Annotated in this window: 48 protein-coding genes and 2 pseudogenes (1 of these 50 only partly in view); 30 read left to right on the top strand and 20 right to left on the bottom strand. The window is 69.5% G+C overall.

The window, feature by feature from the left end; all coding sequences use genetic code 11:
• Window positions 1–1,251 carry the 5' portion of an ABC transporter substrate-binding protein gene (locus AC6LJ5_RS14725; protein ID WP_498140845.1) on the bottom strand. The gene continues 261 nt to the left of window position 1, outside the view, so 1,251 of the gene's 1,512 nt are visible here — the first part of the coding sequence; it begins with the start codon at window positions 1,249–1,251; its stop codon lies beyond the left edge, outside the window.
• A gap of 64 nt (window positions 1,252–1,315) precedes the next feature.
• Window positions 1,316–2,944, bottom strand: a complete 1,629-nt coding sequence (gene ggt / locus AC6LJ5_RS14720) for a gamma-glutamyltransferase (protein WP_103273972.1) — start codon at window positions 2,942–2,944, stop codon at window positions 1,316–1,318.
• 213 nt (window positions 2,945–3,157) lie between these two features.
• Between ggt and AC6LJ5_RS14715 the strand changes: the two are divergent.
• Window positions 3,158–4,030: pseudogene (locus tag AC6LJ5_RS14715) on the top strand (LysR family transcriptional regulator); the annotation flags it as partial.
• On the opposite strand, the pseudogene AC6LJ5_RS14710 reads toward AC6LJ5_RS14715, so the two are convergent.
• The 3 genes and pseudogenes from AC6LJ5_RS14710 to AC6LJ5_RS14700 form a co-directional block, all read right to left on the bottom strand.
• Window positions 3,983–6,181, bottom strand: a pseudogene (locus tag AC6LJ5_RS14710) (phosphocholine-specific phospholipase C); the annotation flags it as partial. The pseudogenes AC6LJ5_RS14715 and AC6LJ5_RS14710 overlap by 48 nt on opposite strands.
• Before the next feature lie 38 nt (window positions 6,182–6,219).
• The gene (locus tag AC6LJ5_RS14705) at window positions 6,220–6,390 is read right to left on the bottom strand and encodes a hypothetical protein (protein WP_199770843.1); all 171 of its coding nucleotides are present in this window, start codon (window positions 6,388–6,390) and stop codon (window positions 6,220–6,222) included.
• Between the two features lie 21 nt (window positions 6,391–6,411).
• Window positions 6,412–8,424 carry a LamG-like jellyroll fold domain-containing protein gene (locus tag AC6LJ5_RS14700; RefSeq protein WP_103273969.1) on the bottom strand — a complete coding sequence of 671 codons (2,013 nt, stop codon included), beginning with the start codon at window positions 8,422–8,424 and terminating at the stop codon, window positions 6,412–6,414.
• A 238-nt stretch (window positions 8,425–8,662) separates the two neighbouring features.
• Between AC6LJ5_RS14700 and AC6LJ5_RS14695 the strand changes: the two genes are divergently transcribed.
• The 9 genes from AC6LJ5_RS14695 (at window position 8,663) to gspN (ending at window position 14,389) form a co-directional block, all read left to right on the top strand.
• A complete protein-coding gene (locus AC6LJ5_RS14695) occupies window positions 8,663–9,100 on the top strand; it encodes a general secretion pathway protein GspC (protein ID WP_103273968.1) in 438 nt (145 codons plus the stop codon).
• Between the two features lie 65 nt (window positions 9,101–9,165).
• The gene (gspG, locus tag AC6LJ5_RS14690) at window positions 9,166–9,594 is read left to right on the top strand and encodes a type II secretion system major pseudopilin GspG (RefSeq protein WP_103273967.1); all 429 of its coding nucleotides are present in this window, start codon (window positions 9,166–9,168) and stop codon (window positions 9,592–9,594) included.
• A complete protein-coding gene (locus AC6LJ5_RS14685; RefSeq protein WP_103273966.1) occupies window positions 9,566–10,054 on the top strand; it encodes a GspH/FimT family pseudopilin in 489 nt (162 codons plus the stop codon). The genes gspG and AC6LJ5_RS14685 overlap by 29 nt, the downstream gene beginning before the upstream one ends.
• Before the next feature lie 2 nt (window positions 10,055–10,056).
• Window positions 10,057–10,476, top strand: coding sequence for a type II secretion system minor pseudopilin GspI (gene gspI / locus AC6LJ5_RS14680; RefSeq protein WP_498140844.1), 420 nt, complete (start codon window positions 10,057–10,059; stop codon window positions 10,474–10,476).
• Window positions 10,473–11,087: a PulJ/GspJ family protein gene (locus tag AC6LJ5_RS14675; protein WP_498140843.1), complete on the top strand. Its 615-nt coding sequence runs from the start codon at window positions 10,473–10,475 to the stop codon at window positions 11,085–11,087. Before gspI ends, AC6LJ5_RS14675 begins: the two co-directional genes overlap by 4 nt.
• Window positions 11,084–12,058, top strand: coding sequence for a type II secretion system minor pseudopilin GspK (gspK, locus tag AC6LJ5_RS14670; RefSeq protein ID WP_498140842.1), 975 nt, complete (start codon window positions 11,084–11,086; stop codon window positions 12,056–12,058). Before AC6LJ5_RS14675 ends, gspK begins: the two co-directional genes overlap by 4 nt.
• Entirely contained in the window at window positions 12,055–13,047 is a 993-nt protein-coding gene (gene gspL / locus AC6LJ5_RS14665; protein WP_498140841.1) for a type II secretion system protein GspL, read from the top strand. The genes gspK and gspL overlap by 4 nt, the downstream gene beginning before the upstream one ends.
• The gene (locus AC6LJ5_RS14660; RefSeq protein ID WP_498140840.1) at window positions 13,044–13,631 is read left to right on the top strand and encodes a type II secretion system protein M; all 588 of its coding nucleotides are present in this window, start codon (window positions 13,044–13,046) and stop codon (window positions 13,629–13,631) included. Before gspL ends, AC6LJ5_RS14660 begins: the two co-directional genes overlap by 4 nt.
• Window positions 13,631–14,389: a type II secretion system protein N gene (gspN, locus tag AC6LJ5_RS14655; protein WP_498140839.1), complete on the top strand. Its 759-nt coding sequence runs from the start codon at window positions 13,631–13,633 to the stop codon at window positions 14,387–14,389. Before AC6LJ5_RS14660 ends, gspN begins: the two co-directional genes overlap by 1 nt.
• A 21-nt stretch (window positions 14,390–14,410) precedes the next feature.
• On the opposite strand, the gene AC6LJ5_RS14650 is transcribed toward gspN, so the two are convergent.
• Window positions 14,411–14,635: a hypothetical protein gene (locus tag AC6LJ5_RS14650; RefSeq protein ID WP_498140838.1), complete on the bottom strand. Its 225-nt coding sequence runs from the start codon at window positions 14,633–14,635 to the stop codon at window positions 14,411–14,413.
• 155 nt (window positions 14,636–14,790) lie between these two features.
• Here AC6LJ5_RS14650 and ykgO point away from each other — a divergent pair, with 155 nt between their 5' ends.
• Genes ykgO through AC6LJ5_RS14635 form a run of 3 tightly spaced genes read left to right on the top strand, consistent with a single transcriptional unit; the run spans window position 14,791 to window position 17,083 of the window.
• Window positions 14,791–14,937, top strand: a complete 147-nt coding sequence (gene ykgO / locus AC6LJ5_RS14645; protein ID WP_212320407.1) for a type B 50S ribosomal protein L36 — start codon at window positions 14,791–14,793, stop codon at window positions 14,935–14,937.
• Window positions 14,937–16,058: an NAD(P)/FAD-dependent oxidoreductase gene (locus AC6LJ5_RS14640; protein ID WP_498140837.1), complete on the top strand. Its 1,122-nt coding sequence runs from the start codon at window positions 14,937–14,939 to the stop codon at window positions 16,056–16,058. The genes ykgO and AC6LJ5_RS14640 overlap by 1 nt, the downstream gene beginning before the upstream one ends.
• Complete coding sequence (locus AC6LJ5_RS14635) at window positions 16,052–17,083, top strand: arsenic resistance protein (RefSeq protein WP_498140836.1); 1,032 nt, start codon at window positions 16,052–16,054, stop codon at window positions 17,081–17,083. The genes AC6LJ5_RS14640 and AC6LJ5_RS14635 overlap by 7 nt, the downstream gene beginning before the upstream one ends.
• On the opposite strand, the gene AC6LJ5_RS14630 is transcribed toward AC6LJ5_RS14635, so the two are convergent.
• Window positions 17,059–17,640 (bottom strand): GNAT family N-acetyltransferase, encoded by a 582-nt coding sequence (locus AC6LJ5_RS14630; RefSeq protein WP_498140835.1) that lies wholly within the window; start codon window positions 17,638–17,640, stop codon window positions 17,059–17,061. The genes AC6LJ5_RS14635 and AC6LJ5_RS14630 overlap by 25 nt on opposite strands.
• A 19-nt stretch (window positions 17,641–17,659) precedes the next feature.
• A complete protein-coding gene (locus AC6LJ5_RS14625) occupies window positions 17,660–18,619 on the bottom strand; it encodes a LysR family transcriptional regulator (protein ID WP_498140849.1) in 960 nt (319 codons plus the stop codon).
• Between the two features lie 138 nt (window positions 18,620–18,757).
• Here AC6LJ5_RS14625 and gcl point away from each other — a divergent pair, with 138 nt between their 5' ends.
• From gcl to AC6LJ5_RS14570, 11 genes are all read left to right on the top strand, one after another.
• The gene (gene gcl / locus AC6LJ5_RS14620) at window positions 18,758–20,548 is read left to right on the top strand and encodes a glyoxylate carboligase (protein WP_498140834.1); all 1,791 of its coding nucleotides are present in this window, start codon (window positions 18,758–18,760) and stop codon (window positions 20,546–20,548) included.
• A gap of 74 nt (window positions 20,549–20,622) precedes the next feature.
• Window positions 20,623–21,402 carry a hydroxypyruvate isomerase gene (gene hyi / locus AC6LJ5_RS14615; RefSeq protein WP_498140833.1) on the top strand — a complete coding sequence of 260 codons (780 nt, stop codon included), beginning with the start codon at window positions 20,623–20,625 and terminating at the stop codon, window positions 21,400–21,402.
• 59 nt (window positions 21,403–21,461) lie between these two features.
• Window positions 21,462–22,364, top strand: a complete 903-nt coding sequence (gene glxR / locus AC6LJ5_RS14610; RefSeq protein ID WP_498140832.1) for a 2-hydroxy-3-oxopropionate reductase — start codon at window positions 21,462–21,464, stop codon at window positions 22,362–22,364.
• 3 nt (window positions 22,365–22,367) lie between these two features.
• Complete coding sequence (locus AC6LJ5_RS14605) at window positions 22,368–23,702, top strand: glycerate kinase type-2 family protein (RefSeq protein ID WP_498140831.1); 1,335 nt, start codon at window positions 22,368–22,370, stop codon at window positions 23,700–23,702.
• 3 nt (window positions 23,703–23,705) lie between these two features.
• Window positions 23,706–25,133, top strand: a complete 1,428-nt coding sequence (pyk, locus tag AC6LJ5_RS14600) for a pyruvate kinase (RefSeq protein WP_498140830.1) — start codon at window positions 23,706–23,708, stop codon at window positions 25,131–25,133.
• Between the two features lie 57 nt (window positions 25,134–25,190).
• A complete protein-coding gene (gene uraH / locus AC6LJ5_RS14595; RefSeq protein ID WP_103273952.1) occupies window positions 25,191–25,541 on the top strand; it encodes a hydroxyisourate hydrolase in 351 nt (116 codons plus the stop codon).
• 221 nt (window positions 25,542–25,762) lie between these two features.
• Window positions 25,763–27,034, top strand: a complete 1,272-nt coding sequence (locus tag AC6LJ5_RS14590) for a urate hydroxylase PuuD (protein WP_498140829.1) — start codon at window positions 25,763–25,765, stop codon at window positions 27,032–27,034.
• 73 nt (window positions 27,035–27,107) lie between these two features.
• Entirely contained in the window at window positions 27,108–28,052 is a 945-nt protein-coding gene (puuE, locus tag AC6LJ5_RS14585) for an allantoinase PuuE (RefSeq protein WP_392409580.1), read from the top strand.
• A 17-nt stretch (window positions 28,053–28,069) separates the two neighbouring features.
• Window positions 28,070–29,848, top strand: a complete 1,779-nt coding sequence (uraD, locus tag AC6LJ5_RS14580; protein ID WP_498140848.1) for a 2-oxo-4-hydroxy-4-carboxy-5-ureidoimidazoline decarboxylase — start codon at window positions 28,070–28,072, stop codon at window positions 29,846–29,848.
• Between the two features lie 17 nt (window positions 29,849–29,865).
• Window positions 29,866–31,095 (top strand): M20 family metallopeptidase, encoded by a 1,230-nt coding sequence (locus AC6LJ5_RS14575; protein WP_498140828.1) that lies wholly within the window; start codon window positions 29,866–29,868, stop codon window positions 31,093–31,095.
• Between the two features lie 170 nt (window positions 31,096–31,265).
• Complete coding sequence (locus AC6LJ5_RS14570) at window positions 31,266–32,774, top strand: nucleobase:cation symporter-2 family protein (protein WP_103273947.1); 1,509 nt, start codon at window positions 31,266–31,268, stop codon at window positions 32,772–32,774.
• Between the two features lie 30 nt (window positions 32,775–32,804).
• On the opposite strand, the gene gspE is transcribed toward AC6LJ5_RS14570, so the two are convergent.
• Window positions 32,805–34,232 (bottom strand): type II secretion system ATPase GspE, encoded by a 1,428-nt coding sequence (gspE, locus tag AC6LJ5_RS14565; RefSeq protein ID WP_212321123.1) that lies wholly within the window; start codon window positions 34,230–34,232, stop codon window positions 32,805–32,807.
• A 34-nt stretch (window positions 34,233–34,266) separates the two neighbouring features.
• A complete protein-coding gene (gene gspD / locus AC6LJ5_RS14560; protein WP_498140827.1) occupies window positions 34,267–36,858 on the bottom strand; it encodes a type II secretion system secretin GspD in 2,592 nt (863 codons plus the stop codon).
• 175 nt (window positions 36,859–37,033) lie between these two features.
• Here gspD and gspF point away from each other — a divergent pair, with 175 nt between their 5' ends.
• The gene (gene gspF, locus AC6LJ5_RS14555) at window positions 37,034–38,239 is read left to right on the top strand and encodes a type II secretion system inner membrane protein GspF (protein ID WP_498140826.1); all 1,206 of its coding nucleotides are present in this window, start codon (window positions 37,034–37,036) and stop codon (window positions 38,237–38,239) included.
• Between the two features lie 124 nt (window positions 38,240–38,363).
• Here the strand turns inward: gspF and AC6LJ5_RS14550 are convergent, their stop codons facing one another.
• The 3 genes from AC6LJ5_RS14550 to AC6LJ5_RS14540 all read right to left on the bottom strand — a co-directional run bounded on the left by AC6LJ5_RS14550 (window position 38,364) and on the right by AC6LJ5_RS14540 (window position 41,792).
• Complete coding sequence (locus tag AC6LJ5_RS14550) at window positions 38,364–38,702, bottom strand: P-II family nitrogen regulator (RefSeq protein WP_103273941.1); 339 nt, start codon at window positions 38,700–38,702, stop codon at window positions 38,364–38,366.
• 65 nt (window positions 38,703–38,767) lie between these two features.
• Window positions 38,768–40,408 carry an NAD+ synthase gene (locus AC6LJ5_RS14545; protein ID WP_498140825.1) on the bottom strand — a complete coding sequence of 547 codons (1,641 nt, stop codon included), beginning with the start codon at window positions 40,406–40,408 and terminating at the stop codon, window positions 38,768–38,770.
• A gap of 73 nt (window positions 40,409–40,481) precedes the next feature.
• Window positions 40,482–41,792, bottom strand: a complete 1,311-nt coding sequence (locus AC6LJ5_RS14540; protein ID WP_498140847.1) for a mechanosensitive ion channel family protein — start codon at window positions 41,790–41,792, stop codon at window positions 40,482–40,484.
• Window positions 41,793–41,979: 187 nt separating this feature from the next.
• Between AC6LJ5_RS14540 and argH the strand changes: the two genes are divergently transcribed.
• Window positions 41,980–43,401: an argininosuccinate lyase gene (gene argH, locus AC6LJ5_RS14535; RefSeq protein WP_103273938.1), complete on the top strand. Its 1,422-nt coding sequence runs from the start codon at window positions 41,980–41,982 to the stop codon at window positions 43,399–43,401.
• A gap of 301 nt (window positions 43,402–43,702) precedes the next feature.
• Window positions 43,703–45,118, top strand: a complete 1,416-nt coding sequence (locus AC6LJ5_RS14530; protein WP_392409553.1) for an MFS transporter — start codon at window positions 43,703–43,705, stop codon at window positions 45,116–45,118.
• A 7-nt stretch (window positions 45,119–45,125) separates the two neighbouring features.
• Here the strand turns inward: AC6LJ5_RS14530 and AC6LJ5_RS14525 are convergent, their stop codons facing one another.
• The gene (locus AC6LJ5_RS14525; RefSeq protein ID WP_103273936.1) at window positions 45,126–46,052 is read right to left on the bottom strand and encodes a LysR family transcriptional regulator; all 927 of its coding nucleotides are present in this window, start codon (window positions 46,050–46,052) and stop codon (window positions 45,126–45,128) included.
• Between the two features lie 133 nt (window positions 46,053–46,185).
• On the opposite strand from AC6LJ5_RS14525, the gene AC6LJ5_RS14520 reads away from it, so the two are divergent.
• A complete protein-coding gene (locus AC6LJ5_RS14520) occupies window positions 46,186–47,373 on the top strand; it encodes an MFS transporter (RefSeq protein WP_103273935.1) in 1,188 nt (395 codons plus the stop codon).
• Window positions 47,374–47,483: 110 nt separating this feature from the next.
• Window positions 47,484–49,493, top strand: coding sequence for a PEP/pyruvate-binding domain-containing protein (locus AC6LJ5_RS14515; protein WP_498140846.1), 2,010 nt, complete (start codon window positions 47,484–47,486; stop codon window positions 49,491–49,493).
• Window positions 49,494–49,547: 54 nt separating this feature from the next.
• Here AC6LJ5_RS14515 and lpdA read toward each other — a convergent pair whose 3' ends face one another.
• The 6 genes from lpdA to cadR all read right to left on the bottom strand — a co-directional run bounded on the left by lpdA (window position 49,548) and on the right by cadR (window position 56,156).
• Window positions 49,548–50,951 (bottom strand): dihydrolipoyl dehydrogenase, encoded by a 1,404-nt coding sequence (gene lpdA, locus AC6LJ5_RS14510; RefSeq protein ID WP_498140824.1) that lies wholly within the window; start codon window positions 50,949–50,951, stop codon window positions 49,548–49,550.
• 2 nt (window positions 50,952–50,953) lie between these two features.
• Window positions 50,954–52,276, bottom strand: coding sequence for a dihydrolipoamide acetyltransferase family protein (locus tag AC6LJ5_RS14505; RefSeq protein ID WP_103273932.1), 1,323 nt, complete (start codon window positions 52,274–52,276; stop codon window positions 50,954–50,956).
• Window positions 52,277–52,280: 4 nt separating this feature from the next.
• Window positions 52,281–53,324 carry an alpha-ketoacid dehydrogenase subunit beta gene (locus AC6LJ5_RS14500; protein WP_103273931.1) on the bottom strand — a complete coding sequence of 348 codons (1,044 nt, stop codon included), beginning with the start codon at window positions 53,322–53,324 and terminating at the stop codon, window positions 52,281–52,283.
• 2 nt (window positions 53,325–53,326) lie between these two features.
• Entirely contained in the window at window positions 53,327–54,559 is a 1,233-nt protein-coding gene (locus AC6LJ5_RS14495) for a 3-methyl-2-oxobutanoate dehydrogenase (2-methylpropanoyl-transferring) subunit alpha (RefSeq protein ID WP_392409549.1), read from the bottom strand.
• 361 nt (window positions 54,560–54,920) lie between these two features.
• Window positions 54,921–55,514, bottom strand: a complete 594-nt coding sequence (locus tag AC6LJ5_RS14490; protein WP_498140823.1) for a nitroreductase family protein — start codon at window positions 55,512–55,514, stop codon at window positions 54,921–54,923.
• Window positions 55,515–55,718: 204 nt separating this feature from the next.
• Window positions 55,719–56,156 (bottom strand): Cd(II)/Pb(II)-responsive transcriptional regulator, encoded by a 438-nt coding sequence (gene cadR, locus AC6LJ5_RS14485; RefSeq protein ID WP_103273920.1) that lies wholly within the window; start codon window positions 56,154–56,156, stop codon window positions 55,719–55,721.
• Window positions 56,157–56,258: 102 nt separating this feature from the next.
• Here cadR and AC6LJ5_RS14480 point away from each other — a divergent pair.
• Window positions 56,259–56,739, top strand: a 481-nt coding sequence (locus tag AC6LJ5_RS14480) for a cation transporter (protein WP_498140822.1), incomplete at its 3' end; no start/stop codon positions are given.

Genomic DNA, 56,739 nt, shown 5'->3' with positions numbered 1-56,739 from the left:
GACGAAAGTGTGGATGTTGCCGTCCGGATCGACGCGGCCGGACCAGCCCAGCATCACCACCTGGAAATTGCCGCCGGCCGATTCCTTTTGCAGCGCGGCGTACTCGGTCGGGCGCAGCGACAGGTCGAAACCGGCCTCGGACGCCATGGCCTGCACCATCTCGGCCACCGACGAGGTGGTGGTGTTGTTGCCGAACATGACCTCGGCCTTCACGCGCTCGAAGCCCGCCTGCTTGAGCAGCGCGCGGGCCTTGGCCACGTCGCGCTGGGTCGGCGGGAACTTGTCGCTGTGATAGGGACTGGCGGGCGGGAACGGCTGCTGCGCCGGCTCGAAGATGCCGCCGCCGGCCACTTCGTTGATGGCGTTGCGGTCGATGGCGTACTGGAAGGCCTGGCGCACCAGCTTGTTCTTGAACGGATTGTCCTCGGCGCGCTTGCCGTTGGCCACGTTGAACATGAACTGCTGGAAGCCCAGGCCCGCCACCGGCGCGAAGGTCAGGCTGGCGTCGGTCTTGACCTGGGGCACGTCGGACGGGTTCAAGCGCTCGAGCAGGTCCAGGTCGCCGGCGCGCAGATTGGACAGGCGCACGGTGGTATCCGGGATCGGCAGGAAGGTCAGGCGCTTGAAGGCGTAGTCCTTGGCGTCGTAGTACTGGTCGAACTTGTCCAGCACGATGCGGTCGTTCTGGATGCGCTCGACGAACTTGTACGGGCCGGAGCAGATCGGCTTGCGGCCCACGGCGGCCACGTCGTCGCCGAAGGTCTTGGGCGACAGCATCATGCCGGCGCGGTCGGACAGCTGGGCCAGCAGCGTCGCGTCGGGCTGCTTGAGCGTCAGCACCAGCGTGGCGGCGTCCGGCGCCTCGACCTTGGCCACCGAGCCCAGCTCGCCCTTGCGCAGACTGTCCGGCAGGGACATGGCGCGGTCCAGGTTGGCCTTGGCGGCGGCGGCGTCGAACTTGCTGCCATCATGGAACAGCGCGTCCTCGCGCAGCTTGAAGGTCAGCGTCTTGTTGTCTTCGCTGAACGTCCACGAGGTGGCCAGCTGCGGCACGAAATGCAGCTTGGGATCGATGTCGATCAGCTTGTCGCACAGCGAGGTGAAGACGATGCGGCCCACATAGGTGCGGGCGCGGTGCGGATCCAGCACGTCCGGATCCTCCTGCAGGCCGATGCGCAGGTTCTGCGCGCTGGCGGCGCAGGCGCCCAGCGCCAGGAGGCCGGCGCCGAAGGTCAAGGCAAAGCGTTTCATCGTGGTATTTCCCCTTGTATGTGCAATGCGCCGGCCCGGTGTCCCCGGGTCCGGCTGACGGCCGTCAGAAGCCCACGGCCTGGCCGTCGCGGCGGCTGTCGCTGGCGGCCACGTAGCCCAGCTCGTTGTCGTTCTCGGACATGCGCCAGATGAACTGACCTGCGCCGAAGTCCATGTACGGATCCTGCACCGACTTCAAAGGATGCCCCAGGTCCTTCAGGCCGGTGACGGTGGCGCCGGCCATGTTGGTCTCGATGTCCAGCGTGAAATCGCGGTTGACCTTCCAGCGCGGCGCGCAGCAGGCGGCCTGCGGTTGCTGGTGGTAGTCGATCATGCGCACCACGGTCTGCAGGTGGCCTTGCGGCTGCATGTCGCCGCCCATCACGCCGAAGCTCATGACCGGCTTGCCGCCGCGCGTCAGGAAACCCGGGATGATGGTGTGGAACGGACGCTTGCCGCCTTCGACCACGTTGGCCGACTTCGGATCCATCGAGAAACCCACGCCACGGTTCTGCAGGCTGATGCCGGTGCCCGGCACCACCACGCCCGAACCGAAGCCCATGTAGTTGGACTGGATGAACGAGATCATCATGCCGTTCTCGTCGGCGGCGGTCAGGTAGACGGTGCCGCCGGCATGCGGACGGCCCGCCTCGAAATGCGTGGCGCGGTCCAGGCGGATCAGCTTGGCGCGGCTGTCCAGGTAGGCGTCCGACAGCATCTGCTCGGGCGTGACTTCCATCGAGCGCGGGTCGGCCACGTACTTGTACAGGTCGGCGAAGGCCAGCTTCATGGCTTCGATCTGCACGTGCTGCGACTGCACCGAATCCACCGGCATCGAGGCCATGTCGAAGCGCTCGACGATGCCCAGCGCGATCAGCGCGGCGATGCCCTGCCCGTTCGGCGGGATTTCGTGCAGCTCGTAGCCGCGATAGGACCGGGAAATCGGCTTGACCCATTCCGGCCGGTAGCCGCGCAGGTCTTCCAGCGTCATGGCGCCGCCGCATTCCTTGCTGAAGGCGGCGATGCGCTCGGCCAGCTCGCCTTCGTAGAAGTCGCGGCCCTTGGTCGCGGCGATGCGGCGCAGCGTGTAGGCGGCGTCGGGGAAGCGGAAATGCTCGCCCACCTTGGGCGCGCGGCCCTCGGGCATGAAGGCCTGGGCGTAGCCGGGCTGCGCGCTCAGCTCATTGGCGGCGGCGGCCCACTTGTGCGCCACCACCGGCGGCACGGCGTAGCCGCGCTCGGCGATCTCGATGGCCGGCTCGAACAGTTGCTCGAACGGCAGCTTGCCCAGCTTTTCATGCAGCGCGGCCCAGCCCGCCACCACGCCCGGCACCGTGACCGAGTCCCAGCCGCGCTTGGGCTGCACCGCCAGCCCATTCGGGCCGACGCCGTGCTTGCGCTTGAAGTATTCGACGTTCCAGGCGGCCGGGGCCACGCCGGAGGAATTCAGGCCATGCAGCTGCTGGCCGTCCCAGACGATGGCGAAACAGTCGCCGCCCAGGCCGCAGGAAACCGGCTCGACCAGCACGATGGCGGCCGCGGCGGCGATGGCCGCGTCCACGGCGTTGCCGCCCTTGAGCAGCATGCGCAATCCGGCCTGCGCCGCCAGCGGGTGCGAGGTGGACACCACGTTGCGGGCGAACAGCGGAATGCGGACGGAGGGATAGGGATTGCTCCAGTCGAAGGCTTTCATGTCTCGGGTCTCTGCGGATGGGATTCGTTATGTTGAACCGGATGACATTACTCTTGGGATTTGATTAAATCAATTTGATTTTTTGTTCTGTCATAAAAGAAAATTTTGTGAATCGATGACCCGCTTCTCCACGCCCTGTCGACACGCCGCGAGCCGCCAACACCCGCTCGCGCCATGGCGGCGGCAACACCGTATTAACCCTTAGAAGACGCCATGAGCACCATCCGTTTCCTGCGCACTTTCCTGGCGGTGGCGCATCACGGCTCCTTCTCCGAAGCAGCCGAGCAGGTCGCCCTCACCCAGGCCGCCGTCAGCTTCCAGATGCGCTCCCTGGAAACCGAGCTGGGCCGCGAGCTGTTCGACCGCAGCGGCCGGCTGGCCATCCTCAACGCCGCCGGCCGCGAACTGCTGCCCGAAGCCAGGCAGCTGCTGGACATGTACGACCGCCTGCGCCTGCCGCGCACCGCGCCGGGCGAGCTGGCCGGCTCGGTGTCGGTGGGCAGCATCGTGTCCTGCATGGGCACGCTGTCCAAGGTGGTGTCGGGCCTGAAGAAGGCGCATCCGAAGCTGGACGTGCGCGTGCTGTCGGGCAAGGCCAGCGAGCTGGCCGGCCGCGTCGAGGACGGCGACCTGGATGCCGCCTTCCTGGTCGAGGCCGGCCGCAAGATGGCCAGCACCCGCTGGACGCCGCTGTATGAAGAAGAGCTGGTGGTGATCGCCCCGCCCGGCGCGCCCGGCAAGGACGCGCGCCAGGTGCTGGCCAACAATCCATTCCTGCGTTTCGACCGCACCCAGCGCACGGGGCTGCAGATCGACCGCCTGCTGCGCCGCCTGGCCGTGCCGCTGAATGAATTCCTGGAATTGAACGCGATCGAGACCCTGATCGAGCTGGTGCGCCAGGAAGTCGGCGTGACGTTGCTGCCGCTGATCAATGGCTCGAACTGGCAACAGAGTCCGCAGTTGCGCATCCTGCCGCTGCCGGCCGACCTGGGGCCCTCGGCGCGCGCGATCGGCATGCTGGAACGGCGCGAGCATGCGCGCCAGGGCATCACCGCGGCGATCTGCGCGGCCTGCCACCCGGCCTTCGAGGCGGCGCAGATAGGCCGGATCTTCGTTCAGCGTGACGCTGAAGTCGTACCAGGCGTTGCTGTTGGCCAGCGGCCAGGCCTGTTCCACCTGCCCGCCCGCCGGCACGGTCAGCGTCCAGCGCTCGTGGTTCACGTAGTAGGCGTTGGGCGTGACCACGAAGGTGCACGGCGCGGCGCCATTGTTCATGAACTTGGCGTAGACATCGCCGTTGGCGATGTCGTAGCAGACGCGGATTTCGGCATCCAGCTGCGCCGTGCGCGCCAGGGCCAGGTCGCCGGCGAAATGCCGCAGGAAACCGTTGTGGCCCATCACCCACAGATCGTACTTGCCGCCGTCGACGGCGGCATCCCAGCGGCCCTCGAGCTGCTTGCCGGGTTCCACCGTATAGCGGCGCGGGATGCGGTCCAGATTCAACTTGTCATAGACATGGAACACCGAGGCCGGCACCGACATCTTGGGAAAGTCCGCCGTGTTGGCGAACACCAGGCCCACGGCGGAAGCACCCGCTTGCGCGCGGCAGCTGACGTGCTGCTCGTAGGGCAAGGCGCGCGAGTAGCGCACGCCGGTGCGCTGCTGCGGCTTGGCCTGCACGCTGGGATCGGGCACCGTGACCTGCGGCAGGGCCTGCTGGTCCGTGCGCAACTGATCGGCGCCGGCGCGCGTCAGCAGCTTCAGGTCCGGCAGCGTTTCATTGTTGGGCGTGACGAAGTTGAAGGCCGAGGTCAGGTCGCCCAGCACCGCGCGGCGCCACGGGCTGATGTTCTCTTCCTTGATCTTGAAGCGCGCTTCCAGGAAGCGCAGCACCGAGGTGTGGTCGAAGGACTGCGAGTTGACCCAGCCGCCGCGGCTCCAGGGCGAGACCACATACATCGGCACGCGCGGGCCCGGGCCATAGACGCGGTGATCGGCCGGGTCCTGCTGCGAGGGCCGGGTGTGACGATCCAGATCGGTAATGACCGTCGACGCGCCGGCCAGCGCGCCGCTGACGGCGCCGGCGGGCAGCGTGCCATCGGCGGTATCGAGCGAGGGCGCGGCGGGCGGCGGCACATGGTCGAAATAGCCGTCGTTCTCGTCGAAGTTGATCAACAGGACCGTCTTGCTCCAGACGTCCGGATTCGCGGTCAGCGCGTCCAGCGTCTCCTGGATGTACCAGGCGCCCTGCACCGGGCTCGACGGGCCAGGGTGCTCGGAGTAGTTGGCCGGCGCCACGATCCAGGACACCTGCGGCAGCGTGCCGTTGAGCGCATCGTCGCGCAGCGCCTTCAGGAAGCCGCCGTCCGGCATGGTGTTGGCCACGCCCTTGTACAGCGGATTGGCCGCGTCCACCGACGGCGACCACGGGGCGTTGGGATTGTTGCCCGCCAGTTCGTTGGCGCGGCGGAACTGCTTGAAGCCGGCCAGCGGGTTGTCGGTGAAGTTGTCCGGCAGGTTCTGGTAGACCTTCCAGGTCACGCCGTTTTCCTGCAGGCGCTCGGGATAGGTCTTCCAGCTCCAGCCGGTGCTGGACGCGCCCATGCTGTCCCACTGGTTGCGGGTCGACGGGCCGTTGCTCATCGCCAGCGGGTCATTGGTGCCGGTCCAGTGGAACAGGCGGTTGGTATTGGTGCCGCCATGCGTTGAACAGTGATAGGCATCGCACAGCGTGAAGGCTTCGGCCAGCGCGTACTGGAACTCCACCTCCTGCTGCTCGTAGTAGCCCATCGACTGGTTCTGCTTGTAGCGCGGCCATTGGTACATGCGGCCGCCGTCCCAGGCCTGCTGCGCGTCCATGTAGTCGTGCGGCGTGCCGGACACGCGCTGGGCATTGCCCTGCTTGCTGTCCAGGTGGTACGGCATGACCACGCGGGTGCCATTGTGCTGTTCCCAGACGCTGCGGTTCTGCGGCAGCGGGATGGTGATGCGGTCGCCGAAGCCGCGCACGCCCTTGTAGGTGCCGAAGTACATGTCGAACGAGCGGTTCTCCTGCATCAGGATGACCACGTGCTCGACGTCGTTGATGGTGCCGGTGCGGTTGTTCGCCGGAATCGCCAGCGCGCGCCGGATGGCCGGCGGGAACATCGACATGGCGGTCAGGCCCGCGGTCGAGGCGGCGGCGTTGCGCAGGAAGCGGCGCTTGCCGGCATGGACCAGGTCTTTATCGGACTTCACGGATTTCTTTCCTTTCGCGGTATTGGGCTGGGCGCGGCTCAGGGCGCGCAACGCAGTTCGGGCTTGGCCGGCGGCTGCGGCGTCACGGGCGGGTTGCCCGGATCGGCCTTGTCGTCGTCCTTGTCGCTGCCGCAGGCGGCCAGCGACACGCTCAGCGTCAGCGCCGCGCCCAGGCGCAGGGCATGGCGCAGGATCAGAGGGAGGTTCATGCTTTCTTTATCCTTGGAACATCAGGGGAACAGTTCGAACATCGACTTGCCGGACAGCGCCAGCGACTTGACCTCATCCTCGGTCAGCGCGCGCGACCAGAAGGCCAGGTCGTCGAAATACATGGTGTAGGGGCCCTTGGTGCCGGCGCAGCACACGCCGTACTTGCCGGTGCCGTCCTCGTTCAGCCCCAGGAAGGGACCGTAGCTGCCGGCGATCTGCGCGAAGTTGACCGCGCCCGTGGCGACCGAGCGCTTGGAAAAGCCCAGCTCGCTGTCATACACATAGGCGGTCATGGTCTTGGCCGGCTTGTCGATCACCATGGCGATATAGACGGGCTTGTTCGGCGTGAACTTCATGCCGGGACTCTGGACGTCAACGCGTGAGCCGCCGCCGGCCAGGTTGAAGCGCAGCTCCGGACCGGACCACTGGGCGATGGTGATGCCGGGGTTGCCGCCGGAGTTGTAGTCCTTGTTGCCCAGGATCGAGCGGTCGTTGGCGGTGCCATCGGACTGGTACCAGAAACCGATGGTGAAGACCTGCGTGGAGGTCAGCAGCCCGGCCGGGTATTGCCACTTGAACGCGCCCACGGGATCGCCGCTGCGCTCGTTCTGGAAGGTCTTGCCGAACACGCCCGGGCTCTTGAAGACCGGCGCCTGCACGCCGTCGAACGGCACGATGGAGCCGCCGCCAACCGCCTTGTCGGCGAGATCGCCCTCGAACGGGAAGTACATGGTCAGGCCGGTGCGCAGCGAGGCCAGCAGCTGCGGCGGCTTGACGTACACCACCGTGGCGCGCAGCGCGCTGGTCACGCCGCCCAGGGTGATGCCGTAATTGAGCACATGCGTGCCTTCCTCGGTGAAGGTGAAGCCGCTGTCCTCGTACTGCGTCGCCGTGGCGGGCAGCGTCGCGATCTTGGCGCCGTCGCGGGTGATCGTGATTTCGCCAGAGGCATCGCCCAGGCGCACCCAGCTCAGCGCCACGCGCTTGTTGTCCATGGACGTGCGCACCGATGTGCGACGCACCGAAGCGGCGCCCGACAGGGTCGAACCCGCCAGGTCGTTCTTGTCAGCGGCGGGCAAGGCGCCCAGGTAGCCCAGCACCGTGGGCGCGACATCCGCCGCGCTCGGCAGGTCGTACCAGCCCGAGTCCCAGCGACCGTCATAGGAGGCATCGTCGGCGCGGCCGCCCAGCATGGCGATGTTCATCGCCAGCGGCACGGTCTTGTTCTGCGACACCGGCGTGCTGTCGACGGCGCCCGGCCGGCCCGAGCCGCCCAGGCCATAGGCGCTGGTGGCGACCAGCAGCCAGTTTTCCTTCGGGTTCTGCGCGCGGCGCTCGGCGATCTGCTTGAGCAGCGCCGCCACGGCCGCGTCGGTCTTGCGCAACTCGGCGTCGTAGCCGGCGCCGAAGCCGGACTCGGCCGCCACGCGCGCCGGCCCGCCGAACTGAGCCACGACCACGTCATAGCCTTCATTGATGCGGTCGCGCGCCTGCGAGGCGACACAGTCGTCGGCGCCGGCGCAGTCGCTCAGGCTCAGCAGGTTGCCGGCCTTGCCGTCGGCGGCGAACAGGCCCGCCACGTCCGTCGAATTGAACGCCGCCGCGCTGCGCAGCGCCGGCTTGGCCTGCTTCAGGCGCGCGAACAGCGTCGCGCTCTTGATGACCTGGCCCGCCGTGTCGGCGCGCACGCCATGCTGGTCGGCCCATTGGCCAGTCAGCAGCGTGGCCCAACCCGGCGCCGGCAGCGTGGGCTGCTGCGTCGGCGCGCCGTTCACGCCGCCGGTCCAGGCGCGCGACAGCGTCAGCTGGGCCAGGCCCGGCAGCGACTTGTCGGCCACGCCGCGATGCCAGGCGTCATAGGTCGCGCCATCGACGCCGACGAACAGCACCTTGGTGGCCGCGACCGGATCGGGCTTGGTCGGCGGCGGCGCGACGGGCGCGGCCTCGTCATCGCCATTGTCTCCGCCGCAGGCGGCAAGCGATCCCAGCATCGCTAGCGCGACGCTCCATCGCTTCCAGTTCTTCAATTGCATGGTTCTTTCCCTTGTGACAGCACACTGATGTGATGGCCGACATGGTGCGGCCCCAAGGTGAAAGGTCAGTTAAGGGTAAGGAAGATTCGCTGATCGACGGATCAGGATTTTTTGCTTCAAGCCTCGAAGATCCCAAGCGCGCCGCTGTCGTTCACGGCCAGGACGCGGCCCTGTCATCAAGACCCGCTATAGTCGCGCGCATCGCCACACGCTCGCGCCTTGCCGCGCCGCACCCGCCATGCTGTCCTTGCGCCCCGCCCTGCCCTCCGCTCCTTCCCTGCTGCGCGTGCTCGCCATGCTGGCCGCCGCCGGCGGCATCGGCCTGTGGGGCGCGACGCTGTTCGCGCCGCGTCCCGCCGCCATGCCGCCCGCGCTGGCCCCCGCCGCGCCACGCGCGCCTGACAATGGCCCGGTGGCGCTGTGGTTCGGCAAGGACGAGGCGCTGCGCACGCAGATCAGCGTGCTGGGCGTGATCGCCGGCAATGACGGCGCGGCCGTGCTCAGCGTGGACGGCGGCCCGCCGTCGGCCTGGCGGCTGGGCGACGAGATCGCGCCCGGCATCGCGCTGCGCGGCATCGAGGCCGGCGCCGTGATCGTCGAGCAAGGCGGGCGCAGCAGCCGCCTGCCCGCGCCCCTCATGCCGCCAGCGCCCGCCGCGATCACGCCGGCGCGCTGACCACATATTGCTGTCATATTTCATGTCCACAATTCCCGTCTTCGAATTCAGACCGGAGTTGTAAAGTGCGTCAGTCAGCGCGCGGGCTAGCCCGCCAGCGGGGGTTCACCCTGATCGAGATCATGGTGGTCATCGTCATCATGGGCATCCTGGCGGCCCTGATCGTGCCCCGCGTGCTGGACCGGCCCGATCAGGCCCGGCAGGTCGCCGCGCGCCAGGACATCGCCGGCATCATGCAGGCGCTCAAGCTCTACCGGCTCGACAACGGCCGCTATCCGACCACGACCCAGGGCCTGCGCGCGCTGGTCGAGAAACCCGAGGGCGCGGCCAACTGGCGCGGCTATCTGGACAAGCTGCCCAACGATCCCTGGGGCCATCCCTATCAATACCTGAGCCCCGGCGTGAAGGGCGACATCGACGTGTTCTCGTTCGGCGCCGACAACAAGCCGGGCGGAGAAGGCGGCGATGCCGACATCGGCTCCTGGGAACTCTGAGCGCGGCTTCACGCTCGTCGAGGTGCTGGTCGCGCTGGTGATCGTCGCCATCGCCGCCAGCCTGGTCAGCCTGTCCGTGGGCCGGGGCGACAACCGGCTGCGCGCCGATGCCCAGCGCCTGGCCGACGCCTTCGCGGTGGCCCAGGGCGAGGCCCGCAGCGACGGCCGCCCCATCCGCTGGCTGGCCGACGCTCAGGGCTGGTCCTTCGAGCGGCCCGGCCGCGCCGACGAGCCGGCCGCGTCCACGCATGCCGCCGCGCCCGCCGACAGACTGGAACGCGATCCGATCCTGCGCCCGGCGCGCTGGAGCGCCGGGTCCGTGGACATCCGGCTCGATCCGTCCCGGCCGCTGGTCTTCAACACCGAGTGGGTCGCCGATCCGCTCGTCCTGCATCTGCGCGCGGGCGAAGCCAGCGTGACGCTGCTGCGCGACGCCGCCGGCCGCTATGAAGTCCGCTGACGATGCCGCACGCTGACATGCGCCGCGCGCCTCAGACGGGCCGCACGCGCCTGCGCCGCCAGCGCGGCCTGACCCTGATCGAGGTGCTGGTGGCGCTGGCCATCATCGCGGTCGCGCTGGCCGCCGCGCTGCGCGCCACCGGCCTGATGGCGGCCAACAACCGCGCCTTGCAGGACAAGGCGCTGGCCCTGATCGCCGCGCAGAACGCGCTGGTGCAGCTGCGGCTGGAACAGACCCTGCCCGCGGCCGGCTCGCGCACCCAACCCTGTCCGCAAGGCGGACTGCGGCTGGAGTGCGAGCTGGTCTTCACCAATTCCATGAACCGCAGCTTCCGCCAGGTCTCCGTGCGCGTGCGCGACGCGGATGCGCCGCGCGGCGGCGCGCTGGCGCAGCTGGACGGGCTGCTGTCGAGCCTGCGATGAGAGCGCCCCCCGCCCGCCGCGCCCAGCGCGGCTTCACGCTGATCGAAGTGCTGGTCGCGCTGGCGCTGATGGCGCTGGTCAGCCTGATCTCATGGCGCGGCCTGGCCAGCGTCTCCAGCGCGCGCGACTGGATCGAATCGCAGGCCGAGGACACCGACGCCATCGTGCGCAGCCTGGGCCAGCTGGGCCGCGACGTGGAGCTGTCCTACGACGGCCCGATGTTCGATCCCGTCGGCGGCGACGCGGTCGCGCTGTCGGCCGGCGTGCGCCTGCTGCGCCCGCCCAGCGGCGGCGTCGTGCTGGAGATCCTGCGCCCGCATCCGGACAGCCCCGGCCTGTGGCAGCGCGTGCACTGGCGCGTGCGTCCCGACGGCCTGTGGCGTGCCAGCGGCGCCGCGTCCGCGCGCGGCCCGCTGCCGCCGGTCGGCGACGGCGCGCTGTTGCTGCCCGGCGTCAGGGGCATGACGCTGCGCGTCTGGATTCCCGGCACCGGCTGGGCCGAGGCCGCCCGCGCCGCGTCGGCCACCGCCGCGACCGGCCTCGAAGTCACCGTGCAGCGCGGCGACGCGCAGGCCCCGCAACGCTATTCGCGCGTGATGGAGCTGCCATGACCTGCCCCATTTCTCGCCCGATTTCTCGCCCCATCCCCGCCTCGCCCCGGCGCGATCAGCGTGGCGCCGCCGTGATCAGCGCGCTCATCATCGTCGCCATCGTGGCGGCGCTGACCACCAGCCTGTTCCAGCGCCAGACCGCCAGCGTGCGCCGGCTGGAGAACGAGCAGTCGCGCCTGCAGGCCCGCATGCTGCTGGCCGGCGGCATCGACTGGGCGCGGCTGGTGGTGCGCGACCACGGCAAGCGCGAGGCGGTCACGCGCAAGGACCAGATCTGGGCCACCCCCATCCTGGACACGCGCATCGAGCGTCCCGGCGACGAGCGCGTGGCCGTGTTCTCCGGCGGGCTGGAGGACGAACAGGGCAAGTACAACCTGTACAACCTGGCGCGCGCCGGCGTGCCGCAGCCTGCCGAGGAACAGGTGCTGCTGCGGCTGCTGGGCCTGCTGCGCCTGCCGGACACGCTGGCGCCGCGCATCATCGACATCGTGGCCATGGGCCAGCCGCCGGCGCAGCCCGCCGAAGCGCCGCCCTCCGCAGCGCAGCCGCCCGCCCGCGCGCCGCTGCCGCGCGGCGTGCAGGAACTGGGCGCCGCGCTGGGCCTGGATCCCGCCGTGCGCGACGAACTGCAACGCACCATGACGCTGCTGCCCGCCAACACGCAGGTCAACGTCAACACCGCCCCGCCCGAAGTCATTGCCGCGTTGGCGCCTGGCCTGTCGATCAGCCAGGCCCGCGCCATCGCCGGCGAGCGCGACCGGGGCAACGCCTTCAACAATAGCGGCGACTTCGCCAACCGCCTGGCGGGGGCCGGCTTCAAGGGCACGCCGCCCGCCGTCGTCACGGCCAGCGGCTGGTTCATGGCGCGCGGCGTGGTGGTCTACGAACGCGCCCGCCTCACGGCGCAGGCGCTGCTGCGCGCGACGCCCGGCGCGGCGCCCGCGACCGTCTGGATGAGAGAAGACAATTGAAGAACACCTTACGCATCGCCCTTCCCCCCTTGGCCACGCTGGGCGCGGACACGCCGCTGCCCTATGCCTGGTTCGACCGGCGCGGCCGTTGCGCGCGGCAGGGCGAGCTGGCGCTGCGCGCGCTCGGCCAGGCCTATGCGCAGCCGGCCTGCGAGGCGGTGCTGCATCCCGAGGACGTGATCGCGTCCTCGCTGCAGATCCCCGCACTGCCCAAGGCGCGCCAGGCCGCCGCCGTGCGCAGCGTGCTGGAACCCATGATCCTGGGCGACATGGACGACCTGGCCATCGGCCACGGCCCGCGCGCGGCCGATGGCAGCGTGGCGCTGGCCTGGACGCCGCGCGAGCCGCTGCGGCGCGCCTGGGCGCTGCTGGGCGAACATGGGCTGCGCGTGCGCGCGCTGATCGCGCCACAGACGCTGGCACCCGTGGCCGACGCGCCGCTGCGCGAACCCGGCGATCCGCGCTGGCAGGCTGCCGCGCCATCCTGGTCGCTGGCCACGCCGCAATGGGCGCCGACCCGCGTCTCGCGCTGGCGTCCGGTGTGGCGCTGGACCGCGATCGCCTGCGCGATCTGGCTGGGCGGCCTGAACCTGTATGCCGCGCAGTTGCGCGGCGAAGCCCGCTCATTGCAGACACAGATGCGCGAACAAGTGCAGAAGGCCTACCCCAGGCTGCCCGTGGTGCTGGATGCCGCGCGCCAGGCGCGCCAGGAGCTGGACGCGCTGCTCGCCAGACAGGGTTCGTCGTCGGCCGGCGACTTCCTGCCGCTGGCGCGCGCCACGGCCCAGGCCATGCCCTTCGCCGCCGACCGCGTCGCGCGCCTGTCCTACGCCGACCACGCCCTCACGCTGACCCTGGCCGATGCCGGCGAGCAGGCGCAGCGCGTGGCCGAAACGCCCGCACTGGTGCAACAAGCCGCCGCGCTGGGCCTGAAACTCGAACGCGGCGACAAGGACGCCACCTGGCGCATCACGCCCGCCCAACCATGAACCTGATCGACAAACTCCACGCTTCCTGGCGCGCCAGCCAGCAACGCTACGCCCCCGCCGTCCACCGCGCCCGCCAAGGCTGGCAGGCGCTGGCGCCGCGCGAACGCCGGCTGGTCCAGTGCGCCGGCGCCGTGCTGGGCGCCGCGCTGGTCTGGACGCTGCTGATCGAGCCGCCGTTGAAGACGCTGAATCAATACCGCGACGAACTGCCGAAGCTGCGCGCCCAGGCCGCGCAGGTGGCCGACCTGACCGCCCAGGCCGAGCTGCTGCGCCGCCGCGCCCCCGCCGCCTCCAGCGCCATGCCCGCCGCCGAGGAGCTGGCCGCCAGCCTGGCCCGCGCGGGCCTGTCGGCCGAGCAATGGAAGCTGGAGCCGGCCGAAGGCAAATCCCCCGCGCTGGTCCTGATCGTGCGTCAGGCGCCGTCGTCGGTGCTGATGAACTGGCTCGACGGCGCCAGCCGCGACTGGGGCCTGACGGTGGCTGGCGCGGAACTGGAGCGCGCCGCCAATCCCCATGGCCGTCCGCTGCCGGGCCTGGTCAACGGCCGCGTCACGCTCGCGCCCGCCGCCGGGCAGGCATCCTGATGGCCTTGCCCCGCCCGTCCCGGCGCGGCCTCCTCCTGGCCCTGGCCTGTTCCGTCGCCGCGCTGCTGGCGGCGCTGGCCGCGCTGCCCGCCCGCTGGCTGCTGCTGGCCGCGCCGCAAGGCGGCATCGTCAGCCTGGCCGACGCCAGCGGCACCGTCTGGAACGGCAGCGCCTGGATCGCGCTGGGCCCGCCCGGCGCGCGCCGCGTGCTGCCGCAGGCCCTGCAATGGCAATGGCATTGGCGCACGCTGGAAATGGAACTGCGCCATCCCTGGCTGCAAGGCCCGCTGCGGCTGAGCCCCGGCTGGACCGGCGCCACGCTGTCGGCGCAGTCGCTGCGCGCGCCGGCCGCCGCGCTGTCGGCGCTGGGCGCGCCCTGGAACACGCTGGCGCCGCAAGGCACGCTGGAACTCAAGTGGCAGACGCTGCCGCTGGGCGGCCGCCTGCCCGCCGGGCCATTGGCCGAACTGCGCTGGCGCGACGCCGCCACCGCGCTGGCGCCGGTCAATCCGGTGGGCAGCTACGTGTTGCGCCTGCAAGGCGATGGCAAGTCCGGCGGCGCGCTGGCCTTGAGCACGGAAAGCGGCTTGCTGGACGTCAGCGGCCAGGGCAGCCTGAGCCCGCGCGGCGCGAAGTTCCAGGGGCGCGCGACCTATGCCGCCAAGGCGGACGTGGCCGAACGCGCGGCGCTGGACGGCCTGCTGTCCGCGCTGGGACGACGGTCGGAGGATGTGGTGACGTTCGGGACGGGCGGTTGAACGGCCCGGCCGGATAGCCTGTCACGGCCCTGCAACGTCGTGGCCCAGCTCACGGGCCGCGCGTTCGAACCAACCAAGGACCGAACGCCAGTGCTCGTCTCCATAGAGGCGCCGGAACCGGGCGGTCTCCACGCTGCCGCCATCGCGCCACGCGGCAATACGCTCCGACACATAAGCCTGGCTCAGGGCCAGACCGCAGTCGACGACGATGCAATGCCGCCACTGTTCAAACGTCTGGGGAATCATCGCTGCTTGCTCCCGGTATCTGCCCCGATCATTTTTGATATGTTATAACATTAATAATACAAACGAATGCCCGCCTGGCCGACGGCCCGGGACACACATTTCATGAAGCCCTCCTGTAGCCCGTTTTCCCTGACCCGAACAAAAAGGAGCCCCTCATGAAAGTGCTGTCCTCGCTGAAAGATGCCAAGACCCGCCACCGCGACTGCCAGGTCGTGCGCCGTCGCGGCCGGATCTACGTCATCTGCAAATCCAATCCACGCTTCAAGGCCCGCCAGGGCGGCGCCAGGAACCGGAACGCCTGATGCGTGACCTGGACGTGGCCATCGTCGGCGCCGGCGCGGCCGGCATCGGCATGGCGCTGGCGCTGCAAAAGGTGCCGGGACTGAACTTCGGCGTGTTCGAGGCCGGCAGGATCGGCGAGTCGTTCCGGCGCTGGCCCGCGCAAACGCGCTTCATCACGCCATCCTTTCACAGCAATCCCTTCGGGCTGGCGGACCTGAACGCCGTCAACGAACCGAGTTCGCCCGCGATCCACAGCGGCGCCGAGCACCCGAGCGGCGCCCAGTACGCCGACTATCTGGCCTTCGTCGCCCAGGGGCATGCGCTGCCTGTCGCCAGCTATTGCAAGATCGCGGCCGTCCACCCCGTTCCGGGCGGCGGCTTCCTGCTCGATACGCCGAAGGGCACGCTGCGGGCCGGCTTCCTGATCTGGGCAACCGGCGAATTCCAGTTTCCCGATCTGACGCCCTTTCCCGGCGCCGCATGGTGCCCGCACTATGCGCTGGTGGCCGATTGGAACCACTTCGATGCCCACCGCTACACCGTGATCGGCGGCTATGAAAGCGGCGTGGACGCGGCCATCAACCTGGCCAGGCTGGGTCGCGAGGTCCGGCTGCTGGTCCGCAAATCCACATGGGATCAACAGGCCTCTCACGATCCCAGCCTGTCGCTGTCGCCCTACAGCCGGCAGCGGCTCTACGACGCGGCCGACAGCGGCCGGCTGGAGATCGTCTTTGGCGTCGATGTGATCGGCGTGACGCGGCACGAGAAAGGCGGCTTCCGCATCCACGCGGGCGATGGCCGCTACTGGGATGAGCGACAGGCGCCGATACTGGGCACCGGCTTCGCCAAGGGCGGCGGCGCGCGGCAGATCGCGGGCCTGTGGGCCTGGGACGACGATGGCCGGGTGCTGCTGACGGAAGCCGACGAATCCACCATCACGCCCGGCCTGTTCCTGGTCGGCCCGCAAGTGCGGCACGACCGGCGCATCTATTGCTTCATCTACAAGTTCCGCCAGCGCTTCGCCATGATCGCGCAGGGCATCGCCCAATGCCTGGACAAGGACATCGGCGCGCTGCAATCCCCCGGCGGCGCCTGGGGCCCCTTCGGCAATAGCGAATGCTGCGAGGGCTGCGAATGCTGATGGCGTACGCGCGCCTGCTGCGTTCGGGATGGATTTCGCTGCTGCTGGCCGGCGCCATTCTCGCCGGCGCGCTCGTCGGCCATGCCTGGCCCGAGGCCGGCGCCGCCCTGGGCGACCAGGTCGATCGCACGCTGCTCGCCCTGGTGGGCCTGCTCTTTTTCGGCGCGCGCTTCGACGCCCTGGCGCGCCTGCGGGGCTACGCAAGGGGCATGGCGCTGATCGTGGGGACCAACTACCTGCTTGTCCCCGCCATCGGGCACATCATCGCGTCCGTCGCGCTGCCGTCCCAGCCGCTGTTCATGACCGGGCTGATGATCTACTTCATGGCGCCCTGCACCGACTGGTTCCTCGGCTTCACGCGGCTGGCCCACGGCAATGTGGCGCTGGGCGCGGCGCTGATCCCCGTCAACATCGTCATGCAGCTGCTGCTGTACCCCGTCTTTCTACAACTCTACACGCACAGCGCGGCCGAGGTGGGCGCCGGCGTCATGGCCGACACGCTGCTGCACTGGTTCCTCGTCCCCCTCGCCGTGGCGGTGCTGGCGCATCTCGGCCTGCGCCGGCTGCTCGGCCAGGCGCGCCTCGGACTCCTGCTTGCCTGCGCGGACCGCCTGACGCCCTGGCTGATCGCGGCGCTGGTCATGCAGATCTTCGCCGCCCATGTCGCGGTCATCCTGGAGCATCGCGACCTGTTCACCTGGATCTTGCTGGCCGTTTTCCTGTTCTTCGTCCTGACGTATTTCCTGGGCGAAGGCATCAGCCGGCTGGCGCGCCTGCCCTATCCCGACCACGCCTTGCTCACGATGAGCATCGCCGCCCGCAACGCCCCGCTGATGCTGGCGGTGACCATCGCCGCCCTGCCCGGCCAGCCTTTGATCTACGCCGCGCTCATCATCGGCATGCTGGTGGAGTTTCCGCATCTGACTTTGCTCAGGCGCCTGCTGCTCGGCCGGCATGCCCGAGGTGTCCCATTGATCCCGGCTCCGCCCGACAGAGCGACTCACGCTCGCAGTTCAACGCCATAGCTCACGCTCATCTCGGTCTTGCCCGACGGCGTGAGCGCCGGCCGCGCCTCGCCCGCCTGCGCGAATCCCGCCCGCACCAGCACGCGCTCGGACGCGGGATTCTCGCGTACAGTGCGCGCGCGCAAGCGCTTCAGGCCCAGGCCGCGCGCCAATTCCATCGCCAGCGCCAGGGCCCGCCCCGACGCCTGCCGTCCACGATGCTGCGGCGCGATCCAATAGCCGACCTCGGCGTCCTCGGCGCTGACGTCGAAGATCACCAGGCTGCCCAGGAACGCCTCCGATGCCGCGTCGGCGATGGTCAGCACCGCCAGCGTTCCCTCGCGCAGACCGTCCGCGATCACGCCGTCGATCAGATCGCGCACGAGCTCCGGCGTGTATTGCTTCAGGGGAAGATGGGCGTAGCGCTGCACCAGCTCGTCATCCGTGCCCGCGGCATATGCCGGCGCATCCTCGACAGACATGGGGCGGATGCTGACCCTGCCGTCCGAGACGGGCAAGGCCGCGAGAAAGTCACAGGTCGCGCCGGCGCCGCCGCGCGTGTCGTCCAATCCAGCCATCGATGCTCCAGGCGTTGTTTCAACTGCCCCGGACTATACCTGCTCCGGCTGCGGGGCCAGCCGCCGCGCCGCGCATGTCCGCGCGCCACCACTCGTCCCTGAACCTGCCCTTCAGCCACGCGACCAGTTCCCGCACCTTGGCCGGCACCATGCGCGGCGACGGATACACCGCGTGGATCTCCTGGCCGGGCAGGCGCCAGTCCTCCAGCAGCGGCAGGATGGCGCCCCGGCGCAGGTCTTCGTCGGCCACATAGCGCGGCAGCACGGCGATGCCGAAACCGTCGCGGGCGGCGTCCAACAGCACGGACAGGTTGTTCGAGCGCAGCCGTTCCCTCACCGGAATGGCCAGGGTCTGCGCGCCGCCGCCGGCGAAATGCCAGATGGCGTCGCCCTGCGCGGTGCTGTAGACCAGCGCCTCGTGATCGGCCAGCGCCTCGGGCCGGGCGGGCGCGCCGCGCCGTTCCAGGTAAGCGGCCGACGCGACCACGACCCAGGGGCTGTTGCCCAGGTAGGTCGCGCCCAGCGAGGAATCGGCCAGCCGGCCCATGCGCACCGCCACGTCCACGCCCTGCTCGACCAGATTGACGTAGCGGTCGTCGAAGCTCAGGTCCACCGTCAGCAGCGCATGGTCGCGCATGAAGTCCAGCACCATCGGCGCCAGCACGCGACGGCCGAAGGCGACCGAGGTGCTGATGCGCAGCGTTCCTTGAACCTGCGACTGCGTCAGCGCGGCCACGGAGCGGGCTTCCTCGTCGTGGTGCACGATGAGCTTGCATTTCTCGTAGTAGCGGATGCCGACGTCGGTGGGCGACACGCCATGCGTGGACCGATGCAGCAGGCGCGCGCCGAGTTCCTGCTCCATGCGGGCGACCTGCTTGGTCGCCGCGGGCTGGCCGATGCCCAGCTCGAGCGCCGCGCGGCTGAAGGAGCCCAGGTCCACCACCCGGGTGAACAGGCGTAGCGCTTTGATCCGATCCATGTCGCGATTAGAGTCCGAGTCGCCTTCGATCCGGTATTCCACCATGGAATATGCGTCATTCGCCATACCCGTCTTCCGTCGCCGGGCCCGACTTGGGACCATCTGTCCCACCCCTAGTCGGCACCGCAGGAGATGCGCATGGCCAAGATGAGGGCGGCAATGGCCGCCGTGCTGGTTCTCGAGAAGGAAAACGTCACGCAGGCGTTCGGCGTGCCGGGCGCCGCCATCAACCCGTTCTACGCGGCCTTGCGCGAGCGGCAGAGCATCGCCCACGTGCTGGCGCGCCACGTCGAGGGCGCCTCGCACATGGCCGAGGGCTATACCCGCGCCCAGGCCGGCAATATCGGCGTGTGCATCGGCACCTCGGGGCCGGCCGGCACCGACATGATCACGGGACTGTACTCGGCCAGCGCCGACAGCATCCCCATCCTGTGCATCACCGGCCAGGCCCCGCGCGCCCGCCTGTACAAGGAGGACTTCCAGGCGGTGGACATCGAGTCCATCGCCAAGCCGGTGACCAAGTGGGCGGTCACCGTGCGCGAGCCGGCGCTGGTGCCGCGCGTGCTGCAGCAGGCCTTTCACCTGATGCGCTCGGGCCGCCCCGGCCCGGTGCTGGTGGACCTGCCCTTCGACGTGCAGATGGCCGAGATCGATTTCGATATCGACACCTACGAACCCTTGCCGGTGTACCAGCCCCGCGCCACGCGCAAGCAGGTCGAGAAGGCGCTGGACATGCTGGCCGCGTCCGACCGCCCCCTGATCGTGGCCGGCGGCGGCGTCATCAACGCCGACGCGTCCGCGCTGCTGGTGGAGCTGGCCGAGCTGACCGGCGTGCCGGTCATCCCCACGCTGATGGGTTGGGGCGCGATACCCGACGACCATCCGCTGATGGCCGGCATGTGCGGCCTGCAGACCAGCCACCGCTACGGAAACGCCACGCTGCTGGCCAGCGATTTCGTGCTGGGCCTGGGCAACCGCTGGGCCAACCGCCACACCGGTTCCGTCGAGACCTATGTGCGCGGCAGGAAGTTCGTGCACGTGGACATCGAACCCACGCAGATCGGGCGCGTCTTCAACCCGGACCTGGGCATCGTGTCGGACGCCGGGGCGGCGCTGGCGCTGTTCATCGAGGTGGCGCGCGAGCGCAAGGCCGCCGGCCGGCTGCGCGACTACACGGAGTGGGCGGCGCGCTGCGCCGAGCGCAAGCGGCTGATGCGGCGCCGGACGGATTTCGACAACGTGCCGATCAAGCCGCAGCGCGTCTACGAGGAAATGAACGCGGCGTTCGGCCGCGACACGATCTATGTGTCCACCATCGGCCTGTCGCAGATCGCCGGGGCGCAGTTCCTGCACGTCTACGGCCCGCGCCGCTGGATCAACTGCGGCCAGGCCGGTCCGCTGGGCTGGACCGTGCCGGCCGCGCTGGGCGTGGTCGCGGCCGATCCGTCGCGGATGGTGGTGGGCCTGTCCGGCGACTATGACTTCCAGTTCATGATCGAAGAGCTGGCGGTGGGCGCGCAGTTCAACCTGCCCTACGTGCAGGTGCTGGTGAACAACAGCTACCTGGGCCTGATCCGCCAGGCGCAGCGCGGCTTCGACATGGACTACTGCGTGCAGCTGGCCTTCGAGAACCAGAACGTATCGGACCCCGCGCTGCAGGGCTACGGCGTGGACCACGTGCAGGTGATCCAGGGCCTGGGCTGCAAGGCGATCCGCGTCACCGACCCGGGCAAGCTGCGGGCCTCGCTGCTGGAGGCGCAGGCGCTGGCGCGCAAGCACCGCGTGCCCGTGGTGGTGGAAGTGATCCTGGAACGGGTCACCAATATCGCCATGGGCACCGAGATCGACAACATCATCGAGTTCGAGGACATCGACTGCCGCCATCCCGAAGGCGCCAAGGGCCTGGCCGAGGCCGGCCTGCTGGCCTAGCGCCGTCCGGTCGCGGCCTGCCTCCAAGGACGGCCGCATTCCGTTTCCCGCCATCTTGCTTCAGTGAGAGTTCCATGCCCCGCTATGCCGCGAACCTGACCATGCTGTACACCGAAGTCCCCTTCCTGGACCGCTACGCCCTCGCCGCCGAGGACGGCTTCGAGGCCGTCGAGTTCCTGTTCCCCTACGCCTGGCCCGCCTCGGAGATCCGCCGCCGCCTCGACGACTACGGTCTTGAGCTGGTCCTGCACAACCTGCCGGCCGGCGACTGGGACGCCGGCGAGCGCGGCATCGCCTGCCACCCGGACCGGGTCGAGGAATTCCGCGCCGGCGTCGACCGCGCCATCGAGTACGCCCAGGCGCTGGGCGTGAAGCAGCTGAACTGCCTGGCCGGCAAGGCGCCCGCCGGCGTCGAGGACGCGCGCCTGCGCGCCACCTTCATCGACAACCTGCGCCATGCCGCCGGCGCCCTGAAACAGGCGGGCCTGAACCTGCTGATCGAGCCGATCAACACCCTGGACATTCCCGGCTTCTACCTGAACCGCACGGCCCAGGCCGCCGCCATCCTGGCCGAGACCGGCGCGGACAACGCCTTCCTGCAGTACGACATCTATCACGCGCAGCGCATGGAGGGCGAGCTGGCGGCCACGCTGCGCCAGTACTTCCCGCTGATCCGCCACGTGCAGCTGGCCGACAACCCGGGCCGCAACGAACCCGGCACCGGCGAGATCAACTATCCCTATCTGCTCGCCCTGCTGGACCGGCTCGGCTACGCCGGCTGGGTCGGCTGCGAATACAAGCCCGCCACCACCACGGCCGCCGGCCTGGGCTGGCGGCAAGCGCTGGCGCGGTGACGCCCGCCCGGCTCCGCCTTCACAACAACACGCGTTTTCCCTTCCGCAGGAGACAAGCAATGACTGCATCGCCGCTCAAGATCGGTTTCGTCGGCCTGGGCATCATGGGCGCGCCCATGGCCGGGCACCTGGCCCGCGCCGGCCACCCGCTCTACGTGCACACGCTGGGCAAGATGCCCGGCGAGATCGCCGAGACCACCGCCGTGCCCTGCCTGAACGGGCGCGACGTGGCCGAGCGCTCGGACATCGTCTTCATCATGGTGCCGGACACGCCCGACGTGGAGTCCGCGCTGTTCGCGCAGCACGGCATCGCCGCCGGCCTGGCCGAGGGCAAGACCGTGGTCGACATGAGCTCGATCTCGCCGATCGCCACCAAGCGCTTTGCCGAGAAGATCCGCGCGCTGGGCTGCGACTACCTGGACGCGCCGGTCTCGGGCGGCGAGGTTGGCGCCCGCAACGCCACGCTGTCCATCATGGCCGGCGGCGACGAGGCGGTCTTCGCGCGCGTGAAACCGCTGTTCGAGCTGATGGGCAAGAACATCACCTTGGTGGGCGGCAACGGCGACGGCCAGACCGCCAAGGTGGCCAACCAGATCATCGTGGCCCTGAACATCCAGGCGGTGGCCGAGGCGCTGCTGTTCGCGGCGCGCGCCGGCGCCGACCCGGCGCGCGTGCGCCAGGCGCTGATGGGCGGCTTCGCGTCCAGCAAGATCCTGGAAGTGCACGGCGAGCGCATGATCAAGCGCAGCTTCGACCCGGGCTTTCGCATCGAGCTGCACCAGAAGGACCTGAACCTGGCGCTGTCCAGCGCCCGCGCGCTGGGCGTGTCGCTGCCCAACACCGCCACGGCCCAGGAAATGTTCAACGCCTGCGCCGCGCACGGCGGCAAGGCCTGGGATCATTCGGCGCTGGTGCGCGCGCTGGAGCAGCTGGCCAATTTCGAGATCGGCCAGCAGGCCTGAGCCATGCACAGCCCCGACGCCCTGCTGCGCCGCATGTTCGACGCCATGGTCGCCTCCGCCCAGCCGGAGCGCTGCGTGGCCGCGCACCTGCCCGCGCCGGACACGCTGCGCGGCGGCCGCGTCATCGTCATCGGCGCCGGCAAGGCCTCGGCGGCGATGGCCCAGGCGGTCGAATCCCGCTGGGACGGGCCCCTGACGGGCCTGGTGGTCACGCGCCACGGCTATGCGGCGCCCTGCGCGCGCATCGAGATCGTCGAGGCCGCCCATCCGGTGCCCGACGAGGCCGGGCTGCGCGCCGCCCGCCGCATGCTGGACCTGGTGAGCGGCTTGCGCCCGCAAGACACCGTGCTGTGCCTGATCTCGGGCGGCGGCTCGGCCCTGCTGCCGCTGCCGCTGGACGGCCTGACGCTGCGGGACAAGCAGGCCGTCAACCGGGCGCTGCTGGCCAGCGGCGCGACCATCAGCGAAATGAACTGCGTGCGGCGCCACCTGTCCGCGATCAAGGGCGGCCGGCTGGCGGCGGCCTGCCATCCGGCGCGGGTCATCACCCTATTGATGTCCGATGTGCCGGGCGACCGGCCGCTGGACATCGCATCCGGCCCCACCTGCGCCGATCCCACCACCTGCGCCGACGCGCTGGACATCGCGCAGCGCTACGGCATCGCCCTGCCCGAGGCCGCGCTGGACGCGCTGCGCTCGGGCCGCGCCGAGTCCGTCAAACCCGGCGATCCGCGCCTGGCGCGCGCCGAGATCCGCATGGTGGCCACGCCGCAGATGGCGCTGGAGGCGGCCGCCGCCGTGGCGCGCCAGGCCGGCTATGACGCCCACATCCTCGGCGACGCTCTGGAAGGCGAGGCGCGCGACGTCGGCAAGGTGCTGGCCGGCATCGCGCTGCAGGCCGCCGAGCGCGAACAGCCATTCCGCCCGCCCTGCGTGCTGCTGTCGGGCGGCGAAACCACCGTGACCGTGCGCGGCCAGGGCAGCGGCGGACGCAATGTCGAATGCCTGCTGTCGCTGGCGCTGGCGCTGCGCGGCCATCCGCGCATACACGCCCTGATGGCCGACACGGACGGCGTGGACGGCGCCGAGGACATCGCCGGCGCCCGCATCGGCCCGCAGACGCTGGCGCGCGCCTGGGCGCTGGGCATCAAGCCCGCGCAGTCCCTGGCCGACAACGACGGCCACGGTTTCTTCAAGGCGCTGGGCGCCTCGATCGTGACCGGCGCCACGCGCACCAACGTCAATGATTTCCGCGCCATCCTCATCGACGCCAAGCCCGGCGACCCCTGGCCCGACGCCGCGCAAGCCCCCGCCCCCGCTTTCACACAGAGAACCTGAGCCATGTCCCTACGCCGCAATCGCCGCGCCAAGATCGTCGCCACGCTGGGTCCGGCCAGCAGCGACCGCGATACCCTCCGCAGCCTGTTCCATGCCGGCGTGGACGTGTTCCGGCTGAACTTCAGCCACGGCAGCGCCGAGGATCACGCGGTCCGCATGGCCATCCTGCGCGAGATCGAGGCCGAGACCGGCCGCCCCATCGGCGTGATGGCCGACCTGCAAGGCCCCAAGCTGCGCGTGGGCGCCTTCGCGCAGGGGCCGGTGCAATTGCAGCCCGGCCAGCGCTTCCGCCTGGACCTGGACCCGCGCCCCGGCAACGCCGAGCGCGTCTGCCTGCCCCACCCCGAGATCTTCGCCGCGCTGGCGCCCGGCGCCGAGCTGCTGCTGGACGACGGCCGCCTGCGCCTGCGCGTCGACGCCTGCGACGCGGCCAGCGCGGACACCCAGGTGCTGGTGGGCGGACGACTGTCCGAACGCAAGGGCGTCAACGTGCCGGGCGTGGTGTTGCCGATCTCCGCGCTCACGCCCAAGGACCTGCGCGACCTGGACACGGCGCTGGCGCTGGGCGCCGACTGGATCGCGCTGTCCTTCGTGCAGCGGCCCGAGGACATCATCGAGGCCCGCGAACGGATCGGCGACCGCGCCCGCATCATCGCCAAGCTGGAGAAGCCCTCGGCGGTCGAGCGGCTGGACGAGATCATCGCCCAGGCCGACGCGCTGATGGTGGCGCGCGGCGACCTGGGCGTGGAACTGCCGGCCGAACAGGTGCCCGCGATCCAGAAGCGCGCCGTGCGCGGCTGCCGCCGCGCCGGCAAGCCGGTGATCGTGGCCACGCAGATGCTGGAATCCATGATCGAAAGCCCCGTGCCCACGCGCGCCGAGGCCTCCGACGTGGCCACCGCCATCTACGACGGCGCGGACGCCGTCATGCTGTCGGCCGAATCCGCCACCGGCAAGCACCCGCAGGCCGCGGTCGCGATGATGAGCCGCATCATCGAGGGCACCGAGGCCGATCCGCAGTACCGCCAGCTGATCGACGCCTCGCATTCCCCCGCCGTGCCGGGCCAGTCGGACACGGCCCAGGCCGTGTGCTGCGCGATGCGCCACGCCGCCGCGCTGCTCAAGGCGGCCGCGATCGTCTGCTTCACCAGTTCCGGCGCCACCAGCCTGCGGGCGGCGCGCGAACGGCCCGAGGCGCCGGTGCTCAGCCTCACGCCCAGCCTGGCGGCCGCGCGGCGGCTGACGCTGGTGTGGGGCGTGCATTCCGTGCATGTGGACGACGTGGCCGACATCGCGCAGTCCACCCGCCTGGCCTGCGCCGTCGCGACGCAGGAGCGCTTCTGCAGCGCAGGACAGACGCTGGCGATCATCGCCGGCATGCCTTTCGGCAAGGCCGGCACCACCAATCTGCTGCGCATCGCCACCGCTTGAAAAATCAAATATAAACATGGCTCGCGCCGCGATCCCGCGGCCAGCCAAGGAGACAAGATGGGCTTGACCACGCACGTACTCGACACCATGCACGGGTGTCCCGCGCAGGGCATGGAGGTGGCGCTCTACGCCACCGAAGGCGACGACGCCACGCTGATCCGCCGTTTCGCGCTCAACCACGACGGCCGCAGCGACCAGCCGCTGTACACCGCGCAGGACCTGAAGATCGGCACCTACCGGCTGGTCTTCGACGTGGCCGGCTATTTCAGGCAGCGGGGCGTGGCCCTGCCCGAACCCAACTTCCTGAACCGGGTCAGCCTGGACTTCGGCGTGGCGCACACGGACCAGCACTATCACGTGCCGCTGCTGGTCAGCCCCTGGAGCTACTCCACCTATCGCGGCTCATGACGCCGGGTGGCAGGCGCCCCGGATCAGGGTATTCCTGATGCCGTCGGGACGCCTGCGGGGGTAGTTTTGCCGCCACACTTTGCATACAATTTTCGTATCTTGATCGCAGCGGTGCGGGGTCCTGCGGACCTTGTGCGCGATCTGTTTTCTGCTTACAGCGCCCGCGGTGGTAAGCAGTGCGGCAGAGCCCATGGCCGGCTCTGCCCACTGCGGGAGCGTAAATGGAAGGCTATTACCTGGATTGGGTCAATCTGCTGCTGCGCTGGGCCCACATCATCGCCGCGATCGCCTGGATCGGCGCCTCGTTCTACTTCGTCATGCTGGACAACAGCCTGGAAAAGCCCCGCGACCAGGAGTCGCTGGACAAGGGCGTCGGCGGCGAGCAATGGGCGGTGCATGGCGGCGGTTTCTACAACATGCAGAAGTACGCGGTGCAGCCCAAGCGGCTGCCCGAGCATCTGCACTGGTCGTTCTGGGAAAGCTACAGCACCTGGCTGACCGGCTTCGCGCTGTTCACCGTGTCCTACCTGTGGAACGCCAGCACCTACCTGATAGACCGATCGAAGATGGACTGGCAGCCCGGCACCGCCGTGGCCGTCGCGCTGGCCTTCTTCGTGGTCTTCTGGCTGGTCTACGACGGCATCTGCCGGCTGTTCGGCCGTGGCAGGCACGGCGACGTCGTCGTCGGCGCGCTGGTGGCGGTGTTCATCGCGGCGGCCTCGTGGCTGGCCTGTCACTGGTTCGCCGGCCGCGCCGCCTTCCTGCTGGTGGGCGCCATGATGGCCACCACCATGAGCGCCAACGTGTTCTTCTGGATCATTCCCGGCCAGCGCAAGAACGTCGCCGCGATGAAGGCCGGCCTGCCGGTGGACCCCGTGCACGGCCAGCGCGGCAAGCAGCGCAGCGTGCACAACACCTATTTCACTCTGCCGGTGGTGTTCGCCATGATGAGCAACCACTACAGCGTCACCTACACCCATCCGCAGAACTGGCTGGTGCTGCTGCTGATCATGCTGGGCGGCGCGGCCGTGCGCCAGTTCTTCGTGGTGCGCCACCGCTTCAAGCTGGGCAACGCCCGCAATCCGCTGGGCTATGCGCTGCTGGGCGTCGCCGTGCTGGGCCTGACGCTGATGTGGATGCGTCCCGAGCCGCGCCCCGAGATCCGCGCCGACCGTTCCGCACCGGCCCCTTCGGCCGCCGCGACGCTGGCCGCCTCGGTGGTGCCGCCGGCGGCCGCCGCCCCGGCCCCCGGCGCGGATTTCGGGCGGGTGCAGAAGGTGGTGGAACAGCGCTGCCTGCTGTGCCACGGCGCGCAGGTGCAAATGAAGAACGTGCGCCTGGACTCGCCCCAGGAAATCGCCAGCCACGCGCAGGCCATCTACCAGCAGGTGGTGGTGTCGCGCGTGATGCCGATGAGCAATTCCACCGGCATGACCGACGACGAACGCGCGCTGATCGACACCTGGTTCAAGGCGGGCGCGCCCACGCGCTAGGCCCGCCCGCGGGAGCGGCCTGTTGCCGCTCCCGTTCCGCCCCTTCCCCTTCCATCCTTCCTCCCTCGCCTTCATGCCCATCTACGACGCCACGCTGCCCTACCCCCGCGACCTGGCCGGCTACGGCCGCAATCCGCCGCACGCGCGGTGGCCGGGCGGCGCGCGCATCGCCGTGCAGTTCGTGCTGAACTACGAGGAAGGCGGCGAGAACTCGGTGCTGCACGGCGACCCCGGCTCCGAGCAGTTCCTGTCCGAGATGTTCAATCCGGCCAGCTACCCGGACCGCCACCTTTCCATGGAGAGCATCTACGAATATGGCTCGCGCGCCGGCGTCTGGCGCATCCTGCGCGAGTTCGAGAAGCGGCGGCTGCCGCTGACGGTGTTCGGCGTGGGCATGGCCTTGCAGCGCCATCCCGAGCTGGCCACGGCCTGCGTCGAACTGGGCCACGAGATCGCCTGCCACGGCTGGCGCTGGGTGCATTACCAGGACGTGGACGAGGCCACCGAGCGCGAACACATGTTCCTGGGCATGCAGGCCATCGAACAGCTGACCGGCGCGCGCCCGCTGGGCTGGTACACCGGCCGCGACAGCCCCCGCACGCGCCGGCTGGTGGCCGACTATGGCGGCTTCGAGTACGACAGCGACTACTACGGCGACGACCTGCCGTTCTGGATGCAGGTGCGCAGAAGCGACGGCGAGGTCGTGCCGCAGCTGATCGTGCCCTACACGCTGGACTGCAACGACATGCGCTTCGCGCTGCCGCAGGGCTATTCGCACGCCGAGCCCTTCTTCCAGTACCTGAAGGACAGCTTCGACGCGCTCTACGCCGAAGGCGACGAGACCCCCAAGATGCTCAGCATCGGCATGCATTGCCGCCTGCTGGGCCGGCCGGGCCGCATCGTGGCGCTGCAGCGCTTCCTGGACTACATCGCGGCGCGCGATCGCGTCTGGATCTGCCGCCGGCTGGACATCGCCCGCCACTGGCGCGCCATCCATCCCTTCCCCTCCACCCGTTGATGTCGACTCCGACCCACATGGCCTACACCCTGGAACAGCTCAATGCCGCCACGACCGACGAGGCCGTGGCCATGCTCGACGGCCTGTACGAGCATTCGCCCTGGATCGCCCGGCAGGCCCTGGCCTCGCGGCCGTTCCGCTCGCTGCCGCAGCTGCAGGACGCGCTGCGGCGCGTGCTGGACGAGGCCGATGCCGAGGCCGGCCTGGCGCTGATCCGCGCCCACCCGGAGCTGGCCGGCCGCGCCATGCAGGACAACAGCCTGACGGCCGAATCCACCCACGAGCAGGACAAGGCCGGCCTGACCCATTGCTCGCCCGAGGAACTGGCGCGGCTGCGGCAGCTCAACGCCGACTATCTGGCCCGCTTCGGCTTTCCCTTCATCCTGGCCGTGCGCGGTCCGCGCGGCATCGGCCTGACGCGCGGCCAGATCATCGCCACCTTCGAGCGCCGGCTGGACAATCCGCCCGACGTCGAATTCCGCGAGGCGCTGCGCAACATCCACCGCATCGTCGAGATCCGCCTGGCCGACAAGTTCGGCCTGGATCTGACACTGGGCAACGACATCTGGGACTGGCATGAGCGGCTCAGCGTCCACAGCGATCCGGGCTACGCCGAACAGGGCCAGCTCACCGTCACCTACCTGACGGACGCGCACCGCGCCTGCGCCCAGCGCATCAGCCACTGGATGCGCGACTGCGGCTTCGACGAAGTCGAGATCGACGCCGTGGGCAACGTGGTCGGCCGCTACCGCGCCGAGCGGGCCGACGCCGCCACGCTGATGACCGGCAGCCATTACGACACGGTGCGCAACGGCGGCAAGTACGACGGCCGGCTGGGCATCTTCGTGCCCATGGCCTGCGTGCGGGAACTTCACCGCCAGGGCCGGCGCCTGCCCTATCACCTGGAAGTGATCGGCTTCGCCGAGGAGGAAGGCCAGCGCTACGCCGCCACCTTCCTGGGCTCGGGCGCGCTGGTCGGCGACTTCAAGCAGGAATGGCTGGACCAGCGCGACGCCCAGGGCATCACGATGCGCGAAGCCATGCAGCACGCCGGCCTGTGCATCGACGACATCCCCACGCTGCGCCGCGATCCCGCGCGCTACCTGGGTTTCGTCGAAGTGCACATCGAACAAGGCCCGGTGCTGTTCGAGATGGGCCTGCCGCTGGGCGTGGTCACCTCGATCAACGGCAGCGTGCGCTACCGTGGCCGCATCGTCGGCATGGCCAGCCATGCCGGCACCACCCCCATGGACCGCCGGCGCGACGCGGCCGCCGCCACGGCCGAGCTGGCCCTGTATCTGGAACGGCGCGCGGCGCGCGACGGCGACTCGGTCGGCACCATGGGCATGCTGGACGTGCCCAACGGCTCGATCAACGTGGTGCCCGGCGAATGCCGCTTCAGCCTGGACCTGCGCGCGCCCGGCAACGCCCAGCGCGACGCGCTGGCGACCGACGTGCTGGCCGAGCTGGCCGCCATCTGCCAGCGCCGGGGCCTGCGCTGCGAACTGGAAGAGACCCTGCGCGCCGCCGCCGCGCCCAGCGCGCCGGCCTGGCAGGCGCGCTGGGAACGCGCGGTCGAGGCGCTGGGCCTGCCCGTGCATCGCATGCCCAGCGGCGCCGGCCACGACGCCATGAAGCTGCACGAGGCCATGCCGCAAGCCATGCTGTTCGTGCGCGGCCAGAATTTCGGCATCAGCCACAATCCGCTCGAATCCACCACCGCCAACGACATGCAGCTGGCGGCGCAGGCCCTGCGCCACCTGCTCGATGCGCTGGCGCATGAGATGACACGTTGAACCCGGAGACACACAAGATGACAGACTATTCGAAACTCGACGCCTGGGTGGACGCCCACTTCGACGAGGAAGTGCGCTTCCTGCAGGAACTGGTGCGCGTGCCCACCGACACCCCGCCGGGCAATAATGCCCCGCACGCCGAGCGCACCGCCGAGCTGCTGCGGGCCTTCGGCATGCAGGCCGAGGCCCACCCCGTGCCCGAGCAGGAAGTGCACGACTACGGCCTGCAATCGATCACCAACCTGATCGTGCGGCGCGAGTACGGCCCTGGCCGCCGCGTGGCCCTGAACGCCCACGGCGACGTGGTGCCGCCCGGCGAAGGCTGGCGCCACGACCCCTACGGCGCCCAGATCGAGGATGGCAATCTGTACGGCCGCGCCGCCGCCGTCAGCAAGAGCGACTTCGCCAGCTTCACCTTCGCCGTGCGCGCGCTGGAGGCCGTGGCCGCGCCCCGCCATGGCGCGGTCGAGCTGCATTTCACCTACGACGAGGAATTCGGCGGCCTGCTGGGACCGGGCTGGCTGCTGCGACAGGGCCTGACCAAGCCCGACCTGCTGATCGCGGCCGGCTTCAGCTACGCCGTGGTGTCGGCGCACAACGGCTGCCTGCAGATGGAAGTCACCGTGTACGGCGAAATGGCGCACGCGGCCGTGCCCGAGACCGGCGTGGACGCGCTGCAGGGCGCGGTCCGGGTCCTGAACGCGCTGTACGCGCAGAATGCGCGCTATCGCGAGGTCCGCTCGCAGGTGCCGGGCATCACCCACCCCTACCTGAATGTCGGCCGCATCGAAGGCGGCACCAACACCAACGTGGTGCCCGGCAAGGTCAGCTTCAAGCTGGACCGCCGCATGATCCCCGAGGAAAACGCCGCCGAGGTGGAAGCCGACATCCACCGCGTCATCGAAGACGCCGCCGCGACCTTTCCCGGCATCCGCGTCGAGATCAAGCGGCTGCTGCTGGCCAACGCCATGCGTCCGCTGCCCGGCAACAAGCCGCTGGTGGACGCCATCCAGCGGCACGGCCGGGAGATCTTCGGCGAGGACATCCCGGCGCTGGGCACCCCGCTCTACACCGACGTGCGGCTGTACGCCGAGGCCGGCATCCCCGGCGTGATCTACGGCGCCGGCCCGCGCACGGTGCTGGAGTCCCACGCCAAGCGCAACGACGAACGCGTCGCGCTGGAAGACCTGCGCCGCGCCACCAAGGTCATCGCCCGCGCGCTGGCCGACCTGCTGCAGCCGCAGTAGCCCCTGTCCCCAAGCCTTGATCCGCGCCCCGCAGCCCCCCGGCCTCGGGTGCGCGCGGCATCCCGCGATTCACCGTCGAATTCCCATTTCCGAATACACAAACCAAGCCAGCCAGAAGTCAGACTAGGCACATACGTAACGCAGCAGTTGTATCCACCAGGAGACCACGCATGCCGTCCACGCCGTCCGCTTACTCCCAGGGGTGTCCGCCAGACCGGCATCCCGTCGACCAACGCCTTCCCAATATCAAGCTGGCCGCCCTGGGCCTGCAGCACGTGCTCGTGATGTACGCCGGCGCCGTCGCGGTGCCGCTCATCATCGGCCGGGCGCTGCAGCTCAGCGCCGAGGAAGTGGCCATGCTGATCTCCGCCGACCTGTTCTGTTGCGGGCTGATCACGCTGATCCAGACGCTGGGCGCCACGCGCTGGTTCGGCATCCAGCTGCCCGTCATGATGGGCGTCACCTTCGCCTCGGTCGCGCCCATGGCGGCCATGGCCACGGCCGAGCCGGGGCCGGCGGGCGCGCAGCTGCTGTTCGGCTCCATCATCGGCGCGGGCGTGGTGTCCATCCTGATCGCGCCCGCCGTCAGCCGCATGCTGCGCTTCTTTCCGCCGGTGGTCACCGGCACCATCATCGCCGTTATCGGCATCACGCTGATGCGCGTGGGCATCAACTGGATCTTCGGCAACCCCGTCGGCCCGACCGCGCCGGCCATCGTCGACCCGGCCTACGCCAAGTGGCTGGCCGACGTGACCGCGCCCGGCGGCCAGGCGCCCCCCCTGCCGCAGGGCTTCGCCATCCAGCCCTCGGTGCCCAACCCGAAGTACGCCGACCCGGTCGGCCTGGGCATCGCGGCCGTGGTGCTGCTGTCCATCCTGCTCATCGTCAAGTACGCGCGCGGCTTCGTCGCCAATATCTCGGTGCTGCTGGGCATCGTGGTCGGCGCCATCGCCGCCTCGGCCGCCGGCATCATGACCTTCGAGAAAATGGACCAGGCCGCCTGGTTCGACATCGTGCTGCCCTTCCACTTCGGCATGCCGCGCTTCGACATCATGATGATCCTGACCATGTCGCTGATCATGGTGGTGGTGATGATCGAGTCCACCGGCATGTTCCTGGCGCTGGGCTCCATGACGTCGCGCGAAATCACCCAGAAGGACCTGGCCCGGGGCCTGCGCACCGACGGCCTGGGCACGCTGCTGGGCGGCATCTTCAACACCTTTCCGTACACCAGCTTCTCGCAGAACGTGGGGCTGGTGGCGGTGACCGGCGTCAAGAGCCGCTATGTCTGCGCCGCCGGCGGGCTGATCCTGCTGGTGCTGGGCCTGCTGCCCAAGATCGCGGCGCTGGTCGAATCGCTGCCCACCGTGGTGCTGGGCGGCGCCGGCATCGTCATGTTCGGCATGGTCGCCGCCACCGGCATCCGCATCCTGTCGGGCGTGGACTTCAAGACCAACCGCAACAACGCCATGATCGTGGCGGTCTCGATCGGCATCGGCATGGTGCCGCTGATCGCGCCCCACTTCAAGCAATGGATGCCGCATTCCGTGCATCCGCTGGTGGAGTCCGGCATCCTGCTGTCGTCGGTGACGGCGGTGCTGCTGAACCTGTTCCTGAACGGCGCGCAGCATGATGAACGCGCGGTGATCGCGGCGGCGAGCCAGGCGGAGAGTCATTGAGGCGACGGCGGCATCTGCCGCCATCCCTCCCTACGCGTCCCTGGTCACCCGCAAGATCTCCTCCGGCGACGTCCGCCCCTCATCCACCCAGCGCTGCCCGTCTTCCCGCATGCTGCGCATGCCGGCGGCCGTCGCCGCGATCCGCAGTTCGCGCTCGTCGCGGCCCTCGTGGATCAGGCGGCGCGCCTCGTCGTCCACGCTGAACAGCTCGTGGATGCCCGAGCGGCCGCTGTAGCCGGTGTGGTTGCAGGCGGCGCAGCCGACCGGATGGTAGACGCGGCGGCCCTCGTGTTCGGCCGGCTGCTTGCAGGCCGGGCACAGCTGGCGCACCAGGCGCTGGGCCAGCACGCCCAGCAGCGACGAGGCCAGCAGGAAGGGCTCCACGCCCATGTCGGTCAGGCGGGTGACGGCGGACACGGCGTCGTTGGTGTGCAGCGTGGCCAGCACCAGGTGGCCGGTGAGCGAGGCCTGCACCGCGATCTGCGCGGTTTCCAGGTCGCGGATCTCGCCGATCATGATGACGTCGGGGTCTTGCCGCAGGATGGCGCGCAGCGCCAGCGCGAAGCTCATGTCGATCTTGGCGTTGACCTGGGTCTGGCTGATGCCGGGCAGGTCGTACTCGATCGGATCCTCGACGGTGAGGATGTTGCTGGTGGACGCGTCCAGCCGGCTCAGCGCGGCGTACAGCGTGGTGGTCTTGCCGCTGCCGGTGGGGCCGGTGACCAGCACGATGCCGTGCGGCTGGCGGATCAGGCGGTCCAGCCGCTCCAGCACGCCGGCGCTCATGCCCAGGCGTTCGAGCTTGAGCCGGCCGGCTTCCTTGTCCAAAAGGCGCAGCACGGCGCGCTCGCCGTGACCGGTCGGCAAGGTGGACACGCGCACGTCGATCGGCCGTCCGCCCACGCGCAGCGCGATGCGGCCGTCCTGCGGCAGGCGTTTCTCGGCGATGTCCAGGTGGGCCATGATCTTGATGCGCGAGATCAGCGCGGCATGCAGCGCCTTGCGCGGGCTGACCACGTCGCGCAGCGTGCCGTCGACGCGGTAGCGCACCACCGAATGGGTCTCGAAGGGCTCGATGTGGATGTCGCTGGCGCCATCGCGCGCGGCCTGGGCGAACAGCGCGTTGATCATGCGGATGACGGGCGCGTCGTCCTGGGCCTCCAGCAGGTCGGCCACCTCGGGCATGTCCTGCAGCAGCCGGTCCAGGTCGATCTCGTTCTCGGCCACGCCCATGACCGAGGCGGCGTCCTCGGCATGGCTGTAGGCGGCCGTCAGCAGCGTTTCCAGCGCCTCGTCCTCGACCTGCGCCACCTCCACGTCGCCGTGGCAGCGGCGGATCTCGCGCAGCGCCCATTCCGGCGTGCGCGGGCTGACCGTCAGCTGGGCGCGGCCGCCGCGCAGCGACAGCACGGCGCGCTGGGCGCGCGCCCAGGCATAGGGCAAGGGGTGGGCGCTCATGCGGCCGCTCCCGCCGTCGCTTGCAAGGCGGCGTTCATAGGTGCGACACCACTTCGCTCTTGTAGCCCAGCTCGCGCAACAGGCGGGTGGCAGTGGACACCGTGCCCGGATCCTTGGCGACCTGACTGCGCACCACGTAGCCCATGCCGCCGGGACCGGCCTGCACATAGGCCTGCAGGCCGCTGCCACGCACGCGCTGGGCGATGCGCTCGGCGTCGGACTGCGAGTCCACCGAGGCGAATTGCAGCGTGGCGCTGGATTTGTCGGCCTCGCCATACAGCGAGGCGGGGTCGCGCGCCACGCTCACGCCCAGCGGCATGCTGACGCGGAACGGCTGGGCCGGATCGCTGGTCTGGCGCGCGGCCGGATACTGGCGCACGGCGAAGGACTCCACCGTCGCGGGCGGCGGGCGACGCATGGTCTCGGCCAGGTTCTCCGGCCGCATGTCGTAGGCATTGCCCGACACCGACGGCGCCGAGCCCGGCGCCGTCAGCATGGGCGCCTGCTGGTTGGGCAGCAGCCAGTGATCGCCCGGCTGCGCGCCGGCCTGGGCGCGGCGCATGTAGTCGTAGCGATCCATGGTGACGCCGGCGGCGCGGTTGGCGTCGCGCATCACATAGGGGCGCAGGAACACCATCAGGTTGGTCTTGGTGCGCTTGCGGCTGTCGTAGCGGAACAGATTGCCCAGCACCGGAATGGCGCTCAGGCCCGGAACGGCGTTGGAGCTGAGCGTGACGCTGTCTTCCAGCAGGCCGCCCAGCACGATGATCTGGCCATCGTCGACCAGCACGCTGGTGTCGATGGCGCGCTTGTTGGTGACGATGCCGTTGGTGATCGACGAACGGCTTTCGTCGATGCTGCTGACTTCCTGGTAGATGTCCAGCTTGACCGTGCCGCCTTCGGAGATCTGCGGGCGGATGTTCAGCTTCAGGCCCACGTCCTCGCGCTCGATGGTCTGGAACGGGTTGTTGCTGCCGTTGCTGCCGTTGGTGACGTACTGGCCGGTCACGAAGGGCACGGTCTTGCCGACCAGGATGCTGGCGGACTGGTTGTCCAGCGTCAGCAGGTTCGGCGTGGACAGGATGTTGGCCTCGCCGGTGTTCTGCATCGCGCGCGCCAGCACGCCCAGATTTATGACCTTGTTGCCCAGCACGTCGACCGTGCCCTTGACCACGCCCAGCGTCATGCCGCCGCCCAGCGCGTCGATCGAGGTCGGCCCCTTGCCGGACAGGCCGCTGCCGCCCAGGTTGGTGCCGCCGATGAAGCTGGTGCCGCCGCTGTTGATGTTGCCGGCGCCGGTCATCCACTGGATGCCGAACTCGGCCGCCTTGGCCTCGCTGACTTCCACGATCAGGCTTTCCACCAGTACCTGCGCGCGGCGCTGGTCGAGCTGGTCGATCACTTCGCGCAGACTGCGGTACAGCGGCTCGGGCGCGGAGATGATCAGCGAGTTGGTGGCCGGATCGGCCTGGATGGTGGCGCCGCCGGCGGAATACGACACCGCCTGGTTGCCGTTGTCGTCGCGCGCGATGCGATCCTGTTCGCCGGACAGCCCGCCCTTGTTGGACGAGGTCGACGAGGAACCGCCCAGTCCCTGCTGGCCGCCCTGGTTCACGGACGTGCGCTGGGCGCGCGCGCCGCCGCCCTGCGCGCCGGGCATGGTCGCGCCCTGCGGCGCGCCCGCGCCGGTGGCGGCGTTGGCCTGCCCGGTCAGCAGGCCGCCCAGCACTTCGGCGATGCGGGTGGCCTGGGCGTTGCGCATATAGACCACGTGCAGGTTGCCGCCTCGGTTCTGCTGCGCGTCCAGCTTCTGGATCAGCTCGCGCGCCAGCTTGGTGCGCGCGGGACTGCCGGCGCGCACCAGCACGCTGTTGCTGCGCGGATCGGCCACCACCGCGATGCGCTGGGTCGGGTCATTGCCCTGCGTGTCCAGCAGCTGCGAGGCCAGCACGGCGATGTCGGACGCGATGCCGGAACGCACCGGCACCACGTCGGTGTCGATGGAGCTGGGCACGTCGATGCGGGCGATCACCGCCGCGATGCGCTCCAGGTTGTCGGCGTAGTCGGTGACCACCAGCGTGTTGTTGCCGGGATAGGCGTTGACCGGGTTGTTGGGCGGCACCATCGGGCGCAGCACCGGCACCAGGTTGGCGGCGTTCTCGTACTTGAGCGGGAACACGCGGGTCAGCATCTCGCCGCCGCCTCCCGCGCCGCGCGCGAAGCTGGACACCGACACCGGCGCGCCCTTGGCCGCCGGACGCGGATCGCCCACCACCGCGCTGCCCTGCAGCTTGGCGTCGGCTTCGGGCACCACGCGGGTCACGCCGTCCACATCGACAATGGCGAAGCCCTGCAGGCGCAGCGCGCCGGTCAGCATGGACAGGGCCTGGTTGCTGTCCACCGGACGGTCCGAGACCAGCGTGAGCTTGCCCTTGACGCGCGGGTCCACCAGGAAGTTGCGCTGCGTGAAGAGCGACAGCGCGCGCAGCACGGCGGGAATGTCGGTATCCACGAAATTCAGGCTGACACGATTGTCGGCCTGTTGAGCGTAGGCGGGGCTGGCCGCCGGCCCGATCTGGCTGGCGGCCAACAGGACCGCCAGGCTGAGTTGCGCGAATTGACGCATGACGAAGGTGTGCCTGAGACGTGAAATCGTGTGAAAAAACGTGAATTCGCGTCGGAGTATACGGGGTGACACTGCAACACTACGGTCATATTCCAAGGGCAAGGTGGCGGCCTGGAAACCCTTTGAATATGCGGCTCTCCGGGCGATTCTCCGCACCGGGATCTGAACCAGGAACATGCCATCCTTTCGTTACGAAGCGACTGACGCGCTCGGAAAAATCGTGCGCGGCACGGTCGAGGCCGACACCGAGCGCGGCGCCCGCAACCAGCTGCGCGGCCGCGGCCTGCTGCCGCTGTCCACCGCCCCCGCCGCGCGCGCCGAGGGCCTGGGCGGCGCGCTGCGCGCGCGCCTGTCCGACGCCGACCTGGCCTGGCTGACGCGCCAGCTGGCCAGCCTGCTGGCCGCGCGCCTGCCGCTGGACGCGGCCCTCAGCGCCACGCTGGACCAGGCCGAGAAAAAGCACATCGCCACGGTGCTGCTGGGCGTGCGCGACGACGTGCGCGCCGGCCACAAGCTGTCGGCGGCGCTGGCCGCTAGGCCGCGCGACTTTCCCGAGATCTATCGCGCGCTGATCGGCGCCGGCGAGGAATCCGGCGACCTGGCGCAGGTGATGGAAAGGCTGGCCGACTACATCGAGGAACGCAACGCGCTGCGCGGCAAGGTGATGACAGCCTTCATCTATCCCGTCGTGGTGGCCTGCGTGTCGGTGATCATCGTGGTGTTCCTGCTGGGCTATGTGGTGCCGCAGGTGGTGTCGGCCTTCAGCCACGCCAAGCAGCAGCTGCCCATGCTGACCCGCGTGATGCTGGCGCTGTCGGACTATGTGCGCGAATGGGGCCTGGTCACCGGCGCCGCGCTGGTCGCCGCCTTCGCGCTGTGGCGCTACGCGCTGCGCGCGCCGGCGGCGCGCACCGCCTGGCACGCGCGCGTGCTGCGCCTGCCGCTGGTCGGGCGCTTCGTGCTGGGCGTGAACGCGGCGCGCTTCGCATCCACGCTGTCCATCCTGTGCGGCAGCGGCGTGGCGCTGTTGACCTCGCTGGAGGCCGCGCGCCGCACGCTGAGCAACGACGTGCTGCGCCAGGCCGTGGACGAGGCCTCGGCGCGCGTGCGCGAAGGCGCGCCGCTATCGACCGCGCTGGGCGCGCAGAAGGTATTCCCCAGCCTGCTGGTGCACCTGATCGGCAGCGGCGAGAAGACCGGCCAGCTGCCCGAGCTGCTGGGCCGTGGCGCGCGCAACCTGTCGCGCGACCTGGAGCGGCGCGCCATGGCCATGACCGCGCTGCTGGAGCCGGCCCTGATCCTGGTGATGGGCGGTTTCGTGCTGCTGATCGTGCTGGCGGTGATGATGCCGATCCTGGAGATGAACCAGCTGATCCGCTAGACGCCGCCCCATGGCCGGCATGGCGCTCCGCCCGGATGCCCTTCATGTCATCCAGGCAAGCCGGAAAAACAAAGGCCGCGCGACCCGATGGGCGGCGCGGCCTGAGCCGGACGACAGGAACGCGTCAGAGCGCTTCTTCGTCGGCTTCGCCGGTGCGGATGCGGATGGCCTGCTCGACCGGAGTGACGAAGATCTTGCCGTCGCCGATCTTGCCGGTGCGCGCGGCCTTGACCACGGCCTCGATGGCCTGCTCGACACGGTCGTCGGGCAGCACCACCTCGACGCGGATCTTGGGCAGGAAATCGACCACGTACTCGGCGCCGCGGTAAAGCTCGGTATGGCCCTTCTGGCGGCCGAAGCCCTTGACCTCGGTGACGGTCAGGCCGCTGACGCCGACCTCGGCCAGCGCTTCGCGAACTTCGTCGAGCTTGAAGGGTTTGATGATGGCGGTGACTTGTTTCACTTTGCTTGTCCTGGTTTTTCGATCTGCGTGGAAGGCCGGGCGCGGCCGGGGGGCGCTCGCGGCGCCTATTTGCCGATGGCTTCGCGGAATCCGTTGGTGACAGGATAACGCCAATCCCGGCCGAACGCGCGCGGCGTGATGCGCGGTCCGGGCGGCGCCTGGCGGCGCTTGTACTCATTGATGCGGATGAGGCGCACGACCTGCTCCACCGCCTCGGGCGGATAGCCGGCGGCGACGATCTCGCCGGCCGATTCGTTGTGTTCCATGTAGCGTTCCATGATGCCGTCCAGCACATCATAGGGCGGCAGGCTGTCCTGGTCGGTCTGGTCGGGACGCAGCTCGGCCGAGGGCGGCCGGGTGATGATGCGCTCGGGAATGACCTCGCCGTCGCGGTTGCGCCAGACGGCCAGGCGGTAGACCAGGGTCTTGGGCACGTCCTTGATGACGGCGAAGCCGCCGGCCATGTCGCCGTACAGCGTGCAATAGCCGGTGGTCATCTCGGACTTGTTGCCCGTGGTCAGCACCAGGCGGCCGGTCTTGTTGGACAGGGCCATCAGCAGCGTGCCGCGCACCCGCGCCTGGATGTTCTCTTCGGTGGCGTCCACCGGCAGGCCGGCGAACTGCCCGGCCAGCAGGCCCTCGAAGGCGTCCACGGCCGGGCCGATGGCGATGTCGTCATAGCGCACGCCCAGCCGCCGCGCCATGTCGGCGGCGTCGATCTGGGAAATGTCGGCGGTATAGCGCGTGGGCATCATGACGGCGCGCACATTGTCGGCGCCGATGGCGTCCACCGCCACGGCCAGCACCACGGCCGAATCGATGCCGCCGGACAGGCCGATGATGGCGCCGGGGAAACGGTTCTTGCCCAGGTAATCACGCACGCCCAGCACCAGCGCGTTCCAGACCTGCTCTTCCAGGCAGTACGGCACCACGTCGGCCTGCGCCGAGGCCGGCTTGACGCCGCCCTGGGCGTCGACCTCGACGAAATTCACGCCCTCGGCGAAATCGGGCAGGCGCGCCGCCGGCTCGCCGGCGGCGTCCAGCGCGAAGGACGCGCCATCGAACACCAGCTCGTCCTGGCCGCCCACCATGTTGGCGTAGATCAGCGCGTAGCGGTTCTCGCGGGCGCAGCGACGCGCCACTTCCAGCCGCTCTTCCTGCTTGCCGGTGTTGTACGGCGAGGCGTTGGGCACCAGCAGCACCTGGGCGCCGGCCTGGGCGGCGGCGCGCGGGGCTCGGTCGAACCAGATGTCCTCGCAGATGTTGACGCCGAAGCGCACGCCCTTGACGTTGAACACCAGCGCTTCGCCGTGAGCCGAGAAATAGCGCTGCTCGTCGAACACCGAATAGTTGGGCAGCTCGCGCTTGCAGTAGGTGCCCAGCACGCGGCCCTCGCACAGCACCGAAGCGGCGTTGTACAGGCGGCCCTGGCGCGCCTGGACGTGGCCCACCAGCACGTGAAGTCCGGCCAGCCCGGCCAGATCCTGCCGCAGGCGGTCCAGCACATCCTGCTGGGTCTGGACAAACAGCGGGCGCAGCAACAGGTCCTCGGGCGGGTAGCCGGTCAGGACCAGCTCGGGCGTGACCAGCACGTCGGCGCCTTCGGCATGCGCCTTGCGGGCGGCCTCCAGCACCTTGGCGGCATTGCCCGCCAGGTCCCCCACCAGGGCGTTGATCTGCGCAATTCCTACACGGGCGGCGCTCATGGACAGCGTTTCCAAATACGTGACAATCGATCGGAAAATTATCGCATGAGGCGGCCGGGGCTGGCGGCCGGGGCTAGCGTGGCAATTCCTGCCCCTGCGGCCCGACGCCGTCGCGGCCCATTTCCCGCATCGCGCTCTCGCGCAGGCGGCCGCCCATCTCGCCGATGTCGGCGCCGGACGGCTGCTGGTACAGGCGCATGCCCAGCTCGGGCAGGATGGCCAGCAGGTGGTCGAAGATGTCGCCCTGGATGCGCTCGTATTCCACCCAGGCGGTGACGGCGGTGAAGCAATAGACCTCGACCGGGATGCCGTCGGATTGCGGCTCCATCATGCGGACCATCATGGCCATGTCCTGCCGCACTTCCGGATTCTGCTTCAGGTAGGCCAGCGCATACACGCGGAAGGTGCCGATATTGGTCAGGCGGCGGCGGTTGGCCGGCACGGCGGCCTGCTCGCCCATGTGCTGGTTGGCCTGGGCGATGTCGCTGGTCTTGGCCTGCAGGTAGTCGCGCAGCAGCCGGAAACGCATCAGGCGCCCGGCTTCCTCGTCGGTCAGGAAACGCACGCTGGCGGCATCGATGCGCAGCGTGCGCTTGATGCGGCGCCCGCCCGACTCGAACATGTGGCGGTAATTGCGGTAGCTCTCGGAGAACAGCTTGTAGGTCGGCACCGTGGTGACGGTGTTGTCCCAGTTCTGCACCTTGACCGTGTGCAGGGCGATGTCCTTGACGAAGCCGTCGGCGTTGGACTGCGGCATCTCGATCCAGTCGCCGATGCGCAGCATGTCGTTGCTGGTGAGCTGGGTGCTGGCCACCAGCGACAGCAGCGTGTCCTTGAACACCAGCAGCAGCACGGCCGACAGCGCGCCCAGGCCGGAGATCATCCACAGCGGCGAACGGTCGATCAGGATCGAAAGCACCAAAACGGTGCATATGGCCATCAGCACCAATTTGCCGATCTGGATATAGCCCTTGATCGAACGCGTCTGCGCCCGCGTGGTGGCCGAATAGGTGTCCTGCCAGGCGCTCAGCACGCCGGACAGGGCCACGAACACGCAGATCCAGGCCCCGGCGTGCGCCAGCCGGCCGACGATCTCGGCGGCGCGGTCCACGTGCGGCACCAAGTCGATGCCCATCGACACCACGGCAAAGGGCACGGCGTACCACAGGTTCTGGTAGGCGCGGCGGCGCTGCAGCGCCTTGTCCCAGTCGTCATGGCCGGTCAGCACCAGCAGGCGGTGGGCCAGCAGCAGCACCACCCGCGCCACCACCCACTGCACGAACAGGGCGGTCAGCACCAGCACGCCGATGCCGATCAGGGTCTGCGCCCAGACTTCCTTCGGCAGCTGGGCGTCGATTTGGGTCACCAGGTCTTCCCAGTCCATGGGCATAGGGTTTCCACTCACTCAAACGGATCGAATCAAAGCCGAATTATCCGACACCCGCTCCCGTGCCGGGGTTCCTCGGACCGACACGGCCCGCCGGCGCCGCCCTGGCCCCCGCCGGAGACAGCGCCGCGCGCCGGCGTCCGGCCCGCGGACGCCCCCGGCAGGCCCTATAATCCCGCCCATCATGGCAAACACCCCCTCCCCCGACCAAAACCAGTTCGCCAACAAGGCGCAAGCCTGGTCCGCCCGGTTCTCGGAACCGGTTTCCGAACTCGTCAAACGCTACACCGCGTCCGTGGATTTCGATAAGCGCCTGGCGCGCCACGACATCCAGGGTTCGCTGGCCCACGCCGACATGCTGGCCGCCCAGGGCATCATCAGCGCCCAGGACCTGTCCGACATCCAGCGCGGCATGGCCCAGATCCGCGCCGAGATCGAGGCCGGCAGCTTCCAGTGGCTGCTTGACCTGGAAGACGTGCACCTGAACATCGAGAAGCGCCTGGTGGAGCTGGTGGGTGATGCGGGCAAGCGCCTGCACACCGGCCGTTCGCGCAACGATCAGGTCGCCACCGACATCCGCCTGTGGCTGCGCGAGGAAATCGACACCCTGATCGAGCTGCTGCGCCAGCTGCGCCGCGCCCTGGCCACGGTGGCGCTGGACAACGCCGGCACCATCATGCCCGGCTTCACCCACCTGCAGGTGGCCCAGCCCGTCACCTTCGGCCACCACCTGCTGGCCTACGCCGAGATGTTCGGCCGCGACGCCGAGCGCCTGGCCGACTGCCGCAAGCGCGTCAACCGCCTGCCGCTGGGCGCGGCCGCGCTGGCCGGCACGTCCTACCCCATCGACCGCGAGCGCGTGGCGCGCACGCTGGGCTTTGATGGCGTCTGCCGCAACTCGCTGGACGCCGTGTCCGACCGCGACTTCGCCATCGAATTCTGCGCCGCCGGCGCGCTGGTCATGACGCACGTCTCGCGCCTGTCCGAAGAACTGGTGCTGTGGATGAGCCCGCGCGTGGGCTTCATCGACCTGGCCGACCGCTTCTGCACCGGCAGCTCGATCATGCCGCAGAAGAAGAACCCCGACGTGCCCGAGCTGGCGCGCGGCAAGGCCGGCCGCGTCAACGGCAACCTGGTCGCCCTGCTGACCCTGATGAAGGGCCAGCCCCTGGCCTACAACAAGGACAACCAGGAAGACAAGGAAGGCCTGTTCGACACGGTGGACACGCTGCGCGACACGCTGACCATCTTCGCGGACATGGCCGGCGGCATCAAGGTCAAGGCCGACAACATGCGCGCCGCCGCGCTGCAGGGCTTCGCCACCGCCACCGACCTGGCCGACTACCTGGTCAAGCGCGGCCTGCCCTTCCGCGACGCCCATGAAGTGGTGGCCCACGCCGTGCGCGACTGCGAACAGCGCGGCTGCGACCTGGCCGACCTGACGCTGGCCGAGCTGCAGGCCTACAACGCCGGCATCGGCGAGGACGTGCATCAGGTGCTGACGCTGGAAGGCTCGGTCGCGGCCCGCAAGCACGTGGGCGGCACCGCCCCCGAGCGCGTCGCCGAGGAAGCCCGCCGCGTGCTGGCGGAGACGGCTGGCGAATAACACCCGCCGCGCATCCGCAGCGCCACGACATCGGCCCTGGACAATTCCAGGGCCGATTTCTTTTGTGCCCAAGCCCGCCGCCCCGCACGCCGTGGACCCCTTCGGGGATCAGGGGCATTGAGCGGCCCGCCCCCGCAGGCTCCTATACTCAAGCGTTTTTTTGCGCCGACGCTCCCGCCGCCACCTGGCTGCGGAACGTTCGCCGCAAGCCGGCTACCCCCGAAAGCGCGATCACGCCGTTTTCCCAGCCTTTGGCGTCGCGCCCGACAGGATCCCACTCCTTCCTCGACCCCGACGCCACATGCCGACCGCCGCCTCAGCCAGCGCACCCGCCCCCGCCGACGAAGAAGGCTTCGACATTCCCCGCCGGTATTTCGCGGCGGCGGCCATCCTGATCGGCGTGCTGATGTCGGCGCTGGACAGCTCCATCGTCAATATCGCGCTGCCCACCATCTCGGCCGATCTCGGCGTCAGCGCCGCCTCGGTCATCTGGGTGGCGAACGGCTACCAGGTGGCCAGCGCGGCGGCCATGCTGACCTGTGCCTCGCTCGGCTCCCGAATCGGCGAACGGCGCTTCTACACCGCCGGACTGGCGCTGTTCACGATCGCCTCGCTGGGCTGTGCGCTGGCGCCCAGCTTTCTTGTCCTGGTGGCGATGCGCATCCTCCAGGGCCTGAGCTACGCGGTGCTGATCAGCGTGGGCTACGGCATGTACCGGGTGATCTTCCCGGCGCGATCGCTGGGCACCATCTTCGGCGTGAACGCGCTGGTATTCGCGGTAGGCACGGCGCTGGGGCCGGCGCTGGGCGGACTGCTCGTGTCGTATGCCTCATGGCCCTGGCTGTTCTACATCAACCTCCCGCTCGGCATCGCGGCCATCGCCTTCTCGCTCATGGCGCTGGGCAAGGACACGCAGCGCGAACGCGGCTTCGACGTGCTCGGCGCCGCGACCTCGGCGGCGGCCTTCGGCCTGTTCGCGCTCGCCGTCGACCAGATCGGCCGCTGGAGCAACCGCAGCGTGCTGCTGCTCGCCGGCGCAGCGGCGGCGCTGGCGGTTGTGTTCGTCCGTAGCCAGACCCGCGCCCGCAGTCCGCTGCTGCCGCTGGACATCTTCACATCGCGCCGCTACAGCTTCGCGGTGCTGACCTCGGTCACCATGTTCGTCTCGCAAGGCATCGCGCTGGTGGCGCTGCCCTTCGTGCTGCAGGCCGCACACGGCTACAGTGTGCTGGAATCCGCGCTGGTGTTCACGCCCTGGCCCATCGCGGTGGCGCTGTGCGCGCCCATCGCCGGCCGGCTGGTGTACCGGCTGAACGCGACCCAGGTCTCCAGCGCCGGCGTCTTCATGTTCTGCCTGGGCCTGGGCTCGCTCATGCTGCTGCCGGAACACGCGACGATCACGGACCTGGTGTGGCGCATCGCGCTGTGCGGCATGGGCTACGGCTTCTTCCTGCCGCCGAACAACAAGGAAATGTTCGCCAACGCGGCGCGGAACCGCACCGGCACGGCCTCTGGCGTGCTGTCGACGGCCCGGACCACGGGCCAGTCCATCGGCGCGGCCCTGGTCGCCGTCGTGATCGCGCTGACGGGCGGCATCGGCGACGGCGCGGGCGCGTCGTTTGCCACATATGTGTTCGCCCTGGCCTGTGCGATCGCGGCGCTGTCGCTGGTCGCCAGCCTGGCGCGGGTGTATCGGCGGCGGGATGGGGCGCAATAGGCATCCCTCACTCGACCCTCACCCCCTCCCCCAACATTTCCAGCGTCGCGTCCACCTTCGGCAGCAGTTGCCGGCTGGTCTGCCAGACCAGTCGCAGCGGCAGGCCCGGCGCTTCCCAGCCGGGCAGCACCTGGACCAGGCGGCCGTCGCGCAGGGCGTCGCCGGCCAGCCAGGTCGCCAGCTGGGCGATGCCGCAGCCGGCGATCACGGCGTCGAGCTGGGCCTCGGCATCGCCCAGCGTGATCGCGCCTTCGATCGGCATGCTGCCCATGGCGGCGGCCAGGCCGGCGGGCGGCATTTCGCCCAGCGGCACGCGCCAGGCGGCCGCGCCATCGGCTCGTGCGTACGCCACGGCATCATGGCGCGAAAGTTCGTCCACGTCCTTCGGCGCGCCACGGCGGTCCAGGTAGTCCGGCGCGGCGCAGAACACCAGCCGTTCCACGCCCAGCTGGCGATGGCTCAGGCCCGGCATGCGCCGGTCGGGGCCGCCGATCCGCACGGCCAGGTCGATGCCCTCTTCCGCCAGGTCCACGAAACGGTCGGTGAACGTGACGCGCGGCTGCAGCCGTGGATGGCGGCGCGCGAATTGCAGCAGCAGGGGCAGGACCTTGCGCTTGCCGAAGGTGGCGGGCAGGTCCACGCGCAGGCAGCCCGCCGGCTCCTGCCGCTGCGCGGCCAGCGCCGCCTCGGCTTCCTGCAGCTCGTCCAGCACCCGCACGCAGGTCCGATGAAAGGCCGCGCCCGCATCCGTCAGCGCCAGCCGCCGGGTGCTGCGCTCGAACAGCCGCGCGCCCACCCGATCCTCCAGCCGCGCCACGCTCTTGCCGACGGCCGACGCGCTCAGGCTGAGGCGGTCGGCGGCGGCGGTGAAGCTGCCGGCGTCGGCGACGCAGACGAAAACCTCGATGCCTTTCAGGCGTTCAGACGGGATCATTCCAGGCGCTCCAAGGGGTCGTGCTTACCCCGATACAGGAATTAAATTCCTAAATCTAAGGAATATATACCTTGGATAGGATTTTCATTCTTCAATATCGTTCAGGGCTGGATACACGCAACCCATCTGCCCCATGCCACACCCGATTTCCCCCGCCACGCCGGCCACGGCTTCCGGCCCGGCCATCATCATCCTGGCCCTCGCCGCCTTCGTCATCGTCTCCACCGAATTCCTGATCGTCGGCCTGATCCCGGCGCTGGCGCGCGATTTCGGCGTGTCGGTCCCGCAGGCCGGGCAACTGGTCGCGCTGTTCGCCTTCACGGTCATGCTGGCCGGCCCGCCGCTCACGGCCGCGCTGGCGCACGTGGAACGCAAGCGCCTGTTCGTCGCCATCCTGCTGGTCTTCGCCGGCGCCAATGCGCTGGCCGCGCTGGCGCCGAACCTGTGGGTGCTGGCGCTGGCGCGCTTCATTCCTGCGCTGGCGTTGCCGGTGTTCTGGGGCACGGCCAGCGAGGCCGCCGCGCGCATGGCCGGGCCGCTGCGCGCGGGCCAGGCCGTGTCGCGCGTCTACCTGGGCATCTCCGCCGCCCTGCTGTTCGGCATCCCGATCGGCACGCTGGCGGCGGCCGCCATCGGCTGGCGCGCCAGCTTCTGGGGGCTGGCGGCGCTGTCGTTGCTGCTGGCCGCGCTGATGGCGCGCCACATGCCGGCGCTGAGCCAGTCCGCCAGGACGCCCCTGCGCGACCAGGCCCGCATCCTGAAAGATCCTCTGCTGCTGGCCCATATCGGCCTGTCGGTGGCGGTGTTCACCGCCATGTTCACCGCCTACACCTACCTGGCCGACATCCTGGAGCGGCTGGCCGGCGTGGCGCCAGCGCAGGTCGGCTGGTGGCTGATGGGCTTCGGCGCGGTCGGCCTGATCGGCAACGCGTTGGGCGGCAAGGCAGTGGACCGGCATCCGCTGCGCGCCACGCTGGCCTTCACGCTGCTGCTGGGCCTGGGCACGCTGGCCAGCATGCCGCTGGCCGCAAGCCTGGGCGGCCTGCTGCCGGCGCTGGCGGCCTGGAGCATCGCCAACACCGCGCTCTATCCCATCTGCCAGGTGCGCGTGATGCAGGCCGCGCCGCAGGCCCAGGCGCTGGCCGGCACGCTCAACGTGTCCGCTGCGAACGCCGGCATCGCGCTGGGCGCGGCGCTGGGCGGGCTGGCGATTCCGCGCTGGGGCCTGGACAGCGTGGGCTACGCGGCGGCGGCCGTGGCACTGCTGGCGGCGCTGATGATCGCGCCCATCGCGCGGTTGCGGCCGGCGCGTCCTGCCTGAATGGACCGCCGCGACCAGCCCGCCGCCGTCCGGGCCTGCCCGGCGGCGTCCGCGCGCGGCGTCGCCGAGTCCTTTATGATCCCGCCATTCCAGCATTCTCAATGGCATCCATGGATTCCTTCCGCGCCTTGTCCCGCCGCATCGGCCCGAGCCTGCGCCTTGCCCCCCTGGTCGCGCTGTGCGCGCTGTCGCTGGCCGCCAGCCACGACGCATCCGCACAGACGGCACGCAAGCCCTCGCCCTACGAAATGCGCCTGGAAGGACCGCCCATCGAGTCCGGCCCGGACGACCCCAAGGCGCCGGCCTACCTGGACCGCGTCGGCAGCCGCGAGGACTTCATGCGCCTGGCGCGCGTCTACAACCCCGGCACGCCGCTGGAGATGCCACACCTGATCTTCGTGATCGACCGGCGCCAGGCCAACCGCATCTACTACATCAACACGCCGCGCTACGTGCTGCACGAGCAGTTCGCCCGCCGCGAGGGCCTGGCGCCCAAGCTGGACAAGGCCACGCTGATCTCGCAGTACAAGGATCCCAAGCGCCGCTTCCTGTTCGGCACGCTGAGCTGGCAGCGCGACCTGCCCGGCTATACCTACGAATTCTGGGAGGGCGACCGGCTCACGCCCGAGCTGCTCAAGCAGACCGATGACGTGGTGCGCGCCTCGTTCTATGAAGCGCCGCGCTTCAAGGCCAACTCCACGCTGCACGAACAGACCGCCGAACGCGCCGGCCTGGCCTTCGTGACCCAGGAGGCCCTGCTGCGCGAGCAGCCCTTCCTGCCGCTGAACACCGGCCGCGCCCAGGGCCGGCTGCGCATCATCAAGTCGGTGGAGCAGACCGGCGACCTGTCGCCCCAGGACATCCTGGTGCTGGACGAGGTGCCGGTCTGGCTGCCGCCGGTGGCAGGGCTGGTGACGCAGCGCCCGTCCACGCTGCTGTCGCACGTCAACCTGCTGGCCAAGGGCTGGGGCATCCCCAACGCCTATGTGCGCGATGCGCAGGCGGCGCTGCGCCAATACGACGGCCAGTGGGTGGAGCTGAATGTGAACGCGCAGGACTACCGGGTGCAGCCAATGGCCCGCCCCGACGTCGTCCCCCACGTCACGCCGCCCAAGCAGGCCGCGCGCAAGCTGCCCAAGCCGGACCTGTCGGTGACCGCGCTGAAACCGCTGTCCGCCCTGAAAGCCCGCGACAGCCGCTACTGTGGTGTCAAGGCCGCCAATCTGGGCGCGCTCAAGTCCGCCCTGCCGCCCGCCGCCCGCGTGCCGGACGGCTTCTGCGTGCCCTTCTCGCAATACGAGGCCTTCATGCGACGCCTGCAGGTGGCGCAGAAGATCGCGGCGCTGGAACAGCGCCACGATTTCCAGACCGACGCCAACGCGCGACGCGAAGCCTTGGCGGCGCTGCGGGCCGAGATCGCCGGCGCCGAGCCGGACGCGGCGCTGGCGCAATCCTGGCTGGCGCAGTGGAACAGCCAGCTCAAGGGTCAGGGCGTGTTCGTGCGCAGCTCGTCGAATTCGGAAGACCTGCCCGGCTTCAGCGGCGCGGGCCTGTACACCACGGTGCCCAACGTGACCCAGGCCGAGGCGCTGGCGCGCGCGGTGCAGACCGTATGGGCCTCGGTTTACAACTTCGAGGCCTATGAGGCGCGCCGCGCGGCCGGGCTGGGCCAGGACGCCGTGGCGATGGCGGTGCTGGTGCAGCTGGCGGCGCCATCGGACAGCTCGGGCGTGATGATCACGCGCGATCCCTTCGACGCCGGCCGGCGGCACGTGACCTACATCTCGGCCAAGCGCGGCCTGGGCATCAAGGTGGTGGAAGGCAAGCGCCAGGCCGAGCAGGTGATGTATTCGAGCTGGTCCAAGGCGGTGCAGGTGCTGAGCCGCTCGGCCGAGGACACGCAGCTGGTGCCCGACGCCGCCGGCGGCGTGCGCGAGGTGCCGCTGCAAGGCTCGCGCCAGGTACTGACGGATGCCTTGATCGCGCGGCTCGCTACCGTGGGCCGCCAGGTCAAGCAGGCGCTGGGCGGCGCGGACCAGGACATCGAATGGGCCGTGGTCGGCGACGAACTCATCATCCTGCAGTCGCGCCCCTACGTGGACGGCTCGGCCCGCAAATGAATATGGCCCGGGACGGCCTGACGCCGTCCCGGGCCATATGGGCAGTGCAATGCGCTAGATGTGCAGCGCGTGGCCCAGCGCCTTGAGCGCCGCTTCCTGCACCGCCTCGCCCAGCGTGGGATGGGCGTGGATGGTGCCGGCGACGTCTTCCAGCGTGGCGCCCATCTCCAGCGACTGCGAGAACGCAGCCGCCAGTTCCGATACGCCGCGCCCGACCGCCTGCCAGCCCAGCACCAGGTGATTGTCGCGCCGCGCGACCACCCGCACGAAGCCGTCGGTGGACTCCAGCGTCATGGCGCGGCCGTTGGCGGCGAAGGGGAAAGACGCCACCAGGCAATCCAGCCCCGCCGCCTCGGCCTCGGCCGGCGACAGGCCCGCCGTCACCACTTCCGGATCGGTGAAGCAGACCGCCGGAATCGCGGCCGGCTGGAAGTGGCGGCGCTTGCCCGCCACCAGCTCGGCCACCATCTCGCCCTGCGCCATGGCGCGGTGCGCCAGCATGGGTTCGCCAGCCAGGTCGCCGATGGCCCAGACGTCGCGCATCGAGGTGCGGCACTGGTCGTCGATCAGCAGCGCATTGCCCTTGCGGTCCAGTTGCAGGCCTTCCAGCCCCCAGCCTTGCGTGCGCGGGCGGCGTCCCACCGCGATCAGCACGCGGTCGGCGGCCAGCTGCGTCTCGGCGCCGGCGGCATCCTGCAGCCGCACGGCATTGCCTTCGGCGTTCAGACCCAGCACCTTGCGACCCAGGTGCAGCTCGATGCCCATGCGCGCCAGCGCCGCCGCCACCGGCTTGGTCAGCTCGGCGTCGTAGGTGGGCAGGATGCGGTCCTGCGCTTCCACCACGGCCACCTCCGCGCCCAGCTTGCGGTACACGGTGCCCAGCTCCAGGCCGATATAGCCGCCGCCGACCACCACCAGCTTCTTCGGGATGCTGTCGGGCGACAGCGCCTCGGTGGACGAGACCACGATGCCGCCGAACGGCACCGAGGGCAGCGGCGTGGGCTCGGAGCCGGCGGCCAGCAGCAGGTTCCCGCACTGGATGCGCAGGCGGCCACCGTCGGCGGTCGCCACCTCGACGGTCTTGCCGTCCAGCAGCGTGGCCCAGCCGCGCACCACTTCGACGCCGTTCTTCTTCAGCAGCGCGCCCACGCCGCTGGTGAGCCTGGAGACGATGCCGTCCTTCCAGACGACGGTGCGCGCGATGTCGATGGACGGCGCCTGCACCGAGATGCCCAGCGCCGACTCGCCGGCGTAGTGGCGCGCCTTGTCGAATTCCTCGGCCGCGTGAATCAGCGCCTTGGACGGGATGCAGCCGATGTTCAGGCAGGTGCCGCCCAGCCGGTCGCCTTCGACCAGGATGGTGGGCACGCCCAGCTGACCGGCGCGGATGGCGGCCACGTAACCGCCCGGGCCGCCGCCGATCACCAGCAGGCCCGTTGTTTTTGTGATCTGGCTCATGCTTACTCCACGAAAAGCAGCGCGGGTTGTTCAAGCAGCGCGCGCACCGCCTGGATGAAGCGCGCCGCGTCCATGCCGTCGACCACGCGGTGATCGAACGAGGACGACAGGTTCATCAGCTTGCGCGCCACCACGGCGCCGTTGCGGATGGCCGGCCGCTCGACGATGCGGTTCACGCCCACGATGCCCACCTCGGGATGGTTGATCACCGGCGTGGTGACGATGCCGCCCAGCGGCCCCAGGCTGGTGATGGTGATGGTCGAGCCGGACAGCTCGTCGCGGCTGGCAGCGCCGGTGCGCACGGCCTCGGCCAGGCGGATGATCTCGGCCGCCATGGACCAGAGATCGCGCGCCTCCGCGTGGCGCATCACCGGCACCATCAGTCCGCCGTCGCTTTGCGTGGCGATGCCGATGTGGACCGCGCCGTAGCGCGTGACCACGCCGGCCTCGTCGTCGTAGCGCGCATTGATCTGCGGGAAATCGCGCAGCGCCACCACCATGGCGCGGGCCAGCAGCGGCAGCAGCGTGAGCTTGCCGCGCGTGGCGCCCCACTTCTGGTTGAGGCTGGCGCGCAGCTCTTCCAGCTCGGTCACGTCGATTTCCTCGACGTAGCTGAAGTGCGGAATGCGGCGCTTGGACTCGGCCATTTTCTGCGCGATCTTCCTGCGCAGCCCGATCACCGGCACGTTTTCCTCGTCGTTGCGCTCGGCATAGGCCACGCCGCCACGGGCCTGGCCCGCCGCGCCCTGTCCTTGCAGATAGGCGTCCAGATCCTCGTGCAGGATGCGGCCGGCCGGGCCGCTGCCGTGCACATAGCGCAGCTCGATGCCCAGGTCCCAGGCGCGCTTGCGCACGGCGGGCGAGGCCAGCGGCTTCTCGCCAGGCTGGCGCGCGACAGCGGCGGGCGCTTGCCGCGCGGGCTTGGACGGCGCCGGCGCGGCGGCCTTGGCGGGCGCAGCCGCCACAGCCGCGGCAGGCTTGGGCGCATCGACGGGCGCTTGCGGCGCGGCGGCAGGCGCGGCTGCGGCAGCGGCCGGCGCCTTGGCCGGCGGCGCGTCCGCGCCCGGCTTGAGGTTGCCCTCGCCTTCGACTTCCAGGCGGATCAGTTCACCGCCCACGGCCATGACCTGGCCCACTTCGCCGCCCAGCGCGACCACGCGGCCGACCACCGGCGCGGGAATCTCGACCGTGGCCTTGTCCGTCATGACGTCGGCCAGCGGCTGGTCCTCGGCGACCATGTCGCCGACCTTCACATGCCAGGCGACCAGTTCGACTTCCGCGATGCCTTCGCCGATGTCGGGCATCTTGATGACATGAATACCCATTCTCTCAACCCTCCATCGCGCGCTTGAACGCTTCGCCAACCCGGCGCGGGCCGGGGAAGTACGCCCATTCCTGCGCGTGCGGATACGGCGTATCCCAGCCGGTCACGCGCTCCACGGGCGCCTCCAGGTGATGGAAGCAGTGTTCCTGCACCAGCGCGATCAGCTCGGCGCCGAAGCCGCAGGTGCGCGTGGCTTCATGCACCACCACGCAGCGGCCGGTCTTCTTGACCGAGTTGACGATGGTGTCCAGATCCAGCGGCCACAGGCTGCGCAGGTCGATGACCTCGGCGTCGATGCCGGTTTCCTCGGCCGCGGTCAGCGACACGTGCACCGTGGTGCCGTAGGTCAGCACGGTCAGCGCGTTGCCGGGCCGCACGATGGCGGCCGAATCCAGCGGCACGGTGTAGTAGCCGGTGGGCACCACGCTGCCCGGCCGTCCGGTCCAGGGCGTGACGGGCCGGTCGTGATGGCCGTCGAAGGGGCCGTTGTACAGGCGCTTGGGTTCCAGGAAGATCACCGGATCATCGTTCTCGATGGCGGCGATCAGCAGGCCCTTGGCGTCGTAGGGGTTGGACGGCATGACCGTGCGCAGGCCGCAGACCTGCGTGAACATGGCCTCGGGGCTCTGGCTGTGGGTCTGACCGCCGTAGATGCCGCCGCCGCAGGGCATGCGGATCGTCATCGGCGCGATGAACTCGTTGACCGAGCGGTAGCGCAGGCGCGCCGCCTCGGACACGATCTGGTCGGAAGCCGGATAGAAATAGTCGGCGAACTGGATCTCGCACACCGGCCGCAGGCCGTAGGCGCCCATGCCCACCGCCACGCCGACGATGCCGCCCTCGGAGATCGGCGTGTCGAACACGCGCGAGCTGCCGTACTTGGTCTGCAGGCCTTCGGTGCAGCGGAACACGCCGCCGAAATAGCCCACGTCCTGGCCGAACACCACCACGTTGTTGTCGCGCTCCAGCATCACATCCATGGCCGAGCGCAAAGCCTGGATCATGGTCATCGACGCGGACGCCGGACCGATATTGTTGTCGCTTGCCATGATCAGACTCCGAGCTGCTGGCGCTGCCGGCGCAGGTGCTCCGGCATGTCCTTGTACACGTCTTCGAAAATGCTGGCGGCGCTGGGGACGTGGCCGTCCACCAGGGTGCCGTAGCTTTCCGCTTCCTTTTGCGCGGCCAGGATCTCGGCGTCGAGTTCGGCGCGCACGGCTTCGTGCTCGGCTTCGGACCAGATGCCGCGCAGGATCAGGTGCTTCTTGAAGCGTTCGATCGGATCGCCCAGCGGGAAGTGGTTCCAGTCGTCGCCCGGACGGTACTTGGAAGGATCATCGGAGGTGGAGTGCGGGCCGGCGCGGTAGGTCACCCATTCGATCAGGGTCGGTCCCAGGTTGCGGCGGGCGCGCTCGGCGGCCCAGCGCGAGGCCGCGTACACGGCCAGGAAATCGTTGCCGTCCACGCGCAGCGAGGCGATGCCGCAGCCCACGCCACGACCGGCGAAGGTGGCGCCCTCGCCCCCGGCGATGGCCTGGAACGTGGAGATGGCCCACTGGTTGTTGACCACGTTCAGGATCACCGGCGCGCGGTACACGTGGGCAAAGGTCAGCGCGGTGTGGAAGTCGGCCTCGGCGGTGGCGCCGTCGCCGATCCAGCCGGAGGCGATGCGCGTGTCGCCCTTGATGGCCGAGGCCATGCCCCAGCCCACCGCCTGGATGAACTGCGTGGCCAGGTTGCCCGAGATGCTGAAGAAGCCATTCGCGCGGTCGGAGTACATGACCGGCAGCTGGCGGCCCTTGAGCGGGTCGCGCTCGTTGGACATGAGCTGGCACATCATGGTGACCAGCGAGACCTCGCGCGCCAGCAGGATGCTCTGCTGCCGGTAGGTCGGGAAACACATGTCGCCCTGTTCCAGCGCCAGCGCGTGGGCCGACCCGATGGCCTCCTCGCCCAGGCTCTGCATGTAGAAGGAGATCTTCTTCTTGCGCTGCGCGGTCAGCATGCGACCGTCGAAGATGCGCGTCTTCAGCATGGTCCGCATGCCGGCGCGCAGCAACTCGTCGCTGATGTCCGGCGCCCACGGGCCAACGGCCTGGCCGTCCTCGTCGATCACGCGGATCAGGCTGTAGGCCAGATTGCCGGTGTCGATCGCGGCGACATCAATGGGGGGTTTGGGAACCTCGCCGGCGGGCGAGACGCGCAGATAGGAAAAGTCTGTCTTGCAACCCGGACGCCCTGTGGGCTCGGGGACGTGCAACTTCAACGGCCCGTACTGGCTCATAAATTGTCTCCACGCTTGATCGTGTCATGCGCATTCTTCTTCACAAGACAAGGCCCGAGTGGGTAGTCGCGGGCCTTGCCATCGCTGGCCATCGCGCGCGATTGGAGCGCGTGGCCGCCGGCCAGAGTAACACGGGCCAGGGGCCGGCGACGAGCCTTGAGCGCGGACGCGGTCCGGCGCCTTGTCTTGCCTGCGCGGGCCTTGGCGCGCCTTGCCCGCGCGCCGCCAGGCCGCGCCGGCATTGGCTATGCGCCGCGCGCATGCCTGCCGTTGCGAATCCGGCGGACATGAAAAAACCCGGCCTGAGCCGGGTCTTGTCGTATCGCGCCGCGTGGCGTCCGCGCTGACGCGCGGCGTCCGATCAGACGGGACCGTTCCACTCCGTGACGAATTCACGGAAGTCCGGACGCGTCGCCTGCGGCACCGCGCAGGCCGGCGTGCCCACCGCCAGATAGCCCAGGAAACGGTAGTCCAGCGAGTCCAGGCCCAGCGCGTTCTGCACGTCCTCGACATAGGTGCCCATGCCGGTGCTCCAGAACGCGCCATAACCCAGCATATGGACGGCGTTCAGCAGGTTCATGGCGGCGGCGCCGGTGGCCAGCAGCTGTTCCTGTTCTGGGATCTTGGTGTTGTCGTGCGCGATCTTCTGCGCCACGGCGATGAACAGCGGCACGGCGGCCATCCATTCGCGCACGGACTTTTCCTTTTCGGGCGTCATGCGCGGATCGCCGCTGCGCTTGACCGCGCCGATGGCCACGTCGGCCAGCTTGCCGATGGCCTCGCCACGGATCAGCACGAAGCGCCAGGGACGCAGCGCGCCGTGGTCGGGCGCCGACATCGCCGCCTGCAGGATCTGTTCCAGTTCGTCCTGCTTGGGCGCCGGGGCGCGCAGGAATTTGACGGAGCGGCGGGAAGTCAGGGCGTGCAAGGGGGAGGCGGTCTGGGTAGTCGTCATGGCGTCTGCGAAATCTGGAATTCCCTTGGCGCCGGCCTGGGACGGGACGACGCCAAATGGGAAAGAATCATATTCTCATATGTTACGCGATCCCCGCATCCAAGGGCGCTATCCCCCGGCGGGCATCAAGGGAATCCGCGCGGCCGCCCAAGGACAGTCCGGGAAATCCTGGCATTGTGCCGGGCGCGCGGCGGGAATGGACCGTCAGCCCAGGTGCGTGTGCCGCTCCTGCCGCTCCTCGACCTGCATCTCGCTCAAGCCATGCAGAATGCCGCAGTCCTCGGCGTCGGGCCGCGCCGACAGGCAGCGCTGGCGCAGTTCCGTCAGCTGGGTCTTGAGCTGGGTCAGCTCGGCGATGCGCTCGTCCACGTGCGAGATGTGCTCGTCGAACAGCTCGTTGATCGGGCCGCAGCCGCCATTCTGATGATTGTCCGCCAGGGACAGGATGGCGCGGATCTCTTCCTGCGTCATGTCCAGCGCCCGGCAATTGCGGATCAGTCGCAGGCGCTCCAGTTGCAGCGGCCCGTAGCTGCGGTAATTGTTCAGCCCGCGCTCGGGCGCCGGCAGCAGGCCTTCCTTCTCGTAGTACCTGATGGTCTCGACCGTGGTGCCGGTCGCCGTGGCCAGTTCACCAATACGCATTTCCGCCTCCTGGATCGCATCCGATTGATGTAAGGGGGTTGACCCTATAGTAACTCCAAGGTGTCGAATAGGGTCACTGAGCATATTTCGAGGCGTGACGCGATGTCTTTAGCACCGATCAAACAAGAGCCACATCCCCGGTCCGGCCACGACCATGACCATGACCATGACCATGACCATGACCATAGCCATGATCACGCGCATGGCCACGATCACGCACATGGCGACCACAGCCATGACCATGACCACGACCACGACCATCAACATGTTCACGCCCAGGACAGCTGCTGCGCCCACGGCGCCGCCGTCCCGCTGACCGCTGCGACAGCCGCCGCCTCGACGCTGCAGGCCGGTCCCGGCCAGTTGCTGGCGCGCCTGCGCATCGGCCAGATGGACTGCCCGACGGAAGAAACCCTGATCCGCAAGAAGCTCGGCGGCCTGGACGGCGTGCATGCGCTGGACTTCAACCTGATGCAGCGCGTGCTGACGGTGGTGCACGCCGACGGCGCGCTGGACCGCATCACGGCCGCCATCAAGTCGCTGGGCATGACGCCCGAGCCGCTGGCCGAGAACGCGCCGCGCC

This window comes from Achromobacter sp. 1011791174, assembly GCF_059760925.1.
The sequence above is the reverse complement of the archived record's forward strand: the minus strand, read 5'-3'. Positions and strand labels throughout refer to the sequence as shown.

Bases quoted from the DNA above. Each gene is read 5' to 3' on its own strand.
- AC6LJ5_RS14575 (WP_498140828.1), top strand. From the start codon at position 29,866: ATGACAGACTATTCGAAACTCGACGCCTGGGTGGACGCCCACTTCGAC.
- gspD (WP_498140827.1), bottom strand. From the start codon at position 36,858: ATGCGTCAATTCGCGCAACTCAGCCTGGCGGTCCTGTTGGCCGCCAGC.
- AC6LJ5_RS14640 (WP_498140837.1), top strand. From the start codon at position 14,937: ATGCGTGACCTGGACGTGGCCATCGTCGGCGCCGGCGCGGCCGGCATC.
- gcl (WP_498140834.1), top strand. From the start codon at position 18,758: ATGGCCAAGATGAGGGCGGCAATGGCCGCCGTGCTGGTTCTCGAGAAG.
- ggt (WP_103273972.1), bottom strand. From the start codon at position 2,944: ATGAAAGCCTTCGACTGGAGCAATCCCTATCCCTCCGTCCGCATTCCG.
- AC6LJ5_RS14635 (WP_498140836.1), top strand. From the start codon at position 16,052: ATGCTGATGGCGTACGCGCGCCTGCTGCGTTCGGGATGGATTTCGCTG.
- AC6LJ5_RS14525 (WP_103273936.1), bottom strand. From the start codon at position 46,052: ATGATCCCGTCTGAACGCCTGAAAGGCATCGAGGTTTTCGTCTGCGTC.
- gspN (WP_498140839.1), top strand. From the start codon at position 13,631: ATGGCCTTGCCCCGCCCGTCCCGGCGCGGCCTCCTCCTGGCCCTGGCC.
- puuE (WP_392409580.1), top strand. From the start codon at position 27,108: ATGCCCATCTACGACGCCACGCTGCCCTACCCCCGCGACCTGGCCGGC.
- ykgO (WP_212320407.1), top strand. From the start codon at position 14,791: ATGAAAGTGCTGTCCTCGCTGAAAGATGCCAAGACCCGCCACCGCGAC.
- AC6LJ5_RS14520 (WP_103273935.1), top strand. From the start codon at position 46,186: ATGCCACACCCGATTTCCCCCGCCACGCCGGCCACGGCTTCCGGCCCG.
- lpdA (WP_498140824.1), bottom strand. From the start codon at position 50,951: ATGAGCCAGATCACAAAAACAACGGGCCTGCTGGTGATCGGCGGCGGC.
- AC6LJ5_RS14495 (WP_392409549.1), bottom strand. From the start codon at position 54,559: ATGAGCCAGTACGGGCCGTTGAAGTTGCACGTCCCCGAGCCCACAGGG.
- AC6LJ5_RS14650 (WP_498140838.1), bottom strand. From the start codon at position 14,635: ATGATTCCCCAGACGTTTGAACAGTGGCGGCATTGCATCGTCGTCGAC.
- AC6LJ5_RS14625 (WP_498140849.1), bottom strand. From the start codon at position 18,619: ATGGATCGGATCAAAGCGCTACGCCTGTTCACCCGGGTGGTGGACCTG.
- AC6LJ5_RS14490 (WP_498140823.1), bottom strand. From the start codon at position 55,514: ATGACGACTACCCAGACCGCCTCCCCCTTGCACGCCCTGACTTCCCGC.
- argH (WP_103273938.1), top strand. From the start codon at position 41,980: ATGGCAAACACCCCCTCCCCCGACCAAAACCAGTTCGCCAACAAGGCG.
- AC6LJ5_RS14500 (WP_103273931.1), bottom strand. From the start codon at position 53,324: ATGGCAAGCGACAACAATATCGGTCCGGCGTCCGCGTCGATGACCATG.
- AC6LJ5_RS14705 (WP_199770843.1), bottom strand. From the start codon at position 6,390: ATGAACCTCCCTCTGATCCTGCGCCATGCCCTGCGCCTGGGCGCGGCG.
- glxR (WP_498140832.1), top strand. From the start codon at position 21,462: ATGACTGCATCGCCGCTCAAGATCGGTTTCGTCGGCCTGGGCATCATG.
- AC6LJ5_RS14545 (WP_498140825.1), bottom strand. From the start codon at position 40,408: ATGAGCGCCGCCCGTGTAGGAATTGCGCAGATCAACGCCCTGGTGGGG.
- gspE (WP_212321123.1), bottom strand. From the start codon at position 34,232: ATGAGCGCCCACCCCTTGCCCTATGCCTGGGCGCGCGCCCAGCGCGCC.
- pyk (WP_498140830.1), top strand. From the start codon at position 23,706: ATGTCCCTACGCCGCAATCGCCGCGCCAAGATCGTCGCCACGCTGGGT.
- uraD (WP_498140848.1), top strand. From the start codon at position 28,070: ATGGCCTACACCCTGGAACAGCTCAATGCCGCCACGACCGACGAGGCC.
- AC6LJ5_RS14660 (WP_498140840.1), top strand. From the start codon at position 13,044: ATGAACCTGATCGACAAACTCCACGCTTCCTGGCGCGCCAGCCAGCAA.
- AC6LJ5_RS14570 (WP_103273947.1), top strand. From the start codon at position 31,266: ATGCCGTCCACGCCGTCCGCTTACTCCCAGGGGTGTCCGCCAGACCGG.
- gspK (WP_498140842.1), top strand. From the start codon at position 11,084: ATGACCTGCCCCATTTCTCGCCCGATTTCTCGCCCCATCCCCGCCTCG.
- AC6LJ5_RS14685 (WP_103273966.1), top strand. From the start codon at position 9,566: ATGCCGACATCGGCTCCTGGGAACTCTGAGCGCGGCTTCACGCTCGTC.
- AC6LJ5_RS14630 (WP_498140835.1), bottom strand. From the start codon at position 17,640: ATGGCTGGATTGGACGACACGCGCGGCGGCGCCGGCGCGACCTGTGAC.
- AC6LJ5_RS14695 (WP_103273968.1), top strand. From the start codon at position 8,663: ATGCTGTCCTTGCGCCCCGCCCTGCCCTCCGCTCCTTCCCTGCTGCGC.
- cadR (WP_103273920.1), bottom strand. From the start codon at position 56,156: ATGCGTATTGGTGAACTGGCCACGGCGACCGGCACCACGGTCGAGACC.
- gspF (WP_498140826.1), top strand. From the start codon at position 37,034: ATGCCATCCTTTCGTTACGAAGCGACTGACGCGCTCGGAAAAATCGTG.
- AC6LJ5_RS14530 (WP_392409553.1), top strand. From the start codon at position 43,703: ATGCCGACCGCCGCCTCAGCCAGCGCACCCGCCCCCGCCGACGAAGAA.
- AC6LJ5_RS14505 (WP_103273932.1), bottom strand. From the start codon at position 52,276: ATGGGTATTCATGTCATCAAGATGCCCGACATCGGCGAAGGCATCGCG.
- AC6LJ5_RS14540 (WP_498140847.1), bottom strand. From the start codon at position 41,792: ATGGACTGGGAAGACCTGGTGACCCAAATCGACGCCCAGCTGCCGAAG.
- hyi (WP_498140833.1), top strand. From the start codon at position 20,623: ATGCCCCGCTATGCCGCGAACCTGACCATGCTGTACACCGAAGTCCCC.
- AC6LJ5_RS14700 (WP_103273969.1), bottom strand. From the start codon at position 8,424: ATGCAATTGAAGAACTGGAAGCGATGGAGCGTCGCGCTAGCGATGCTG.
- AC6LJ5_RS14675 (WP_498140843.1), top strand. From the start codon at position 10,473: ATGAGAGCGCCCCCCGCCCGCCGCGCCCAGCGCGGCTTCACGCTGATC.
- gspI (WP_498140844.1), top strand. From the start codon at position 10,057: ATGCCGCACGCTGACATGCGCCGCGCGCCTCAGACGGGCCGCACGCGC.
- AC6LJ5_RS14590 (WP_498140829.1), top strand. From the start codon at position 25,763: ATGGAAGGCTATTACCTGGATTGGGTCAATCTGCTGCTGCGCTGGGCC.
- uraH (WP_103273952.1), top strand. From the start codon at position 25,191: ATGGGCTTGACCACGCACGTACTCGACACCATGCACGGGTGTCCCGCG.
- AC6LJ5_RS14605 (WP_498140831.1), top strand. From the start codon at position 22,368: ATGCACAGCCCCGACGCCCTGCTGCGCCGCATGTTCGACGCCATGGTC.
- AC6LJ5_RS14515 (WP_498140846.1), top strand. From the start codon at position 47,484: ATGGATTCCTTCCGCGCCTTGTCCCGCCGCATCGGCCCGAGCCTGCGC.